Below are 57,671 nucleotides of genomic sequence, written 5' to 3'. Positions count from 1 at the left end.
GTCGCCAACCGAGACCTTGGCACCGTGCAACGCATTGACAAAGACGGCCACCTCTCCGTAAAGATGGACAACGGCAAAGCAGTCAGGTTCGATGCCAACCAGATGCGGCACTTCGATCACGGCTATGCGGTCACCAGCCATAGCTCCCAGGGACTCACCGCCGACCGCGTTCTGGTGAACATCGACAGCCATGTTCATCCTGATTTAATCGACGGAAGATTCGCCTATGTCTCCGTTTCTCGTGCCGCCTACGATGCGCAACTTTTTACTGATTCCGCAGCTTCACTCGCGTCGAATTTAAGCCATGCGGTTACAAAATCTACAGCTCTCTCAGTCGAAACTAGTGCAATAGGTCTCGGGATGTGACATGCGAAGTATGCCGCGGTGAATTACAGCATCTCTTTCAAGCTGATGGATATTCCTGCATTCACAGACGCCATGCGCGGGAATTGGACGGGCAGGCATCTATTTATTCGCTTCTCTGAGGGCTACTTCGAAGGCTTCACGGTTTTCAACCACGACTGGTGTCTCCTTGGGATCGTCGAGAGCGCGAGCAACGTCAAGCCGTAAGCGCTTTTGGAAGTAGTAGAGAAACGAATACCTTATCGAAATCGAGATCCTGCCGTCTTCCATGCAATAGTCCTGCGCGACGATGTTTCGCTGATTCAAGCTAAGCTTGGGATTTGGAATGAGAACAACGTCAAAAAACTCTCGCCAAGGTCTGTCTAGGTCCCCGGGAACTTCTTGAGGAGCATCGCCATCTACCTCCAAGAATCGAGGTAGCAGGAAGTCTTTAAATTTGCGGTCCAGATGGCAATAAGCCCTCACATGCCAACGCAGACCGTCATTTGCAAATGCATGAGGGCTAATCCACCTCCACAACGGTTCAGGCCGAGTTGAATTCATCGACTGATAGAGAACGCGAATCGACCGGCTCCGGCGAATGGCATACAACATTGCTCTGAGAAGATTCGCTTCGACCCTTCTTTGAGGAAGCGGCATGGATTCTGCCGACGGCATCTGCGAAAACCAAGCATCTCCCTGGCTGATCGTATGATCCGCTACGCCGCGAAGACGATTTAGATATTGGTCAGCGTCTGGAGGAAGGAACTGCGGCCTGAAGGCCAATGAGGAAAAATATCTCTTTTGGCTCTTGTCATATGCCAGATTGCCAGGAGCAAGTTCTTCGTAGCGCTTCAAATCGTTGGACGCCTGCGGGATTGAGATCCCAAATTGCTGGGTTAGAGCGGAACGGTTGATCTCGCCCTCCCAAAAGAGCCGGAAATCTATAAATTCCAGCCTTTGTTCAATTCCCCAACGAATCTGCCGTTCGAACCCCGAAATACCCATGTGGTCAGTGTAAAAGAGCAAGTTCAAGATGTGCATAGTTTTTATGTGGATAAAGAAACTTGACGCATCAAGATATTAACCGTATCGTTTGATCGTGGTGCAGAGAGAGGAATTCCAGATGGGAAAAGGCAACATCTTCGTGGAACGTCGAGCCGCAAACGAGTACGCAGTCGTCAAACCGGGTGCTGAACGTGCGAGTGCGATTTTGCCGACGCAGGCAAAGGCCATCGAACGAGCGAAAGAAATCGCCCCAAACACCAGACCTGACGTGGAGCGAGTTCGCCACACCTCCGTCGGCAAACCGGACCAGTGGCGAAAGGCCTAATCAGCAGCTAGGTGCATCGAGGATGTACCTAGCTGTTCTTTTGTTCAGAGAATGACGCACTTCAGAGATTCAATAACGCACTCACCGGAGAACGGACATGGCACGAAAAGTTTTCTTTAGCTTCCACTATGAGCGTGATGCACAGCGCGCAGCAATTGTGCGAAATCATGCGGTTACGAAAGATGGGGACGATGCAGCTGGCTATGTTGACAAGGCCGCCTGGGAAACCCTCGAAAGGCAGGGATCTGCTGCGATCAAGAAGTGGATAGGCGAACAGCTTTCGGGCACATCTGTCACTGTTGTCCTTGTTGGGCCGGAAACCTCAAATCGACCGTGGGTTCAGTACGAGCTTCAAGAAAGTTACGCGCGAGGGAACGGTCTAGTAGCTGTCACCCTTCACAACATCAAGGACTTTTCCGGAAAGACTGACGCTGCCGGCAACACTACGTTTGGTTCCCTTGGCAAGAAAGATGGTAACGACGTCTATTTCTACCAGGTCGGCAAGACTTATGACTGGGTTAGCAATGACGGCTACAAGAACTTCGGGAGTTGGGTTGAAGAGGCCGCAAAGGCAGTAGGACGATAAGTGTACAAATGAATACCGCATACCTCGTTTCACCTGAATTGACTCTGCGCTCTTCACCGGTTGCGACGGCGTTTTTTGCCGCCATCCATGACACGTTGCAGGAATTTATCGGCATTTCGATCTTGCGAAACGTGACCCAGCTTCTGGTGACCGAACCGGATGCCGGCGATGCCGTAGTGATCTTCAACCGGGAAGACGCGGACTACTTGGGGCCAGTAACGCAGTTCCTGCAGAAGTCTGTCCGGCAAGGCGTGAAAGTGCTGCCCGTTGCAATCTCGGCGGAGGCACGTCGCCCTCCAGCGGCCGCAGGAACTGCCCAGAGCTTTGATCTTGTCGAGCAACTCCGCCAACGAGCATTGAGCGCGTCCCAGGTCGAGACCATTGCGAAAGTGTTCGCACGCCAGCTCCTTTCGATACTAAAGCCAACCCTTGTCACCGAGCCAATGCACCTGTTTCTGAGCCATAGACGCTTAGACGGCGAAGACCTCACCGCGGCCTTTACCCGCCTGCGGACAACGAGCACTGATGCAGCATTTCGCGATCTTTACGACGTACGGATGGGGGAGGATGCTCAGGAGGTAATCGACGCTCGCCTCGCCGAAAGCGATGCAGTGATCTTCTTGGACACTCCAAAGGCCGGTGAATCGCCTTGGATCGCAAAAGAGCTGCGCGGAGCGCTGCAATTCGGTCTTCCAATAGTTTGGGTGAGAGTCGGTTCGGAAGAGGACCGTGCTCCCCTGGAAGTCAAACCTGCCGACCTACCTCACTTTACATTGAACGACGTTGACCCGCTTACTCAAGAGATTCCTGTTGAAACAATCGAGCAGATAGTCCACGAAGCAGCGCGAATCCATCACCGGGATTATGTCGACCGTCTCTTTAGTGAGTTTTTACGCCTGCGGGACATCGCCAATCAAAACGGCATTCAACTGAGACAGGTTGACCCTCAGAGAATGCTGTACTGCCTCACTCTCCCCCGAACCCAAACCCGCTATAAACAGCGTCCGTTGACCCATCTCCTCCAACTCTTTGGCCGAACGCCAACCAGACAAGATATTCGCGAGTTCACGGACTGTGCGGAAGCAGGTGGCTACCAAGCACATCCACAACATGGCCACCACTATGACAGCGCTATTTTGCTCGCTGCGATACCTCCTCGACCTGTTCCTCGATTTGACGACGCAGGCATTCACACCGATTCCATAAGCGACTATGTCGCCGAGATTGAGCGCGTGACAAAGCCTCAGATGCACGGTCCCAAACGCATCATCATCTCTGGAGCTTTTCCTGATTGTGAACCGGAGTTCCAGCAAAACATGACGGCTGCCGTTCATGCGATGGCGGAGGTGGCGTTGCGGGCAGGCGCCAGTCTGTCGTTCGGTGCTCACCCGACCCTCCAGTTCATGATGTTCGATCTGGCGAAGAGAGTTCGTCCGGATGATTTTCGACAAGCTCTTCGGATGTACGTTTCGAAGTTTTTCATTACAGAGGCTGCCGTCGGAGAGTTCCAGAAGAACGCGGAAGTTTTCGCAACCGACCCCGTCGGTGGCGATAGGGCTCAAAGTCTCACTGCGATGCGCCGGGCAATGCTCAACGACCCTCATGCCAGCGCCCTGGTTGTGATTGGGGGAAAGACGGCGCGCGGTGGGCATATTCCTGGAATAGATGAAGAGGTTGCCATCGCGCGTGAAAGACGGCTGCCCGTCTTCATCTTCGGTTCAGTTGGTGGCCGATCGAGCGAAATCATAAGCAGAATGACTCCTGCGGATCGCGTGGCTTTAAACGGTCAATCCGAGGCCATCAACGAGTCCTTTGCCAGCGATCTTGACTACAGTCGTCTGGCCCAAATCGTGATCAACGCCGCCTACTAAAACTTCAACGAACTCCATGGAGGAGCTTATGTCACGTCACGTATTTTTCAGTTTCCACTACGCCGATATCATGAACGCGAATATTGTTCGGATGTCGGGACAATTCAAACCTACCAAGAGCACGGGGTTCTATGACAAGTCTCTTTGGGAAGAGGCCAAGCAGAAAGGCGATGCTGCAATCAAACGACTGATCGACAAGGGCCTTGAGAACACAAGCGTCACATGCTTTTTGATCGGAGAAGATACCCACAAACGTAAGTATTGCAAGTATGAGTTGGATCAGAGCATAGAGCTCGGCAAGGGTATCCTCGGGATTCTACTTCCTAATCAGGAAGAACATGGACCGAAGTGGATAAGCAACTACGGCAAGGTTTACAAGTGGAATCATGATCGCTTTTCGGATTGGGTCGATAAGGCCGCGAAAGATGCAGGCCGTTGAGTAGAAGGCAAAACGACCCATTCATTCCGTCTTTACATCTTGAAGATAAGGCTTGCGAGATAAAAGGTATTTACGATGACCCAGAGCAATATACCCGCGCCCAAAGTATTTCTCAGCCATGCCAGCGAAGATAAACAGCGTTTTGTGGTCGCCTTTGCGACCGCCCTCAGATCAAAGGGAATCGACGTCTGGCTGGACAGGTGGGAAATTTTGCCCGGAGACAGTCTCGTCGACAAGCTTTTCGAAGAAGGCCTTAAAGAGGCTGAAGCCGTATTGATAGTGATCTCTGCCGTGAGCGTTACAAAACCATGGGTCCGCGAGGAACTCAATACAGCCATCGTCAACCGAATCACGCGGCAGACCAAAGTAATCCCGATCGTGCTTGATAGTGCGGAAGTCCCAGAAGCGCTAAGGTCACTTGTTTGGGAGCCGGTTCCAGACTTAAACAACTATGGGCCACAACTCGATCGAGTTGTGGCTGGCATTTTTGGTCATCGAGACAAACCCGCGTTAGGAAAATCCCCCGACTACCTAAAGGAGCACCCAATCCCCGGGCTTCATCCATCGGACACGCGAGTCCTGCGTGCGATCTACGAGGATGCAGTAGATCGAAACCACCCTATTTGGAGCCCAGAGGAGTTTGCATCAAGGTTGGAAGACCTGTCGCAGGAAGCAATGCTCGATTCGTTGGAAATTCTTGAAGAGCAGGGATACATCAAAATCAAGCGATTGCTGGGTGGAATGCCTCGCGGGATCGGCGTGATTCAACCAACATTGAACGGATTTATGGTTTTCGCTCGCGCCAATCTGCCGGAAATCGAGGAAAAGATCCGAAAAGTCGCCTTGGCGGTACTGAATGAAGGAATGGAATCGGCTTTAACAATTACGGAATCGACACAGATCGCCCCGTTTATTGTGGAGAATGTTCTCGATTTGTTTGCGTCACGCGGTTGGCTTAAGGTCTCCAACACGCTTTCTGACAAACATGTCTACAGCGTATCCCCAAGCATGAAGCGTGCGCTCGCGTAGGTCAACAACAAGAGCGGCTACGATTCATCGCCGTCGAATCCAAGTCTCTTCCGGGTCCATTCCGTTGCAGCGGCAGAAAGCATGTCACTCCAGGCGGCAAACGGGGTGTTCTGCCTGATAAATTCATCCCAATCTTCATCGGGAATCTTCTCAAAATCTCCGGCAGTGTCTACCTTATAGCCGCTTGCTTCAAACATCTCGTCTTCCGACAAGAAACGTGTGTGCTTCGCCAAAAAGCCCGGAGTCAACAACTCGCTCAGAGGCACCTGTTGTGTGCCATGCAGTGATTCAGCCCTATCGGCCAGATCCTCAAGTTTTCGACTCAGGTCATCAAACCCCTCTAACTTAATCAATTTGATTTTCCTTCCTCTCTAACGAAGTCAATCCTAAAGCTAAGGCCGACCATCGTGCATAAGAACCCTCCTGGTCTTCCACAATTCATGATACGTATCACGGCCTCCTCCCTGTCTTCAGCCGCCCTGCGTATTTCGCCATCCACCTCAGCGGGCCGATGCGGGCGCTAGTGGAAGTCATGCGACCGGATCTCCAGCGCCAAATCCGAGAGCGATTGGAGACGTGTCGCTTTGACGTGAATCACGCCATCCTGATTCTGCAAAGGGCCTTCCGCGAGGATGAATTTGCTGTGCGTCACCACCACACGATCTCTCTCATACAAGTCCGGAGTGACAATCACATTGGTAATGCCTGTCTCATCCTCCATCGAGATGAAAATGAAACCGTGTGCCGTGCCGGGCCGCTGCCGGGCGATCACGCATCCGGCAGCCCTCACGAAACGGCCATGCGGGTAAGCTTTCAGTTCGTCGGCAGAAAGAATATGTTCCCGTCGCAGCTCCTCTCTCCGGTACGCCATCGGGTGCTTACCCACGGTCAGGCCTGTTCCGGCATAATCGGCCATCAGACGTTCGTCCGTCGTCATTTGCCGTAACGGAGTAAACGAGGAGTCCTCCCGAAGAAGATCGCTCGATTGACTGAATAACGGACCTTCCAGCTTCCCAGCACGCTCGGCTTGCCAGAGTGCATCTCTACGATGCGCAACTCCGTAGAGACTGTTCAATGCTCCGATGCTGGCGAGCAAGGTGAGTTCCTTCCGGTTCAGTGAGGGAATACGTGCGACAAGATCCTCCATCGAGGAGAACAGACCTGCGGTTCTCCTTGCATGGACGATGGATTCTCCCGACTGTTGTCGCAATCCTTTGGCATATCCGAGCCCCATCCGCAAGGAAAGCTCGCCGTCGCTGTCGTGCTCAATCGTGCATTCCCAGTCAGACATCTGGATATCGACTGGCCGGACGCGCAGCCCATGCCGTTGCGCATCCTTGACGAGCACGGCGGGCATGTAGAAGCCCATCGGCTGATTGTTGAGAATGGCGCAGGTGAACGCCGCGAGGTACTTCACTTTGAAATACGCCGACGCATACGCAATCAGAGCGAAGCTGGCGGCATGGCTCTCCGGGAACCCGTAAAGTGCAAACGAACTGATGTTCTCGATGATGGTGTCCTGGGTCTTTGCGTCGAGACCATTTGCTGTCATGCCTGTCCGTAACCGGCCTTCGAGGTTTTTCATGCGTTCCCAGGAGCGTCGCATTCCCACGGCGCGGCGCAGCTCCTCCGCCTCCGCACCGCTGAAGTTCGCAACGACCATAGCCATGCGTAGTAGCTGCTCCTGAAAGAGAGGCACGCCAAGCGTTCGTTTGAGCGTCGATTCGAGCAATGGATGTGGGTAGGACACGGGCTCTTTTTTCTGGCGTCTCCGCATATATGGGTGCATCATCTTGCCGACGATCGGACCCGGCCGGATGATGGCGACCTGTACCACCACGTCATAAAACTTCTCAGGGTGATTGCGCGGCAGCGAAGCCATCTGTGCGCGGCTCTCCACCTGAAACATGCCTACCGTGTCAGCACGTTGCAGCGTGCGATAGACCTCATCATCTTCGGGGAGCTGGGCTAGATCGACAGGCTCACCGTAATGCCTTGGAATCAACTCCTGGCAATCCTTAAGGACTGCCATCATGCCGAGGCCGAGCAGGTCTACCTTAATGATGCCCAGGTCGGCGCAGTCTTCCTTGTCCCACTGGACGACGGTGCGGCCCGGCATCGACGCACGTTCCAGCGGCACAACCTGATTGAGTTGTCCCTTGCAGATCACCATGCCGCCCGAGTGTTGTCCGAGATGGCGCGGCAAATCCTGAATCCGCATACAGAGTTCCAGATACTTCGCGATACGCGGGTGTTTCAGGTCAAAGCCTGCGTTCTGGAAGGAGTGCGCCATCGTATCCTTCGGTCCCTTCCACTCAAAATTGGCGACGAGTGCAGAGAGGCGTTGCAGTGATTCCGAATCAAACCCCAACGCTTTGCCCACTTCACGCGCCGCAGACTTGCCTCTATAAGTGATGACGTTGGCCGTCATCGCCGCGCCCAACTCGCCATAGCGTTGATAGACGTATTGGATGGCTTGCTCTCGTTTCTCCTCTGACGGCAGATCGAGATCAATGTCCGGCCATTCACCACGGCTCTCTGAAAGAAAACGCTCAAACAACAGTTCCATCCCGACTGGATCGATGGCAGTGATTTCGAGTGCGTAGCAAACTGCGGAGTTTGCCGCACTGCCACGCCCTTGGATGAGGATGCCGTTCTTTTTGCAAAACTGCACGATGTCCCAGACGATGAGAAAGTATCCGGCAAAACCGAGGTTCGCAATCAAGGCGAGTTCGTGCGCTACTTGCTTCTTCGCTCGTTCCAGCAGGTCGGTGTTCCGCTTCGGCCCGAAGCGGCGGATGACACCTTCTTCCGCGCGCTTGCGTAGAAAGCTATCCATCGTCTCGCCATCCGGCACCGGATAGCGAGGAAACTCATATCCCAGGTCGCCTAACTGAAAGCCCAAACGCGAGGATAGCTCCAACGTGTTTTCGACTGCTCCAGGCACATCGCGGAACAACTTTACCATCCTGTCAGCAGGTCGAAGATGACGTTGGCTGTTTACCGTGAGCAGGCGTCCGGCGCGGTCGAGTTCGGTGTGATTGCGAATGGCTGTAAAGAGGTCCAGAACCTCTCTGTCGTATCGCGTCGCATAACGAACGCCATTCGTAGCGATTACCGGCAGTTGTAATGACTGTGCGATACGGATAGCGGCCTGATTGCGCGCTTCTTCTTCGCGCTCGCGATGGCGTTGCAGTTCCACATATACATTCTTCTGACCAAAGATGCGGACGAGACGCTCGACGACCTCTCGCCCAGCCTCTTCGCCACCACGCGTCAGTGCCGCAGCCAACGGTCCCTCATCACCTCCCGTCAGGCAGACGAGGCCCGAGGCGTACTCTTCAAGGTCAGAGAACCTGGCCGAACCTTCCTGCTTCGTTGTTTCGCGCATCTTGAAGCGCGTAATAAGTTGACATAAGTTCTGATAGCCTTCGCGTGTCTCGCAGAGCAGGGGGAGGCGTGGCGGCTCTGAGAGATGTTGGTGAGGCAACCACGTCGGTGGATTCAGGCGCTGGCCAAAACTTGATACGGCAACTTCAGTGCCCACATGGGCACGAATGCCGTTCTCAGTCGCGATCTTATGGAACCGCGCCGAGCCATAAAATCCGTTTCGGTCCAGCAAGGCCATCGCCGGCATCTCCAGCTCAAAAGCTCGCTGGGCCAACGTTTCCGGCAGGGAACCACCTTCCAGGAAAGAGAACGCGCTGGCAGCGTGCAACTCGACATAACGGTCAGTCATACAGAGCCACCACCTGCCATTGGTCTTGCATAAGATCACGAGCAACGGAACAAAACAGCAGTGCGTTGTCCTGTGCACGCGCGATCAAGTCCCACTGCTCGTGGCCCCAGATGGATTCGTTCCACCATTCGCCGCCCTTCAGCCAAGGGCCATACGCTCGCTCCACCATGCAGCGCTGGTTGCGGAAGAAGAACGATTGGGGACGGCCACTCGCCAGCAGCACAGACATAGGCTGAGGCGGTCGAAGCTTGCGCAGACAAACATGACCTTCCGAAGCAGCGGGTTCTGACATCGCTGAGCTGACCTGAAAAGGCTCTACGTGAAAACCTTCCGGCGTATGGGTATCGTCCAGCACCGCCTGGCCTACATTGCCTTCGCCTACCAGAGCCGCAATGCGGGCCAGCGTCACGTCCAAACGTCCAGGTTCAGGAAGCTGCGGCGAGAACAAGCCGAGTTGCATTTTGCTCGTGTTACCCGGTTCCGCATGAAGCACGACGGTCAAAATCGCTGCGTGTGGGGGATGGGCTTCCAGATCAAGGTGCAACAGCTTCAACCAGAGCTGCTTGTCATTGGTCGGCTGCGCTGGGCGTACGGTTCGAGAATGCAAATCGCCACCATCCAGATGCAGTGTGATCGTGACAGACGCGAGCGCCACAATCCGTGCTTTTGCCCGAAAGATCAGTTGTTCGAGCATGACCGAAAGACCGAAGAGCAAGGATTCGAGGTCTTCCAAGGAAAAGTCGAGTTCGGCACGCTCCTCCAACACGAAGGGAATGTCGATGGGCTGAAACAGATGCGGAAGTTCTCCACGAGCCTGTTGCCGTAGGCGTTTACCTTCCTGGCCCATGCGGGCAATCAATTCTCTCTCCGGCAACGCCGCTAACATGCCAAGTGTATGGATGCCCCATAATGCGAACGTCTCTGCCTGACTCTCCATGAGATCGAGCGTGGTGAGCGGAAGTGAGGAAAGTGCGGCTGCTTCCTCTCCTCGCGGCACGACTTGCAGGACGGAACGTGTAAGACCCTTGGCAAGGCACACGGCGGCATGAAAGTTGCCGCTTACTGTAACTTGTCCCGAGAGACCCAGCGAGCGGATTCTCTGGCGAATGTTTTTGGCCAGCATTTCAGGCGGCCCAAAGAGATTCTGCGTTCCTGCAACGTCCATTACGCAAAGGAATGCTGTAGTTTTGGCGCATTCTTCCATGCGTGGAGAGAACGCACCGGCACATTCGAGCAGTACAGCCTTGGTTGCCTTCTCGATCAGGAGTGAACGTGCAAGGACTATCGGTCCAACGAACGTATCCACCTCAACACGCGTCATCCCATGTCGAAGACCCAGCAGACGCGCCTTGGTGTTCAACGAACACACCACCTCAAACGGCGGGTCACCCTCCATGATCACGCAAGGCTTTTCGTGAAGTTCCGGGCGCAAACGCAGCAGTGCCTGGGCGGGAAACTCCTTCACGTAAAGACAGGCATACAGTTCCGTGGGCTTACTCATCGTCGCACCGCCCATGTTGTGCGGATGCGCCAGTCGGCCATGTGTGCCTTCTGAGGTGGTTTACGCAATGGGACGACATTGCTCTCCGTTTGTGCGAAACGATGTCGCACCACTTCTACTCGCGACTGCATACCCGTGAAGACAGTCGGCGCCCCATCAACCTCTTCGACAGAAGACAAACGCAGTTCCAACTCGGAGCTGCTTTTCGCGCATGGATATTGCGATAGGAGAAGAATGCTCGATTGAGTGCGCTCCGCAGCAAGTCGATAACGATGCCAGGTCGAAAGTTCGATGCGGGCAACATACTCCGGTGCGATGCTCCCTAGGTCGAGCACAATGGCACTGAAGCCTCCTGTCTGTAACAACAGGTCAGCACTTCGCACGCCCTGTTCGATCGCGTCGTACTGCTTGGCCCTCTTGGGTGAGCGCGCCGCCTGCGTAACGGCGGTCGTACTTGGCTCGGCGCTCCCCTTATAAGGCCGTGGTCTGTGCTGTGGTTCTGCACAGCGTGGCGCGAACAGGTCTCCGACCGCATCCGACAAACCCCGGACCTCCGTGCGGGGATGAGGACCGAATCCGCCACCGTGCAGTCCTTTCTTGATCGGACGGGGAGCGAAATACTTTTCCGGCAGAAGAAAGCGTCGCCCCGCTCTTGCTGTGATCGTCTGTTGAACACCGCAGCGAACCCACAGCAGCTTTTTCAGATTGATTCCCATAGCGGCGGCGGATGCCGGATCAAAGCTGTTAGTCACGTCAATCCACGCGCACACCTTGTTGGCTTCCGTGATGCGAGCCAGAAATGAGAGCGCCACCGACGTTCGCCCGGAACACTCCGGGCCTGTCAACTCGCTCACTGCGCCTACCGGAAGTCCACCCTGGAGAAGATCGTCCAACGGTTCTATGCCGGTTTCAACGACCGGGCGGCCCATCTTCGGCTGTGGCGTCAGGGCCGAAGGGATCTTTCGAGCTAATGCAGACTCAATCTGCATCCGAATTGTGGAGGCGGAGGCCATAGACCATCTTCGCCATATATTCGCCTTTTGTACTGTGGGACCGCAACTCGCGTTGACCTAGAAATGAGGCAGTTAGCTGCTAAGTGATTGCAGAATGGCGTTTTAATTCTTTCAACAACGAGTGCTTATGTGTGGCCGTTACCGCCGAAAATCGGACAAACAGAAAATCGCTAAGGCTTTCCCGGTGACTACCGGTCTCGACGCGCTGGACCTCGATCCCGATAACGACATTGCCCCTGGCTCCGCGCAGCCGGTCGTCTTCGTCGACGAAAATGGGGAACGCAAGCTCGAACTCATGCGGTGGGCTTTTAAGCTGCCCCATCGCCTGCTCTTCAATGCCCGTTCTGAAGGAATCGAGATTTCAAAGTTTTGGAAGGACGCCTTTCTCAGAGGCCGCGTCATCGTTCCCGCTGATGCAATCTTCGAGTGGAAAGAGATGCCGAAGGGACAGAAGAAACCAAAATACGAATTCACAATTCCGGGCCAGGAGCCTTTCGGAATGGCCGGTCTTTGGAAGGTCTGGAAGAATCCGAAGACGGATCAATGGGAACGCACGTTCGCTGTCCTTACCGGAGAGCCGAATGAAGTCATGCTATGAGTTAAGTGGAATGCCTAACTCAACCAAGTCAGAATGACGATCCTTTAACCTCGCAGAATGAGAATGGTGAAGGTTTCGGGGATGGGCGCCGCCGCGCGGCGGCGCCCATCCCCGAAACCTTGTGGGAGGCCAGTATGGGATCTCCGGCCATTAGTCTTGCGAAGTACCCATCTGTGTTTCAGCACCACCGTGCTCATGAGTGGTTGGTCATGCGTGCGCAATTTGGTCTTGCTCTCAACACCATCGACGCCTATGCACGCGGGCTCAGTTCCTACTTTGCATTCTCCAAGAAAGAAAACATCACACTCGAGCTGTCGAGCCGCGCCGACATTGCAAGATGGATCAATGAAGAGCGCGAACGCGGCATAGCAAACGCCACACTCATTCTTCGACTCACCGCATTACGGCTCTTCTTCGATTATCTGGTCGAAGAAAATGACCGACCGACCAATCCTGTATTCCGCGGCGGCGCTTTGCGTGGCTATGGTTCGGCAGTATTCCGTGGGCCTGGTCCGATTCGCCGGGTGCGTAAACTTCCGTGGATTCCCACCGACGAAGAATGGCAACGAATCCTCGATGTCACGGCCTCCGATTCATTACGCGACCGAACCATGCTGGCCCTCGCGTATGACGGGGCTCTCCGTCGTGAGGAGCTCTGCTCTGCCGGTGTGTCTGATCTGGACTTTCCTCGACGGCTGCTAAACATCCGCGCTGAGACCACTAAGACAAAGTGCGGAAGAGTGGTGCCTTATTCGCCTGCGACCTCAGCATTGCTCTGCCAATACCTGAATCGTCGGCGTTCGATGCGAGTTGAACCCGATGCTCTTTTCCTGTCGGAATCGTCGCGCAATCGAGCAGTTCCAATCACTCGGTACACCTGGACGAAGGTTGTTAAAGGCATCGCTGATCGAAGCAAGCTGCCGCAGCTAACTACACATACGATTCGACATCTTCGTCTCACCGACCTTGCGCGAGTAGGGCTCGACATTCATGAGATTGCTACTATTGCCGGCCATCGAGTGCTTCAGTCAACACACATCTACATTCACCTGAGCGCCCGTGATCTCATGCAGGCCGTGGAAAAGACTATGACGACCCTCCGCCGCCATTGGGGCGATCCCGCATGAGGTCCGTAGTACAGAGCGGTTCGCAGCTTCGTATCGACTTCAGCCACTACGACCGACGCATATCGCTCGATCAGGCAGAACGCGAGCGCATTGCCAGTGTCGCTGCGAATGGTGACACGTTGCATATCAGGACGAGTGATCCGCTGCTACGGCTGCTGAGGCCGCTCAAAGATTGCCTAAAGCTGACGGGTGCGGAGCAATCACAACACTCCTGTCTCCGAGAGGTAGTTGTAGAGATGTACAACCGCCAAACGGCGTTCTGGGCGTGGCAAGAAGATGCGTGGGGCGCTGTCTATAACCGCTGTGCCGCAACTTCGACGGCCAATACCCTGCAACACATCATGGCAATGGCTGCGATCCTCTGCAATATAGACCTTGCCGAGCTGCGCAATCGCGACCGCAAAGTTCTACGTCGCTATGCGCTTTCGGTAAAAGTGTTTGGACGCGAGCCAGTCGATGCATCGCTCGACCTAGTAAAGAATGAGCTGAAGAAGCTGGGATATTCCGGCTATTTCCATCGACAATTCCGCTTTACGCTTTGCGAACTGTTTCTAGCCAATAGGACCCCGCACGCCCGCAACCTTGGCGCAAATTGCTTAGAAGAATTGCGCGCGCGCCCTGTGCCCAACTGCATGAAGCAAGCAACGTACATGATCTCCCATGCGCTCGTTAGCCTGGGAGTGATGGCAGCTCCGCTATCTCCGTATACAAAGGTGCCTCGAAAGAGGTTGTTGGATGAGCACCATTCTCTGAATGAGGAATGGTTTTCATGGTGCAAACGATGGCTCGACACTTCCACACTTCGTCTGACTTCAAAGCATAGCCACTTCTATCGTCTGCTCGTTGCAGGACGCTGGCTCAACGCAACACACCCGTCTATCACTCGGCCCGATCAATGGAGCCGCCAGTTGGCGGCTGAGTACATCGCAACAGTTAGCCGGATGAAGGTGGGACAGTTCATTGACGACCCACGCCAGACCTCTGCCAACCGCCCTCTGTCTCCTTCATCCAAATTCGCTCACATCCAGGCACTACGATGCTTTTTTTCCGACGCCATGACGTGGGATTGGATGCCACCACAGTTTGACCCACGGCGGACCTTCCAGTGTCCCCGTTCAATCTCAGCCCTTCGAGTGCCAAAGCCGCGCATCATCGCAGAAGACATTTGGGCGAAGCTGCTTTGGGCGGGGCTGAATTTGACCTATGAGGATATGCCTCAGTCCAGAAGGCAAAACACCAAGCGTCACCCGCTGGAGTTGTTTCGTGCCCTTTCTCTGGTCTGGTTGTTCGGAGGATTGAGAAGCGACGAAATACGGCGTTTGAGAGTCGGGTGTGTCAAGTGGAATTCTACGAAGCAGATGAAGGCGGAAGATCAAAGCGTGTGCCTGCTCGAAGTGCCAGCCAATAAAACCGGCGGCCCGTATACGAAGCCTGTTCATCGAGCGGTTGGGGAAGCCATTGAGGAATGGGAGCGGATCAGGCCCACGACGAAAGCTGTGATCGATGAGAAGACCGGGGAGCTTGCCGATTTGCTATTCGTATATCGTGGCCGTCCCCTTGGAAAGTACATCATCAATCACACTGTGATTCCTGTTCTTTGCCGCAAGGCCGGCGTCCCGGAGCGAGATGCACGAGGGTCGATTACGAGTCATCGAGCACGATCCACGATTGCCACCCAACTCTACAACGCCAAACAGCCAATGTCGCTGTTTGCGCTGAAGGAATGGCTTGGGCATCAACGACTCGAATCAACACAGTGGTACGCCAAAGTTACGCCGGACAAGCTGACTGAGGCATATCTCGATGCTCGTTACTTCGAGCGCAATGTTGCTGTAGTTCAAGTCTTGCTGGATCGGGCGGCGATTGAGAATGGAGCCGCCGCACAGGGCGAAACTTACAAGTACGTCCACCTTGGACACGGCTATTGCGCGAATCCGTATTGGGCGCAGTGCGTCCATCGCATGGCCTGCCAGCGTTGTGAGTTCTATGTACCTGGCGACTCAGCCAAAGCTCAGGCGTTTGAGGCAGATGCCCACAACCTGAAGCTGCTGGAGCAGATCCCGGTGACTGAAACAGAACGCAAAGCGTTGGAAGGAGATCGTAAGGCGCTACAAAAGCTGATTGGGCCGGTGATCGGGTCTCGATGAGTGACTCGGCGATTTAGCGCTCGCCGAGCCGCACCGACTGCAATTGAGCAACTCGCAAAAGAATTTCTTTCCCGCCGCAGCAGCTTGATGTAGATTGTCTACATCATGAACATGTAGAGGTTCTACAGCCTATGGCGAAGATCAAATACCAAAACAGGATTGAGCTCCTGCAGGGCACGCTGGACATGCTGATCTTGAAGACCCTCCAGTGGGGCGAACAGCATGGGTATGGGATTGGTCAGGCGATCCGAGCCAGTTCCGGTGAGGTGCTGCAAGTGGAGACAGGATCGCTCTATCCTGCTCTCCATCGTTTAGAGCGGCAGGGCTGGATCTCTGCCGAATGGAAGAAGAGCGACAGTAATCAACGTGCGAAGTTCTATCGGATTACGGCGTTGGGCAAAAAGCAGTTGGCTGCCGATTATCAGCGCTGGGGCAAGATGGTTGCCACGATTGAAGGCATCATGCGAGCGGAAGGGGGCGCGGCATGAACTTCTTGAGCAAGATACTGCGACGCAAGACAGATTTAGCCGAGGAGTTGAACACCCATTTGCGGATGGCCGTAGCTGACCGCGTAGCCCGCGGAGAATCCCAAGAAAGCGCAGAGAGAGACGCTCGACGAGAATTTGGCAATGTGTCCCTTGTCGCAGATGTGACGCGAGAGAAATGGGGATGGCTACGGCTTGAGAACTTTGTCCAAGACATTCGCTATGCGCTGCGGCAATTGTGGAGGACGCCGGGATTCACGATCACGGCGATATTGACGCTGGCCCTTGGCATTGGGGCGAATGCTGCTGTGTTTACGTTGGTGAATGCAGTGCTGCTGAAGAACCTGCCGGTCGCTGACCCGAAAGCGCTGGTGCGGGTGGGAGACGCGTACCAATGCTGCGTCAACAATGGAGCACTGGCTGACGGAGATTATGCGCTCTTCTCCACCGAGACCTATGAACAGTTTCGGAAGAACACGTCGGAGTTTGAAGAACTCGCGGCGATGGAGGCAGGCTTTAACTTCTTCAACCCCATGACCGCGCGGCGTGATGGAACCGGCAGTCTGCCTGCTTCTTCCGTGAGCGAGTTCGTCTCAGGGAACTACTTCCGTACCTTCGGGCTGCAGGCACAGGCGGGAAGGTTGTTCAGCGAGGCCGACGACGTGAAAGGCGCGCCCGTGGTGGGTGTGATGAGTTACGAGGATTGGGCGAATCGTTACAACCGCGACCCATCCATCGTGGGAAGCACATTCTGGATCAATACGAAACCAGTGACCATCGTCGGGATTGCACCTCGAGGCTTTTATGGCGATCGCCTCAGCACCGCACCGCCTGATTTCTACTTTCCAATGAAGCAGATCGAGCGGCTCAAAGACGGGGATTATGTTAACGACCCAGACCGGATGTGGCTCTATGTCCTTGGGCGTGTCAGGCCCGGTGTCGATCGCCTTGCATTGCAAACAAAGCTAAGTGTAGAGCTGCGCCAGCTTCTTGGGGCCACACCCAGCTTCTCGTCCGTGCACGACAGGCCACTGCTCGAAAAGGCTCATGTCGTCCTCACAGATGGAGGTGGCGGCATTCAGATCATGCAGTTGAGCTACACATCGAAGCTTAAACTTCTGATGTGGATCTCCGGTCTCGTGCTTGTGATCGCATGCGGCAATATCGCGAATCTTTTACTTGTGCGCGGCATGGCGCGGAAGACAGAAATCACAGTACGTGCGGCACTGGGCGCAACCCGAGGCCGAGTCATCCAGCAACTGCTCACGGAGAGTGTTCTTCTGTCGGTGCTAGGGGGCATCGCGGCGCTCGGTGTTTCCTATCTGGGCGCCAGGATGCTGTTAGCGCTTGCCTTCTCTGACACGAACGTCCCGATCCACGCTATGCCATCGTGGCCGGTGCTGGGATTTGCGTTGAGCGTCTCCATAGTGACTGGCGTGCTGTTTGGCGTGACGCCGGCGTGGATCGCCGCACAGTCCAGACCTGCTGACGCTCTGCGGGGCGGAACGCGCGCCACCTCGGGCGGAGCTTCGCTACTGCAGCGCAGCCTTGTGATCCTGCAAACGGCACTTTCGTTTGTGCTGCTAGTTGGCGCGGGTCTGTTTGCAGCGAGCTTGAATAAGCTTCAAAACACGGATATGAAGCTGGAATCGAAGAATCGCTACATCATCGCTATGAACCCGCAGACGGCAGGATATCTCCCCTCGCAGGTGGGTGCGTTGTATCAGGCTATCGAGGAGAACTTCCGTGCAGTGCCTGGGGTAGTGAAGGTTGGTATCAGCACCGTCACTCCTATGGACACCCGGAGTAACAACGATCCAATCCAGATTCAGGGCCAACCGGATTTGCACAAGATGGCAGGATGGAACCGTGTCAATGCGGACTACTTCGATGCCGTGGGTACACGCGTTGTGATGGGGCGTGGCATCGGCGTACAAGACACACCGTCGGAGCCGATGGTTGCCGTGGTAAATCAGGCGTTCGTTAAGGCATTCTTCAAGCCCGGACAGTATCCCATTGGTGCGCGCTTTGGCGATCCTGGGCCCTCCCCGAATGCTGCCGCTATCATCGGCGTCGTGGAGGACACGGTCTACAACGATGTGCATTCAAAGGTCCAGCCAATGACCTTTATCCCTATCCTGCAGCGAGCCGCCGGAGATACGCGGCCGCTCGACAAGATGAATTCGTTCTATGCTGGCTCGATCGTGGTGGAGACTTCGCGTCCGATGGACGACCTGCAAACGATCGCTCGAAGAACGCTGTCCGCCATCAATCCCAACCTCACAGTGATGAAGTTCCAGACCTTGGATCAACAGATCGCAGACCGCTTCACGCAGGAGCGAATGCTCTCGAGATTAATGGTGGTGTTCGGTGTGCTGGCCCTGCTGTTGGCGACGGTCGGACTCTATGGCGTTACCTCATACACGGTCGCGGGCAGAACCGGTGAGATCGGTATACGCATGGCATTGGGAGCTGAGCGTGCAGAAGTATTAGGAATGATCTTGCGGAGCGCATTGACCCAATCATTGATTGGATTAGCAATTGGCATACCAGTGGCCTTCTACTGCGTACGATTTGTCAAGTCGCAGTTGTACGAAATAACCAATATAAGCGCGAGTTCCATGGCGATTGCCGTTGTCACCTTACTGCTGGCGGCGTTTGTAGCGGGCCTGGTTCCCGCACGGCGTGCGGCTTCAATCGACCCGATGCGTGCTCTGAGAATGGAGTAGGAGTGCCATGAGAGATGGAAACCGATGACGCGATGGTTAGTATGGCGTGCGATGGGCCTCGCTTGCCACCCTACAACGTCCGCCGTCCACAACTTCGATTCTCAGATGCAGATAACAGGCCAATGCACGTTTCCAACTGCCATTTCGTCATTCCTAGTCTCCCAACGGATACCGCAGCTTTGGCGCGCGTCTCGGAGCGTAGCGGAGAGACGCACGCCAAAGCCTCCATTTCGGATATCGACTGTTGCTTTTCACAAGAGTATGGTCATTGACTTTCGAGCAACATTTGACCTCCGGGTCCAATTCCACATAATACCCATCCACAACCGAATGCCCGTCATCCTACACGAGGGCGACTTCGGCCGCTGGCTCGATCGCGAACCAACTCCCCAGCCTCCCATAGATCTGCTTTGTCCGTTTCCTTCCGATGAGATGGAATCTTTCGAAGTTAGCAAAGACGTAGGAAATGTCAGGAACAATTCAGCTGAATTGCTGGACAGGGCTTAGTGGGCCCACCAGCATTCTGCCTTGTGTATTGTGACGAGGATCGGCCGGGAAGAGATCATGAGAATCACGTGTACGGCGGTCGATGGGCGCATTGCCCTGAAGGCGACACTTGAGCCAAGTGTCACCTGTCCGGGAAGGCGACTCCTCGCCCGGGACCTCGCCTTTAAGAACAAAAGTAGGTCGCCTACGCCAAACTCATCTTGTTTCTGCCCGGGACTGTGAGAGTGCTTTTCCAGGCCGAGCGTTAACCGTACTTGAGATCGGTGCTCTGTCCGATCTCGATAATATATCCGTCAGGGTCGCGGATGTAGCAGCGAATCTCGCCGTACTTGGGGATCGGTTCCGTGATGAACTCCGCTCCTCGGCTTTTCCACAATTCATAGCACGCTTGAATATCCGCAACCCGGAAATTCATAAAGCTGTTGATGTGATTGGGGTCCGGGACGCTGAGCGTTACCGTCGGCTTATCCTGAGTCGGCCCGCCCCCAACGTTCAGAATCATCCAGATGTTCGCAAGCTGAAGGTACGCGGGCGCGTTGCCGTCTCCCAGGCTCAGAATCTGTGCGCCGAAGACCTTTTCATAGTAGCGAGCCGACCGCTCGATGTCGGCGACAGTGAGAAACTGCGCAATGCTAATCCCTTCTTTAGGGGGCATCTCATAGCTCTTCTGATCGATTTGCACGGTGCTCATTTATGACTCCCTTCCGATAGATAGTGCTTATCTGCTGATTCTGGTTCTTTGGTGTTCACACCTGTTGCCGAAAAGCCTGACGAGCAAGGCAAAACAATGGCGCCACGGTATCGCGCCATACCTTCGCATCGTTTGCAACCAGCACGCAGAGACCTCACCTCTGGAGAGACCCCATAAAACCCCTAACTAAGGCAGCAATTTCATCGGCCGCTGTGTCGAGAGCGAAGTGCCCACCGTCGACGATGTGGACTTCGGCGTTCGGAACATCCTTGCGATAGCTTTCGGGCTCGCTCGGGTCAAACGACGATTCGTATTTGCCCCAGACCACGAGCAGCCGCGGTTGCTTTTCGCGCATCCATGCCTGCCACTTCGGATAGGACTCCACATTGCTGCGGTAGTCGTAGAAAAGATCGCTCTGGATCTCGGCCTGGGCGGGTTGATTGAGAAAGTGAAATTCGTCGGTCCAGAGGTCCGGATCGTGACGCTCTACGTCAGGATCGTTTCCGGCGTGCCGGGCACGCGTGGTCGCGAGCGACAAAAGATTGGCCCGCAAAGCGCTCTCATTGGCAGCGCGATCAGCCCAGAACGCGCGGCGCGTGTTCCAGTTTGCCCCCAAGCCTTCGTTATGCGCGACCGCGTCTTGAACAATCAGAGCTTCCACGCGCTGCGGGTGCGCCAGGATCATGCGAAAGCCCACCGGACCACCGTAATCCTGCATGTAGAGCGTGTAGTGCGAGAGGCCGAGTGCCTCAGTGAAGTGGTTCATAATTTCGGCAAAGTGATCGAACGTGTATGCGAACCTCTTTGGGTCTGGCCAGTCGCTGTGTCCGAAGCCGGGGTAATCAGGCGCCACCAGGTGATAGTGATCAGAAAGCCTCTCTAAGAGCGGCTCAAACATCCGCGACGAAGAAGGAAGTCCGTGCAGCAGGAGAAGCGTTGGTGCATTTATAGGTCCGGCCTCTCGGTAGAAAATCGACAGGCCGTCGACCTGGATGGTGCGATAAACCACGGGATTCATTGGCAATGCCTTCCCTTCGGCCGGCGCCGAGCATGAAATCATGATCGTCGAAACGATATTGAGGAGGAGCCGACACCGGCCCCGCGCAGCCGATCGGAAAACATTCATTGTTGTCTCCGCAGTATCACTGCATCCGCGAGGGAACGATCGCCGTAGTGGTTGCAATTACCACCAATGTCAAGCGGCTGCTTTTCCCCGGTTGAGTGCCGGTAGAAGAAGTTTCAGGAGCGCTTCATCAGAGAACGGGTTCTGACCCGAGATCAACTCGCGATCCTGAAGAACGTAGCTCTTCCATGGAGCGGCTACGCTTACGTCGCCGCCCGCCGTGCGCAAAGCGAAATCCGGATAGAAGAGAACCTTGCCATGGATCTCAAGCGGTTCTCGCTGCTGCTCTTCTGCCGTCGAAAAGATGGTCATCTTATATCCGGCATAGATCCAGCCCTTGGCCTTCTCTTGCGCTCCTGCGGCATCGCCCGCCGAAAGTGCGGCGACAAACTCCTTCGAATCGGGAAGCGCCGAGAGCAGTGAAATTGGGCCGTGGCAGAGCACCGCCGTAGGCTTGGATGTCTTATGAAAGTGCTGCATCACAGTGCCGGTGTCGGGATCGTCGAGAAGATCCTCCATCGGGCCATGGCCGCCGGGGACGAAGACAGCGTCATATTGATCGAGGCCCGACGCGATGACATCTGAGATGCGACTTGGATTTTCGAGCCCGGTCAAGCTATCGCGGAACCTCATATAGTCGTTAAGCTTTTCCTCGTCTCCACCGAAAAAGTCGGGCACAGCGGAATGGAGATCTAATTGCGGAGCGTTGCCTTTAGGGTTGGCGAAAGTTATTTCGTAGCCTTCTTTCATCAGGGCGCGAACCGGAACCGTCAGCTCGTTGAGGTAGTAGCCAGCGCCGGCATATACCTTGCCATCTTTCAAAGGCAAACCGTGACCGCTCGAAACGAGCACTAAGATTTTTCCTCGTGCTGTCATATCGTCCTCCTCTTTGGAATCGAATTCTGTTCTCGTGAATATGAGCTAGTTCTGCCTCCGGAGCACTTATTTTGGCGAGAACTCGACGAGATTTCTCCGAACGCGGTCCCCTGCTTGTGCACTCTTGAGCGTCGCCAGGAATTTCTTCGTGAAATCCTGCTGTAGGTGGAAATCCTGCGCTGCCTGGGACTTGTAAACCTCGTAGAAAACAACTGCATTTGAATCATCCTTTCGCGGTGACGTAAAAAGCCTCCACCCCAGGCTCCGCCCGAACCAGCGGAAGGTAATCGCGCAATGCCTCAATGAGTTCCGCGCGCCGTTGTGGCTGAATCTTTGCTTCGATTAGCATGATCACCTTTTCGTTCGTCATGGAAGATTGCTCCTTTCGATTGTCATTAGGAAGCGGGTTCTCAGTTGGCGGCGCGGGGATCGCCTGCAACGCGCCCGCGCTTGCGATGAACAACACTGCAACCGTCGCGATTCGCGTTGCGCTCATTTGTAATTCCTTTCGATAATATGTTGGAGTACGGATGGAGTGTCCTGAGTTACAACGCCCTCGCTTATCCGGAACCATATTTGAACAATGTTGAAGCTACCGGCGGCGAGCGGGAACGGCGCCATCGACGTGAAGTATCTCTCCGCTCACATGGCCTGCGTGTGCAAGGTATAGAACGGCATCGACAATGTCCTTTACCGTCGCCTTTCTCACAGCGGGCTGCGGATTCGAGTTGTTGGGATCGTTCGGGTGCATCGGTGTATCCGTAACCCCGGGAGCTACGGCGTTGAAGCGAATGCCATCTTTTGCATACTCGACTGCGAGGTTCTGGGTTGCCGAATTCAAGCCACCCTTCGTAATCATCGAAATCGAGCTATTTTCGCCGGCGATGGGACGATCAGCAAGAGCCGCCGTAATGCTCACAACACACCCAGATTTCTGTTTCACCATCTCTCTTACCGTCCGCTGAGTGAAGTAGAAGAATCCGAGCAGATTTGTGCCGACAAGGACATCGAAGTCTTCGCGAGTGAACTCAGTGAAAGGTCTCGTCAGGAAGATTCCGGCGTTATTCACCAAGACGTCGATGGTTCCGAAGTTGTCGATTGCGGCTTCGACCGCATCGTCGGCGGTTTGCTTCTGGCTGATATCGCCATCGAGCAAAACGAGGTTGTCTGAGATAGCCAACTCTTGCTTTGCGTTACGAGAGGTTGCGACGACGTTATAGCCCTCTTTCAGAAACCCTTGAACTAAACCTGCGCCAATTCCCCCCGATGCGCCGGTGATGATTGCTGTATGTTCGCCCGACATATAACCCCTTTCATCTAAGGGTGTGGACCCAACACATCATTGCGTCGCGCCGCTCGCAGAGCTGTCTCATCGCTTCTGGTAGGGATGAAAGATGTAGTCCTTCGCTTTCACAGCCGTATGGCACGCGTTACCGCAGTCCGAGAGGCTTTTGGGGTCAGGCGTGAACTTGTCCGACGCAGCATCGTAGTTGAACACTGCGTATCCCCACCCGCCGCCGCTTTTTGGAAATCTCTTGGTGTCTTTTTCCATGACGAAAACCTGTGCAAGGCGGTCTGGCACGTCCACGACAAATGGGGCCGCGGTGCTTTTCTTTGGCTTCCACTGGATCTTCACGATCCTCGAACCCTCCGGGAAGGGCTGGCCGTTGCCGGGAACGCCGGCCTTGTACGCCTTGATCATTGCCGGACTGCCGACGATTACCTTCAACACCTCTTCGGTCCGGGCGGAAGAGACGACTGACCAGTCCTCGTATCCCTTGAAGTCAGAGAACGCGATTCCGCTCGGCGATTTCAGCGAGTACTTCTCCTGCGCGTGAACGATTGCGGCAACGAGGACGGCGAACACTGCCACGGCTGTCGCGACGCTTGCAATGCCAATGAAACGCTTTACGGAGGTGCGCGTCTTTATCTGTTCTGGTTGTTCCTGCGCGACAGCCTTCGTCAGAGGTTCAGGCATGTGTCCCCTCCTTGACCAAAAAGCCTTTCGAGCCCGATCAGTGTGTGTCCCAAAGGATTGCGAATAAGGGGCGTGCGCACGGCGTGACGACAGTCAAACCGCTGGACGATGATACCACTTCCATCCGGAAAGCCGGGCAGCCCCGATTTGGAAGATGTACGCTCCGACCATTGATCTGTGTGCATCCGGTCTCTCGCAATTGGAGACCGGCGATACAACGGACCTTGGATAACCGACCGGGAACGGCGCAACCGCCACCTTATTAGCTCCTCCTATTACGGGCTTCTCGCCAGTGATGCCTCTGGGTTGATGCCAAATCGGCGACTCACTCACCCAAAGGCTAGATAAAGATGCTGTTTTGGTGATGATTGGAGTGATGTCTGTTTCCCTCATGGAATTGCGTGAGGCGATCGGGAAGATCATGCTATCTATTCAGGCCATACGGGCCGAAGGAGATGACGGTGCGGACAGGCAGCGTAAATCCGCGTTGAGATCGACGGCACCGCGTTACACTCTGGCAGGTGTGCAAGAATTCAATGTGCGCCGACTAATTGACCTCTCTATGAAGAGTAGAACGGTGATCAGCTACGAGTTAGTCATTGACATTGGATTGCTTGGTACGTTGGCCTTTGTTGGTCTTAGGTGCTTGATCGCGCGGCGATATCGGAGGATGGGGTTAGGATCAAGGACCTTCAAATCGGTGCTGTGAAGTCGCTCGGCAGACAACTAGCGTTAGGGGTCTTAGGTGCTTTAGTTATTTCTGCCTCTGGAATCGCAATCTATTTCGTTCTAGGGGTAAATGAGCCGCAGAAGAACGCAGATCATACGCAGAAGTCCCCATCCAAATCCTCTGATACTGAAGCGCAGGCTGCTCCCCCTGTCGCCCCCGCTCCTCGTCATAATCCGCAGCGAGTCGTTCGTCCATCGACCGGCAGAGGAATACAAAAAACGAAGCCAGAAGAACCAATGAGCTCCCCACCGTCGGTGCCAACTCTTTCGGCGGTCAATAATATTGCACCGGGAGGGTTTGCTACTAGTGGAGGAAGCTTTGATCAATCCAATGATTGTGAATCCCGTTGTCGGACCGCCGCCGTTGACGGTGTCTGTTTCTAAGCCTTCTGTAAGATCTGAGGAGCCAGGAAAGGTCGCTCACACTCGCACGCAGGAAATTCGGCATCAGAACTGCCGGCAAGCTTCTGAGGTTGACTGTGCAAACGCGTGATCCTATTTTAATTGAAGCTGGCGCATACCTACGAGGGCTCAAAGAGCTACCGGATGATCTACCTGTGAGACGCGGGAGCTAGGGCGTCTCCTACAGAAATACGATGTGCTCTGGCGCAGAGTCGAAGTAGAAGACGTTCAAGGGCTCCAGCAGTGGGCATCTAGCAACATTCACCAAAAGTGCGTCAACCAGCTGTCTCAGGTGTCTCGGCCGGCAGCGTAGCCTGAAGATTGCTCGTTTCTGAGGTTTTTTTCAAACCATCAAGGGCTTCCATGAAGTCGAGGACGGGTTTGGGGACATCCAACAGTATCGTTCCGACTTCAGGACCACTGTGGTATTGAAGAACGCCAGCGAGACTTACGTACAAGAGTCCCAGACATTCCTTCCCAACCAAATCGTGCGGACTGAGTTTTTCTCTGACGCACTTGCCGGGATGAAGGAAATTACGAAATGACTGTAGCCTGCGTATAGCTTCGCGGGGATTCAGACCTAGGCTTGGTATCTCAGCTAGAGCCTCCTCCCAGCCTTCGTCTGCTGCTGCGAAGAGATTTTGTATTGAGTCGTCTATAGGGAACCAACCAACCTCTTCGCCTATGCTGACTAGCACGCCAAGTTCAATCCAATAGATGAGATCCTTGAATAGCACTCCCCGCTTCCGGTTTCTGTGGGCGAAAGCCTTCCATGCTTTCGTTTGTACAATCTGATTTTGTTGTCTAACACATGCGATTATCAAAATTGCTTCGAGCGCCGAAGTCCCGACGCAACCAGCTGCAAAGAATGCAGAGCTATCGTTGCAACGGCCCAGTTCCTCTAGGTAAAACATCGCTACTTCAATCAGCGCACAGACAGACGCAGCGCGCCGTCCACGCTCTCTGCTCAGAGGTAATCGGGTCATGAAGTCCCAGATGTCGGCGATGAGGTTATAGAGTCCCCGTTCGAGGGAATACAGAAGGGGATTCTCAACATCAAATGAAATTCTGAATCCGGTGCTGGTTCGTTCGAACATACATCGCCATAGTACCTTGCTAGACAGCTATACCCCGGACCTCAGAACATCGAGCATCCGGGGTTTTTGTTGTTTAACCTGCTGCATTCTTGTCCTCACAATGCGGAAGGCTGTTTCGCATTCAATGAGAGCCCAATATTCATCTATGGAGGAGCGCATCTGACTGAACAATAGGAATGAGGCGAAGGAGAACGGAATCACAAAGAGGTGATAACGGTGCAGAATCAGAGGATTATGTCATAGAAACTAATGCTGCATCGGGGACAAGCGCAGTAGAATGACCATCATGAACTACAAGATCGTTTACGAGCAGGAATCGGAGAATAACTGGGGAGCTTATGTTCCAGACCTTCCTGGCCTCGGTGTAGGCGGCTGCACCAAAGAGGAAGTGGAGAAGGCAATCCGTGAGGGAATCGTGCTCCACATCGATGCACTGAAAGAGCAAGGGCTCCCTGTTCCGGAGCCTTCTGGCCGCTAGTTGATATCCCGCCAGCGTTGGAAGAAAAATCGAAGTGCCATCAGCGTGAATTGAACCACGAAAAGAATTAGAAAGCTGAAGTCGATAATGTTTGGCGTTTTAGGCGCACCTCCCGTGAGGATCGTTCTAACGTCCCACAAGGCAGCAATGGTAGCGAGGGAGTTGATGAAATATGTCGAAGGCTCAGAAAGAAGGTAGACAAGTATTACTGATAAGAGCGCGATGCTTGCAAATACACAGGCCAATACCTGGAGGAAGAGCGGACGCCTCACAGAGAGCGCTACGCCTTGGTTCATCCAGAATTGTGGATCATATTGATGCTTTTGCCACGGTTTGCCACCACATAAGGTTCTGTCGAACTCCGCTCCCCATTTGCCATCATAACTTTCAAATTCGGGACGAGAAATCTCCCTTACGACCATACCGGGGAAATGGGGCAGGACTTCATAGGTTGAGTCAACAGTACCAATTGCATTTCTGTATTTGAGAAAGGCACCTCCGGCAATCTGAAAGATCACCAAATAATCATCAAATGGATAGAGGCGAGGGTCACCAATGACGCTCAAAGTGGAGTTGATATCACTCGGCTTGCTGTTAAGCAAGTCGCTCCTAACGGAATCGAATGCGGGCGGCGGCAAGCTCTGTTGATTGATCAATCTTAAGCCCGATATGGCGAAAATCGGCGAGAGGTCGGCAAGTCTTGGTTGTTGGAAATAGACGCTACATTGGGAGGCAGATAGAAGTCTGCCCGAGCAAACAAGCTCCGGGATCTGCTTGGTTACAGAAGGATCAAACAATAGGTCAGATTGATTGAAGACAGTGGAGACATGCGCTGCAATCGAAGATGTGTCGGGATCTAGGGAATCTAATGTAACGACTGTACGCATGGAGCCAAACCGTAGTGACCTTACAGCAATCCCTATGTCGGTACCCCATTTTCGAACCATGCAGTTGCGAGTTTTCCAAATAAGAGTAAGAGCACAATGAACGCAATTACAACTGCAATCATGTGTCTAGACCGACTCTTCAGGACAGCGCCAATGTGAGCTATCGCATGTTTGGTGGACACAAGCGAAGTATAGTGCAGGCTCTGACTCTAAATCGGTCTTCCAGAGAGAAAGTGTGGAAGGATTCAGTCACTGACTATTCAACGGCAGTTGCATGTTGTGATCATCCACAAGCTTTGTTTTCATCTCCTCAGCGGGCAGGATTCGCAGCAGATGTACTGGTGGTCTGTCGGATGGCGTGAACCACTCTGCATAATCCCGAGGCTCCAGAATGAGAGGCTGTCTATCGTGTATTCCCGCCATCACGTCATTGGGCTCACTGGTCAGGATGGAGAACGTCGGCAACGTCTGCCCAGCCTTGTTCTTCCATCGGCTCCAGATGCCAGCCAGAGCAAAAGGCTCCCGACCCGGTATAGTGACCTCATACTTGGGATTGTTCTTCTTGTGGATTTTGTGCCACTCGAAGAATGAGTCAGCTGGCACAATGCAACGTCTCTCCTCAAAGGAAGACTTCCACAAACCGGACTTCAGTACTGAATCAGACCGCGTGTTGAACGTGAACCGCTGGGGGAAGTTGAAGCCCCAATACATCATCGCGATATCCCGCGCTCCGTCTTCATTGAGGCAGACCACAGGCTGGACTGAGCCTGGTGCAATGTCGTCCTCAGGTGCGAAGTCAAGGTCGTCCAAGCTGACCTTTACGGCGAATGCATCAGCAATCTTCTGTTTGTCACTCTCACGACGGTAGCGGCCGCACATTGGATAATTGTCACATTGGCAATCTGGGCAGTGCCACGCGATTTTGAAAGGCAGAGCATGAGTACCAACATCGTAATGATCGACGCATCGACCTATCAGCACCTTATTGCCCGTCTGTCGGAGACGTTGGCGCAGAAGGTCATACGTGAGGGTCACAACCAGATCTCTGGTCCAACCAACTTCCAGACTGACATCTTCATCTCTATCCGGCAGGCGCAGAACACCTACAACTTCCTTCATTGGGTTCATAGCGATGAACTGCGCGCTACGGTTGGCTGGAGAGATACATACACAGTCGCCTGCGAACCACTTATTCGGAATTTGATCGATAACCTCTATACCATCACACTCCTGCTCCAAGACCCATATGGGCGCGGGCAGCAGTTTCGTGCCAGCGGTCTTCGCAAAGGTTTCCTGTATGTTGCGGCTGAGGAAGCTCGATACAAGGGAAAGCCGGAGTGGGACAAATGGATCGCAGACGGCCGCACCAAACTGGACATTCTCGTTCGGGCCACTGGCTTTACTGAGACTGAGGTTATGGACAAGAAGAAGTTCCCAGATTGGCCCACATTGGGTAAGTATCTCGCCACGTTGCCGCTCGATGCCCATAAGAAGTTCCTCGCGACGTTCACTTTCGGTCCGTGGAAGCAGTATTCGTCTGTGGCGCACGGTGGACCGGAAGGCCTTCATGAGGTGGGAATGTTTCTGTACCGAGATGGTCATCTCCATGAACAACGCCAGCTCATCGATGACGCACACGACCGCACCATGTCCCTGCACATGATGAGGGCAGCCATCCTGCTACTGGCGATTTGCACTGAGGTTCAGGTCGTGTATAAGTTCAAGGACGACGGCGCACGCATCAATGAGCGCATCATCGAGTCCTGGCAGGCGCTCCAGCCCGCGATGGAAGCGAAAGAGATTTATGACGAGCACTATGAGCAACTAATGAAGGACAACGGCATTATGAAGTGAGGCTCTTGAGAAGCGTCGGCAATTTCTGTAATTGGCAGCTCGACCCTAATCCTTCCAACTCCCACCAAATCGCCCTTGCACCTCTGCAAGCTCATACCTGTTGGGAAACTCCACCGTCTCGCCTGCACGGAGCCTGCCCACGATGTGCTTGGCCAATTCAGGAGAGACAACCTTACTGAAGTCGCTCTCAAATGTGCCCACATTTACAGACCACCATTTGTGCGTCTGCTCCTCAGAGGCAGCAACGAAAGTGACGGTCTCCAGATGGCCTCTGAACTCGCCCTCCCGCAGAAGGAAGGGAACTGCCACAAGTTTGTAGGTTTTCATTTCTGATTCAACCTCTCTGGCACTCGCCTGAACACCCTGTTGTATACCTCATGGGCAAGATCCACGGATTCCTCTATAGCGTGGATTGTTGGAAGCACCCGCACGCTGACCTGCTTCTCTCTGGCCAACCGCATACCTGCTATCAGGCAGGCACCGAGATAGACCATGTTGCGGTTGATCCTCGGGAGGTGTGCGTCTGGGTCGAATATGAAACGAGTATATAGCGAACAAAAGACGAACCTGTCTTTCTCAATCCGCTTTATACAAGACATACAAAAGTGGCTTTCACCACTGCAGCGGAGAGGAGCCTGCCTTTCTGGCTAACGGCGACATCTTTATTGGAGCGTGCACGAGAACGGCCTTGCAGCAAGCCAGATGTTGAGAGAGGCCGCACAGCAATTTTGGCAAGCCCGCGATCCCTCGACATAAGCCTTGACGTATCAGTGGGATAAACAGTGAAACCAAAACTAGAACATGACTAGGAGAACCCGATGGCTGATTATTTTGCAAGAGTTGAACTGCATGGCGCTCCCTGGCGTGATACAGCTCCGCAGCTTGGCAGCTCTTTGCACCCTTCAAGGATCAAGCCGATTTTTGTTGAGATCGGAGGGCCGCTCTCTTGGCCCTCCACCCAATGGCCATCAAGAGCGAAGTCCAGATCGGAATCTCAGGTCGGCGACGTCGAACTCGCCGAGTTTCAGATCCACTTTGTACGCGGCCGGACGTGAAATGCCGTACTCGTGGCACAAGTCCGTCAGCGACATTTCTCCTTCTGATTGCTCGACAAAAACTGCAAACGTTGATCCATGATCCGACTCTCTTTCCAGGGCATACCGCATCATCGTGCGTAGACCGAAGCTGAGGACCATCGGGGCTCCGCTTCGCTGTAACGGGTGTCTCCGGTCTGTTTGTAACGCAAGTGCGAAGTACACTCAGGAGCTCCGCCCCTCGCGCCCGCAAGAGGTATCCCCAGGCTTCCGCGCTTCGCTTGTGCAGCCCTTCGCCCTTCCACTCTCGCTTCGCTTCGTTCCAAGGGTGGGAGATCCCCCTCCTCTTGCGCTTGCTACCCCCCGCCTTCGCCAGGAGGCGTTCGGCATGTATGTACACGCCGCCGCCCGATTTAAGGGCAAAGGCCAGTGCAACAGCCAGCCCAAGGAGGAGCACCCATGAACACCACCGCCGCAGCCGTCAACAAGTCCATCGCCAACACCAACAAGCAGCAGACCGCGAAAGAAGTAATCGCGGCCAACGTACAAGCCCTGATCGAGCAGTTGGAGGAGGGACACTCCGACGCCCTCGCCGCCTACCTCACCGCGATGGGACGGTTTCACAATTACAGCTTTGGCAACATTCTGGAAATTGCGCGGCAGAAGCCGGACGCAACCCGCGTAGCTGGCCTCTATGCGTGGAACCAGCTTGGCCGCAAGGTCATGAAGGGCGAGCGGGGCATCCGCATTCTCGCTCCCATGATCGGGATTCGCCGGAAGAAGGACGAGGAAGCCGAGAAGGATATCCGCACTCAGAATCAGGCCGTTTTGGTTGGATTCCGGGCCGCCTATGTCTTCGATGTGAGCCAGACCGAAGGAGCGGAACTTCCAGAATTCTCGGAGCGCGTCTCCGGCAGCGCCGGAGAGTACCGCGACCGCCTTGTGGATTTTGTTATCGCTCAGGGCATCGCACTGGAATTTAAAGAGAGCATCGCCCCCGCCCTTGGCATGAGCTACGGCGGTAAGATCGCGTTGCTGCCGGGCCAGTCTTCAGCCGAAGAGTTCTCAACCCTTGTGCATGAACTGGCCCACGAGATGTTGCACAATGCCGAACGCCGCACCGCGACCACCAAGACCGTACGCGAAACAGAGGCTGAGGCAGTGGCCTTTGTAGTCGGAAAGACCATAGGCCTTCAGACGGGCAGAGCATCGGCGGATTACATCCACCTGTATCACGGCAACGCGGCTCTGCTCACCGAAAGTTTGGAAGTGATCCAGAAGACTTCTGCCGTCATTCTCTCCGCAATCGAAAAGCCCGCAGCAGAGACAGCCGAAGAACCGGAGCCGGAACTGGCACAAGCCAGCTAACCGCGACTTTGAAGACGCGGACGGCCCCGCGCCGTCCGCTCAACTTCCCCGCACGTTTCAACCGCTCAAAGGAGAGCAACTCATGAACACGAACACGGCGACTGAATACCGCAACCTCCCCCTTGCTGTCCTCACCGAATCCGTCACCAACCCGCGCCGCATCTTCGAGGATTCCGCTCTCCAGGAACTGGCCGAAAGCATCCGCAGCCAGGGCGTTCTCCCTCCATTACTCGTGCGGCCTCTCACTGATCAGAGCTTCGAGATTGTCGCCGGAGCCAGACGTTATCGCGCCGCACAGATGGCGGAAGCGCCAACCGTTCCCGTCCGCATCGTCAACCTCACCGACGCCGAGGCATTGGAGGCGCAGCTAATCGAAAGTTTGCAGCGCCGCGACGTTCACCCGCTGGAGGAGGCGCAGGGATTAAAAGCCCTGCTCAACTTGGAAGACCCCAAGTACAGCATCGAGCAGATTGCTGCGAAAGTTGGAAAAACACCAGGCCGCTAAGCCGGAGCCGAAACCAGCGATGAAATCAAGGCGAGCCGCTTAACAAGTCCTGAATAGATTGGACCTGCCTCTGGGCAGGTCCATTTTTCTTGGCTCTCACCCGTCTTCCACCCTTCAGGTTGCTTCCGCCTTTCGGTGGAGCGCCCATGTCTTGCCCGCCCCGACGGGTTCCCAGAGACATCTTCATTCGATTGGCGGTTCGATCTCCGAAGAGTCTAGGATCCGCCGTAATTCAGACCTTATAATCCCTTCGTCTCGGGCAGGCTCTCGAAGCAAGCGCTTGCGGGAGTTGTGTGAAAACATTGCGTAATCAAACTCAAAGAGGGTGATTCGGTCTTCTCCAGTTTCGAGCCTGTCATGGTACATGAGATGCTTCCGCGTGTGACAAGCGAGGCAGCTATCTCAACAGGTCACCGTCAACCTTTGGCTTGCAAGGAGCGAGCGTCTTCGCCGTAATGCGAAGGGCGTCCTGAACACTCGCCCCATCAACTCACCTAGTCTCTTTCTTCACCCATAAGAAGAAGCAGACGATAGAACTTGCGAAGCATCTTTGTGTCGGCAGAGTCGAGCATACGCTGAATTCTGGCTTTGATTTCATCAGAACTCTCAGCTAACCCGTCGACGAATAGGAGATCGTCAACCGTAACATCTAGGGCTAAAGCTATTTTCGCAAGTACATCGAAGGGAACGGTTTTAACCCTACCTGTCTCGACCCGGCTGATGTAGTTGTATGCACGCCCGATCCTCTCCGACAACTGCTCCTGCTTGAGTCCCTTGGCATTCCGCAGCAATACCAAGCGAGCACGAAACTGCTTGCCGTCAAGAGGGTGAAGGCTCATGTAGTTTCAGGATCGAGAATGTCGCCTTCGTGCTGAAGTACATAACCAGTACATTTAAATTGACTGGCCGTACCGTTTGGCCGAATATAGGGACATAACGAGGCTAGGAGCCTCCTTTGGGTGATGTCGATCCCTTTCTCTTCATCGCCTGAGCCGTTTCATCCATTGGGAAAGCGAAGAAACGGGAGTTCTTGGTTCTTTCAATGAGAGTCTGTGGCTCGACTCCGACTCCCTTGGCAACACGAAAGATCGTTCTAAGACTTGGACCCTGTATGCCGCGTTCCAGATCACTGATGAATGTCCGGTCCAAGCCCGTGACCTTATATAAGGTCATCTGCGAAATTTTCTTCTTCAAGCGGGCCTTACGCATTTCGTCCCCAAAGGCTCGTTCAACTCCAGCCCGAGGTTGAATTTGTTTGCGTTTAGCCATCACACTTTTTATGGTCAATTCCTGTCGGTGATTGACCAACGGGTAATTACCGACAAGTGTGTGGCTGTACCCTTCTCAGATAAGAACAATGTGATCGCGACCGTCGGGGGCGCTGGATGAGTTCCGAAGCTCTCTCGTTCTTCCCCGATTCGCTAGCGGATGCCAAAAACACCGATGAATCTACATCTGTATTGCCTTTTCATTCTCCGATCAGTTCCCAGAATGAATCGAATGATTCGGTTGCCCCGATCGACAGTTCAGTGCAACAGAGTTCTGATGAAGAGCTGCTGCTTCAAATAAGGAACGGAAACAAAGATGCACTATCTCTTCTGTTCCAGCGACACGGTCGAGCGGTCTTCCACGTCGCGCAACGTATTTTGAAAGATAATTCCGAAGCAGAAGATCTACTTCAAGAGCTCTTCCTCTTCGTCTTTCAAAAAGCACGGTTCTTCGATCCGGCCAAAGGATCAGCAGTATCGTGGATCATCCAGATGACCTATCACCGGGCCATCGATCGCCGGAGATATCTTGGGTCACGCCAGCACTATGGCATGCAGGAGCTGAAAGAAGATTTGCACCCGGCCAGTCGACAAGTGTCGATCAATGAAGTTGTTGCTGGAAGAGAGCTGCTAAGCAAATTTCGCGAGCGGCTGACAGAGGAGCAACGGCAGACGTTGGAGCTTCACTTCTTTGAGGGTTATAGTTTCCAAGAGATCGCGGATAAAACCGGCCAGACCTATGGAAATGTCCGGAATCATTACTACCGGGGCCTGGGACGGCTACGTTCCTTCATCTTCCCGGAAAAAGACGCCTGAAGTGAGAGAAATGGTCCACAATAGCTCCATACGGGAGCTGAGCCAGTGACCCCCCAGTGGCATGACGAGTTCGTTGCTCTCTGTGCCCTCTTTCCCTCCGGAGAGTTGACCGAGGAAGAGTGGGCTCTCCTGCAGGTCCATCTCGCCTACTGTGACTCGTGTCGTGTGGCCTTCGAACAGTACCGGCATTTGGCCAACGATGTGATGCCGGCAGTGGCCGCAAGCGCCTACTTGGAACTGGAGGACAAGCCGGAAGCATCTTCGTTTTCGTTGGAGGCAGCGGAGAAGAGACTCATGAGTGAGTTGGAGTCTGTTTCCCCAAATCAGGCTTCTCGTCGCCGTTCATCCGTCCGGCAGATCACAGCAGCAGCGATCGCGGCTTCTATCGTGGGCTTGGCATGTTTGGTGGGATGGCACCTCAGCCGTTCCCACTCGGCGTCTGAGTCGCAGGGAGCTACCTCGGCGAAGGTTCAACCTCCGTCAGTACCGGCTGTGACTTCGAGCATCCCCAATGATTTGCAGCCCGCGTTGGAACATGCGCAGCATGAAGTTCAAAAACTCCAGCAGCAGCTCAGTGCTGCGGAAGAGCGGTCGCGGCAATCCATTTCCGTTGTAGCCACAATGGAACAACAGTTGCAAACAGAACAGAGCGAGAGGAAGAGGATCAGCGACGAGAGAGATGGGCTCAGCCAACAGCTTGTTGCTGCCCAGACTGAGGCGCAGTCCTGGCGCGAGAAGTCCACAGCGACCAATGCGGTGAGCACGCAACAGGCCGCCCGACTGGTTGCTCTGGAAACCAGACTGCGTGAAGTGAATGCATCGCTGGATGAGAAAGACAAAATGCTGACACTCGATAAAGAGTTCCTTGCGCATGACCGGGAGATCCGCGATCTGATCGGCGCCCGCGATCTTTACATCGCCGACATTTATGATGTCGCGCAAAATGGCAGGACCGCGAAGCCGTTTGGCCGTATCTTCTATACCAAAGACAAATCGCTGGTCTTTTACGGTTATGACCTGGATAAGCAGACCGGCCTCAAGCAGTCCGTTGCGTTTCAGGCGTGGGGAAGCGGCGACGATAAACAAAATGTGAGTCTCGGCCTGTTCTATCAGGACGATACGCATAAGCGATGGGTGTTGCGGTTCAATGACACCAAAACTCTCGCACGCCTCAACATGGTATTTGTCACCGCCGAGCCACGCGGGGGGAGTGCCAAGCCGACGGGCAAGCCGCTCCTGCTGGCCTACTTGCAGATGCAACCGAACCACCCATAGTTCGTCTTATCGAGTGATACAGATTTCGGCGCTCAGCCGTAGACAGGGTGGACCCATTTCATCCTAATATTCCGGAGCACCGTCGCATGAAACGCTTCTTCTGTCTTCTATTCCTTGGTCTGTGGCTATTCCCCTCCGGTGCTCTGTCTCAATCGGCGAACGCTACCATCAGCGGTGGCGTAACCGACTCTTCCGGGAACTTCATTCCCGATGCAGAAGTCGTTATCGCAAATGATTCAACCGGTGTGATCTATTCCTCGAACACAAACGGTTCCGGAATGTACTTCGTTCCCATCCTGCCGCCCGGTCACTATCATGTGCAGGTTTCGAAACGCGGATTCAAGACCATGATCAAGCCCGATGTCGTTCTTAATGTTCAAAGCGCCGTTGCCTTGAACTTTGCTCTTCCCGTGGGAGCGACCTCAGAGAGCATTACTGTCGACGCGGACTCATCCTTTCTCAACACAAGTAATGCTTCTGTCAGCACCGTCGTCGATCGCAAGTTCGTGGAAAACATGCCTTTGAACGGCCGCAGCTTTCAGGACCTGATCTCGATGACGCCGGGAGTGTCGACCCAAAGCCCCCAGACGGTGGCGAGCATTAACAACAACGGCGACTTCAGTGTGAATGGACAGCGCACCGAGTCCAACTATTACTCTGTCGACGGTGTGAGTGCGAATACGAGTTCTGGATTCCCGTCCGGGTATGCTCAGTCGGCGACAGGAGGCACGCTAGCCTCAGCGACCGCACTTGGAACCACCCAATCTCTTCTCTCCGTCGACGCTATGCAGGAGTTCCGCGTCCAGAGTTCGACCTATTCTGCAGAGTTTGGCCGTACGCCCGGTGGACAGTTCTCCCTCGCCTCGCGGGCGGGAACCAACCAGCTTCATGGCAGCCTGTACGAATATCTCCGGAACAATTATTTTGACGCGAACAACTGGTTCAATAACCATTACGGAACCGCTCAACCTGCCCTGCGGCAAAATGATTTTGGCGGAACAGCAGGAGGTCCGGTATTCGTTCCTAAGTTCTACGACGGCCGCAGCCGGTCCTTCTTCTTTGTTTCTTACGAGGGTTTGCGGCTGACCCAGCCGCAGGCCGCGAGTCTTCAATACGTGCCTTCGACGGCCTTGCGTGAGGACGCTCCGGCTAGTTTGCGACCCATCCTGAATGCCTTTCCCACGCCGACGGGAGTAGAAGCGGCCATCCCCTGCAATAACAGCACCTATGCCTGTCCTGCCGGCCAGCCTCTAGGCTCTCCCGTTCCAAGCGGAGTCGCCCCACTGCTACGCTCCTATACTCTGCCAAGCCGCATTGACTCCACCAGTGTTCGGCTCGACCACACCTTGTCGCCCAGACTACAAGCCTTCTTCCGCTTCGGAGATACGCCCAGTGCAACACAGACCAGAACCCTCTCGAACGTCGGAGATGTCACGTCTTCCGTACTGACCTACACCCTCGGTGTGAACAGCCAAATCAGCCACAACGCCAGCAACGAATTGCGTGCCGGGTATTCCTCCAGCCGGTCAGCGATCACCTACTCGCTCGATCCGTTCGGGGGAGCGGTGCCGGTGGACCTCGCACAAGACATGGGTATTGGAGGATATGCCAATTCCTTTCCGACGTTCTACCTCTACATCAACGGCCTGGGCACCGCGTCCATCCAGACGGAATCGGCCCGAAACGAAAGCAGGCAGTGGAATATCGTCGATACGACATCTCTCACCCTCGGGAAACATCAGTTGAGGTTCGGTCTCGACTATAGGCATATTGCTTCGCCCTTGTATCCGACCTCGCCATCCGTCTTCGCTCAGTTTACGAGCAGGGCCTCCGTAGTCGCGAATAGCGCCGCGCTTCTCAGCATTACCAAGTTCAATGGGGCCACCCCTCTGTTCCATGAAACCGGCCTTTATCTTCAAGATGAATGGAGGATTGCGCCAACCTTTTCTCTCTCCCTGGGCGTGCGATGGGAGGTCAATCCGCCGCCGTCCGAGGCAAACGGGAATCTGCCGTATACCCTCTTGGGAGACATCGGAGTTCCAAGCTCCTTGTCGGTCGCGCCCCATGGAACTCCCCTCTGGCGCACCACATTCCATAACTTTGCACCCAGGATTGGGTTCGCCTGGACGGCGCATGATGCCATCGGATGGGCAACGATCATCCGTGCCGGAGGCGGCGTCTTTTTCGATACCAACAATCAATTTGCCACGCAAGGATTCAGAGGCTTGGGTTTCACCGCGGCCAACAATCTGTATAGTGCGCCTCTCCCTGCCACAAGTACGCAGCTCGACTTCAACATCACGCCCGCGGCGCCCTACCGTGGAAGCGCCGTCTACGGATTTCCCGCCCATCTTCAACTCCCGTATACCTTGCAATGGAGTGCCGCTATCGAGCAGGGGTTGGGGCGGTCGCAATCCTTAACTATCTCGTATGTCGCAGCCGCGGGGCGACGGCTCGTCGGAGAACGTCTGCTCATTCCCGGAACGCTCAACCCAAACCTTGCAGCAACGATCTATTACTTCTCCGGTAATCTCACCTCAAATTACCAATCGCTACAGACTAGATTCCAAAGGTCTATCGCGCAGGGCGTTCAGGCGCTTGCGTCCTACACCTGGTCCCATTCGATCGACTACGGATCGACGGGACAATCGTTGCCGTTCAGCCGGGCGTCGTCCGACTATGATCTTCGGAACAATTTTCAGGGTGGTATAAGCTGGGACATCAAACATTCGTACACCTCAGCTTGGACGCGCGCCCTGCTGGACCAATGGAGTCTCGACGGCCGCGTGATCGCTCGATCCGGATTTCCGATTACTCTGACCGGAAATCTGTTCCTCGATCCTCTGGGGAACTACTACTATGGCGGCCTCAATTACAACCCCGGCATACCTGAGTATCTATACGGAGCTCAATATCCCGGAGGCTGGGGGCTGAATCCGGCGGCCTTTCGGTCGAACACGTCGGGAACCTCGAATGGCAACGTACCTCGCAATCACTATCGCGGCTTCGATGCGACCCAGGTCAATACAGCCATACGCCGTGAGTTCAGCCTGCCCGACGGCATGAGAGTCCAGTTCCGCGCGGAAGCCTTCAACCTTCTCAACCATCCCATCTTCGGATACATCGATCCGACCCTCAGCAGTGCGACCTTTGGGCAGGCCACAAAGACGCTCAATCAGAGCCTTGGAACAGTCTCATAGCAATACCAGCAGGGTGGCCCTAGATCCATGCAATTCGCGCTGAAGTTCCTCTTCTAGGAGCTGTCATCGTGAGCTTGGACTTCCACATGCTGCCGAAGACTGCCTTGCCCCTGTTCCTGAGTAATATCCGGCGCATTGCAGCTCTGTTGATCCTTACTAGCGTCTCACTGGTCGCCCAGACAAAGCGTGCCATCACACCTGCCGATTGTGTCCAGGTGCGCTATCTCCCGTCGGAAGACCCATATCGCAGCTCGATCGCAATCAGCCCGAAGGGCGATTGGGTCGCTTATCTATTAAAGGAACCAAATCTACTTACCAATCGGAACGATATCTCTGTAATGGCCAGAAAGCTCTCGGCCTCTCCCCATGTGACAAGTATCCGTCTTGCTGCGGGGCCGGACATATCTCAGCTCACCTGGCTACACAGTGGCACGGACCTGGCGTTCCTTGCACCCTTCCAAGGTTACGTTGCGATTATGAAGGCAAACGTTGCCACGGGGCGCGTGGTCCCTTTGTTCGTAGCGCGGCAGGACATCAGGGAATATACGGTGGACTGGGCGAAGGATGTGATCGCATACGCGACAGACGATTCGATGGAGGCAACTGGACGACTGACCCGCAGTCCGGAGGAGATCGCATCGGGATACCGGATCCCGTATCCCGAGACGACGAATACGGCTCGTAAGAAGCGACGGATATTTATCGTACGGCGGCAACGAAGCGGACGCTGGGGAGAGCCGAAGCCCGTTGCCGTGCGCTCTCCTTTTTCGAATGATCTTCGAGAATCGCTTCCATATCTCTTCCACTTTTCGCTCAGCCTTTCTCCCGACGGCCGCAGGGTTGCGATTACCTACCCAGAGTCGACCGCGGCATTGCCATCATCCTGGCGAGAAGATCCCACGATCCATGCACTCAGTGGCATGGTCCAAGAGCTGTACGTCATGGTTCTTTACGACCCATTGACGAGCCAAACTTCCTATCCCTTCCAGAGCCCTATGGTTTACAGCATTCCTGCATGGCAACGGGACGGCCACACCCTGATCGTGAATGCAGACCCTCCAATCGAAAGCAAATGGCATCGCGAGGAGTTGGGAAAGAACGTCTTCTTCACTCCGCACATGTTCTCCGTTAATGTCGACACTGGAGAAACATTAGAGCTTCTGTCCCATGTCGTAAATATGTATGAAGGTCCACTGATGCTGAACGACGCCGGCGAGGCCGTTGTTCGGAAATCCAGGGACACGGTTGCACGTCTTGTCCAGCATGCGGCGGGGTGGGAAGAGGAGTCTCACTTCCGTATTCCGGTGGATTCTCTTTATCGATTCGCTCAGATTGCCAGCGACGGCGTCTACGTCATTGGGGATAGCCAAGCTACCTCTCGTCCTCCATCTTTATTTCTGTATCGAGTCGGGGACATATCCGTCACCGTTCTCGAAACGCTCAATCCGCAGTTCGATCATCTGACGCTGGCGCCGGTTAAGACGATTTCCTGGACGACATCGACAGGAGCGACAATCCAGGGGCTGCTCTTTGAGCCTCCTAACTACCAGGCGGAGCAGACCTATCCTTTGGTGATTCACACCAAGCTTGAGGTGGGGCAGTTCCTCTGCGATACCGGCGACAGCCATTACCCATCGTTTGCTCCTCAACCTATTGCTAACGCGGGGATGATGTACGTGATCCGCTCATGGCCGGAGGAGAAACGTCCAGGAGACGATGTGGCCTTTTATCCGAAGGGATACCCAGGCGGTCTCGGAGAAGCGGCGTTTCAGATGGATATCTGGGAAAGTGCTGTGAGATCGCTTGCAGCAAAGGGTATGGTTGATCCCCGCAGGGTCGGCATCATCGGGTTCAGCCGGACCGGCTGGTACACGGAGTTCATCCTGGAACATTCCTCCCTTGCGTTCCGTGCGGCAACCATCACCGACAATGTCACTTATAGCCTCGGTGCGTACTGGCTGTTGCGAAATCCAGCTGCGAACCGGGTTGCCGAGTCGATATATGGTGGTCCCCCGTATGGATCCTCATTGAGCAACTGGCAGATGTATTCATCAACCTTCAACGCGAATAAGGTCAAAACGCCGATCTTAATGGAAGAGATGGGATATGGGCAGCCCTACGACAACATCAATGCTCCTCCCCTTGGGCTCGCAATCCATTTTGAGTTGTTCACGGCACTTAATCGTCTCCACCGCCCAGTCGAGATGTACTACTACCCGAACGAAGAGCATCAACCCAATCACCCCAAGGCTCGTTTAGCCACTCTGCAGCGAAATCTGGACTGGTATCGTTTTTGGTTGCAGGGATACGAGCGAACTGACCCAGCAACGGTGATGCAGTACGCTCGCTGGCGGGAATGGAAAGATGCGAACCCTTTTCTGCCGCACCAAAGGTAGGAGACCTTTGGGAAGATTCATGCCCGGCCTCGATAGGAAAGTTTGCTCCTACCGAGGCCGTGCCGATTGCTCGTTGGCTACTCGTCACCCTGATAAGCGGCGACACTGTTCTGCGGCGATTGCGGGTTCTCGGCGTCCATCACGCCGATACCTTTCTGTCCCAGGATGGCGGGAAGCGCATCGAGGGTTGAGAGGATCATTGGTTTCTCGTATTTCATCGTCGTTCTCCTTGTGGGTGCGGATTATCCAGGTAGGTCAAGTGCTAGCAACCAGATCTACGCTGAAACTCGTTGGATCATGGAACGTCTCCGTGGAGCGAAGCCAGAGTTCCATCTCGATGGTTCGAACGATATGTGGCCACCCTTGGACATCGGCGCCCCTCGCGACGATGTCCACGACGGCAAGAAATTCGTCTCTCTTCACCAGTCCAAGGTCTACGAGACGGGAAGAGCGGAACAACGATCCAATGTGTTCGTGAGCTCGCTGGATCGAGAGGAGAGGCGATCGGATCAAAAAGGCCTTGCGCCGCCGCTCCAGAATCTCCACAGGGAGCAGTCCCCGCAGCGCTCGCCGCATCAGGTGCCTGCGTCGTCCGGGAATTGCTAACTGCTCGGAAGGAATGTTTAACAGGAAATCCAGGAGATCCCGATCCAGATAGGGATAGCGGTACTCCCTCCGGAACAGAAACGGGTGCTTCGTATGAGGCATCGACTCCATCACCGCAGCAAGTGTGCTGTCGTTGCTGATCGCTCGTCGCTCACGGGAAGACAGGCGACGCGGCGAACTCTTCGCGCGCTCTTCCTCGTGTTCCTAGCACGGAGCCAGGGAATGGGATGAAGATCGAATCGTCCCTGACCTGGAATAGTTGTTATGCATTGCAAGACATCTCTTAGGGTGTAAATCAGAGGCATTCGTGTGTTGAGCGACCAGGCCGTTGCGGATCGCAGAAAAGTGCGGAACTCTCCTTCAAGCAGAATCTCGGACAGTCCGAGCGGAATGTTCGGGATACCGCCGAGAACCTCGTCTCCGCCTATCCCCGAGAGCACGGCTCGGTATCGAATGCCGCCGATCGTGTCGGCTAGAAGTCGTTCTCGAAGGAGCGTTGTCTGCGTGGCACCGGGAAGCGGATATGGAACGTGGCTCATCTCGAACGATGAGGTCGCATCGGGTAAGCGGACGTGATGTCCTGTCTTTTCCCTTCTGCTCTCCGTGATGGCAACATAGGGTCTCTCATTCCACGATTGCTCTGAGTCGTTGAAATAAGAGACCGTGTCCAACTTCTGAGAGGCAGAGTCGCACGAGGCTCCCCTTAAGGAATCTGCCATGCAGACGATCGAAGTCGAATCGAGGCCACCTGACAACTCAGCCAGGACGCACCGCCCGCCGTCAAGGCGGCGTTGAACAGCGCGACCGAATAACTGTCGAAACTGATCTTCATACTCCACATCAGAGCGATAGAAAATCTTTTGCGGTGCTGTGCTCCTCCAGTGAACATCGTTGGCGATTCCCGACTCGCTGAATCTCAGAAAGCGGGCGGGAGGTACGGCCTTGATAGGCCGATAGGGCGTAGAGGTCCCGACGGGCAGACATCTGATATATCGAGCGGCGTAGGAATGATCCAGCCAATCACCGCAAGCAGAGTATGCAAGTGTTTCTAAAAATGTTGCCCATAGAATGCGATGACCCCGAACCTCGTAATACAACGAGCGGGTTCCGGCATGGTCCCGCGCAAGGTAGAGCGCTCGTTCCTTCGGGCTCCAGATTGCGATCGCCCAATCCCCAATGAATTTCGAGAAACAGTCAGAACCCCACCGTGTGAAAGCTGCGAGCGCGATCCGGGAGTCCGCCGGATTCACTCGTTCGATTCCGAGCAGGGCGCCAAGTTCCACGTGATTGTCCAACCGGCCATCCAGCGTAACCATGTTGCCCAACTCATCGACGAAGGGCTGCGATTCGATGAAACTGCGTTGGTGCGTGCAATAGGGCTGAAATCCCATGCCGATTCTTCCTTGGGCGCGAACAAATGTCCCATCAGGCGCCCAACGCTCGGTAGCCCGTGCCAGGCTCAACAACTCCAACTCCCCGACTACACGACTCTCAACCTCTTGAACTCCGAAGATGATGCTCATAGCTTTCCCTCAATCAGCAGCGCTGGAGTACCGAGTAGATTTCCGATACATACGGCTTGTCATTGACCACATATCCGTCGATCTCGACCCAGGCGTGCGAGCGGAAGGGCAGCAGTTGTGCCCCGATCACTAGCTCTGCCTTCAGACCCTGAGACCGTAGTAGTAGCGTCGCGGCCGCCGACCGCTGAAGGCACATCACCGGTTTGAAATAGAGAACGCAAGCCAGATCGATGGCATGGCACAGCTGCTCGGGCGAATGACAGCGCTCCTTCGTCGTTCGAACAGACCTCTGGAGGACAACCTTGTTCAAGGCGTTGAAGCTGCGGACGCACATCAGGAATTCCAGATAGAGCAACAAAAACCAGCCTTTAATCACCAAGGTCTTCATCGCGGCCTCCAAATCTTACAGAGATGTCCAACTCCCGGCAGAGAAAAGCGATTCGCCTAGAAAGGGCCTCGATGCGGACCGATAGCGGTAGTACCGGAGAATGTCCCCGTGTCTCGCTGTAATCCACGATTACTGGGGAATTCTGTACTCTTCGGTCTTGAAGACGAGCCGCCATCTTTCGAACATGCGCCGGATTGCACCGGTCGTCGTCATCTCCAGAGACAAAGAGAACGGAAGGATAGTTGGTATCATCCTTCACTTGGTGATACGGAGAGTATGCCGACAGAGCGAGAAAATCCTCCAGGCTCTCCACCGTTCCGTATTCCTCGCGCCATTTGGCGGCGTGGTCAAATGATTCATAGCGCACCATGTCAAGCAGAGGAGCAATGCAGAGAACAGCTCGAAAGAGATCGGGGCGTTGTGTCATGGCGGCTCCGACTAGAAGGCCGGCATTTGAGCCGCCAAAGATTCCGAGTCTGCCGGGTTTTGTCACCCCAGTCTCGCAGAGCCAATCAGCAGCGGCAAGAAAATCATCAAAAGAGACCTGACGGTTCCGTCCGCGGGCGGCTTCATGCCAGTTTTTGCCGTACTCTCCTCCGCCTCGGATGCGGCAGACCGCAAAGCAAGCTCCTAGCTCCACCATGATGGTCGCGAGGACCGAAAACTGTGGGGTCATGGAAACCCCGAATCCACCATAAGCTGTCATGACGACCGGGCGGGGAGCACCGAAAGCCTCCGCCGCCACAAGCTCGATCGGGATCTCTTTCCCATCACGTGCAGCATACGTTGTGCGGCGTATGCGATAGCGGGAAGAACTTACGGAAATGCGATTCTGATGCCATAGCCGCGTCGTTCCATCGCTCGGAGAGTATTGAAAAAAAGATGGTGGCTGCGTGAAAGACTCGCAGGTATAGAACAACGCGTCGGCAGTATCACTTCGGGGTGGCGCCAACTGGACGGTACTGTCGTCCGGAATATCCAAGCGGGAGAGATATTCGCCATCAAGGCTCCAGCTTTCAAGCGAAGTCTGCAACTGATGTTGACGGGTGACGAACACTCGGTCATGAACAAGGACGAGTTGGCAGATCATTCCTTCCCGTTTGGAAATGATGGTACGAACTACGTTCCCATTGAGATCGAGTTCTAAGAGCTCGCCCTCCGGCGCCGCATCATACGTGAGCACAAAGAGACGCTGGTTCTTCAAAATCACGCTCATCGGCAGCCTGCAGTTTTCAAAGACCCGCTGCCATTGCGTGGGTTGACGTTGGTCTGCGATCCATAAATCGACTACCTCACCGGTGCCGGCTCTGTGCAGATATAAGACTCCCAGGTGATTGGCTTCACCCGTGAGAATCAAGCGGCTTCCCACGCTCCGCTCAGCCGAAAAACAGATCTGGTCTGGCCTCCGATCGCCTAGGCGGTGAAAGCAGATCGTATGATCTCCGCGTGGCTTAGAATCCTCGTGGCAGTAATAGAATCCTTGGAGCCCCGAGGCGAAGCAGAATCCTCGGGAATATCCGGTCTCGATCTTATCGGAAAGCAACTCCCCCTTCTCCACCGCTACAAGATGGATGCTCTTCTGATCGCCTCCCCCGTTTCTCCGTTCATAGGCCAGCAGTGAAGCATCTGCCGAGATGCGATAAATTCCTACCGCCTCGAACGGATTGAAAGGAGAGGGAGCGACGAGCAGCCGCGGCTCTCTTTCGGATTCGTCATGCAGATAAATGCCGGCCTGCTCGTCGCTTCGTTTGCGCCACCGGTAGAACTGCCGCTCGGCGATCCGGACCGGCTGGTCCTTTGTTTCGCGGTCGAGGTATTGCCTTACATGCGCTCGGATAGCGCCCAGGCCCTCACACGCAGCGAAGTATTGCTTGCAGCGAAGTTGCTGATCTCGAAGCCACTCCTCGGTCTCCGCAAGGCTTCGGTCCTCCAGCCACCGGTATGGGTCTCGGACCGGAAACCCGTGAATCACCTCGACAACTCCAGTTCTGGCGCGAGAAGTCAGTGACATAGTGCCTCCTCAGGCTGCAGAGTCGCCAAGGCCCGATACATCTCGCGGGCAAGGGTGCGCGCATAGGACTGCTGAGGGAATTGGTTTCGTGAGGGAGCCGCCAACCACGAGCCGCGACCGTAGAGGGCTGAGGCTGCGGCAAGAAACCGCATATACCGGAATCCCTCATCGAATTGATTCGCCCCACAGCACGCGACCCATTCTTCACGAAATAAATCTTTCAAGGCCGCGTCAAGGCGATCGCGTTCTAATCCGTCCTCAGCTTGATTGAGCAGCAGCAGATGTTGGAGCGAAGCAAGCGGGATGCCGATGTATGCTTCACTCCAATCGATAAACTGGCAGTTCGTTGCTTCCAAGATATTTCCGGAATTGAGATCGCCGTGCACAATACTTGCCGGAAATCCGAGAGAGTCGAGTCGCTCACAGACACGTTTCAAGTTCGTACACATGAGCTTGAGCGTTCGCGAGTCTAGACGAGGGGCTCTGGTGGACGTTTGAACGCTCATCGCTTCCTCGATGTAATCGAACATCTCTTCCGCGTGGCTTTCCATGACCTCTAGGCGTTGGTCGAACGCCCCAGCCTGTAAGAGCTGGACGCTTCGATCCACCGTCATGATTTGCAGACGGGCAAGCGCCCTCACCGCCTTCTCAAGGGTCGGGCGAGCACGCAGAGCAGAGCGGAGGTTCGGAGCTATAGACCTCCCCTCTCCGGACATGATCCAGGAATTCCATTCCGGCTTGGCTGCCAGCACCGCCGGAATGTAGCCCGATCCTTCTGAACACCGAATGGACAGACTAAAAAGACATTGTGTGATGGAGTATTCGTGGCAGTTGGGTGCACCTGTTGCCTTGAGCCAATAATGGCGGCCATCCTCCATTGGGAAGCGGATGAGCGCAAAGCCGTCACCCGCATTGAATTGATTTATCCTCGTTCTCGATATGAGCTTGCTCTGTGTTGCTGCTTCCACCCAGGCAATCGCCTCATCAATCCAGCCAAGGTGCGAAGGAAGTTTTCCGAGAGAATCGGACAGCAACGTCGCGAGGAGCATCCGCTGCTCTTCTGGTAACTCCGAACTCGACAGCTCCTCCATCCTGGTCTTGATGAACTCTGAGGCTTGAGGAGGCACAAGAAGTTCTACAACGGCATAGTACGGATATCCATTCCGGGACGGAAGAAAATCGACAACGAAGGCATGAAGCTTCCATCTGGAGCGAAGCGCCTTTTGTAGTTGCTGTGCCGGTCGCGTGTGCTGTGGAATCCGAACAGACGGCAATCGGTAACAGCCATGGGCGTCGAGGGCAAGCACCATGTGCGACGCAGGAAGCACCGCGATAACGCGGTACTCGAGACTCTCAACAACGGTATCCTGTACTGTCATGTCCATGCTCTTCGTCAGCTACCGAGGTTGTGTTTCCGATTGAGCGCTTCAAAGAAGTCGCGAACATCGCGCTCGACGGTCTCAAGCTCTTGGCCGGTTTCGCGTGCCAGATGTGAGGCGATGGTTTCGATCGTCTCTCCACGTTCGATTCTTTGCCACACGTAGGCACCCGTCCGATTGAGGGTCGAAATGACACCCCGTTCAACGTCGAGAATGGCAGCACCGTCTTGATTGGCTGCTGTATGAAGGTGAGGGCATTCGTTCGGCATCATGCTTCTCCCGCTATCGGAACTCTCATGTGGTCTCGATCGTGGAGAAGAGCTTAGCCTGAAGGAAGCATCATACGAGGAACAATCGTATGTCTTGGCCAAACTTACTCTCGCCTGTTGCAGTTGCAGGAGTTGATCCGCAGATCAGCGATTCTCGCTCGCGGTGGTGCGCGCTCCTGCTGGCCAAAGTTACACCGGATGCCAATAGAATCACGAAACGCGACGACCACCTACACTGGCACAGCGACTCCCGAGACGAGGTGCAGCTGAGAGAGTTCGTTCTGCGAGAATGTGATCGCTTGACTGTCGCCATCTGACTTGGGCCGGAGGGCATACCGATTTCCTTCGCGCTGCAGATAGCCGCAGAAAATCTCTGCACCTCTGCGAAGTGCGTAGATTGGGCGACTCCAACCGGTCTTCCTGGTCTGCGTTTGCAACTCCGGTATACCGCTTACATTTTCGATCAGCAGGAGCGATCCCGGCCGGATCGAGGGATCGATGCCAGGGATTGCGCCGCCCCGCGGTAGCCGAATGATCCGGTTATCCCAGGATCGCAGCTGCGGAAATTTCATGGACAAGAGAAGCGGCCACTCGACAAAATCCTTTCGCAGCGCTGTCCAGCGCTCTCTTGGGACGGGAGGAACTGCACGGTGTGACAGATCGGACAGGTCTTTCAGATGGCGCGCTCGGAGAAGCGTGTCCAGAGAGTATCGGTCCTGATCGGAAGGAGGGGGACGGCGCCCCCGCAGGGAGTCCGTATATCGTGCCACGTTCGCCAATGCGAGCTGCATGAGTGCATCAACATGAGGCTGTGATGGGGTGGGGTGGCGATAGCGCCGTTCGGTTCGGCCGCTGATCTTCGTGTGGAATACCGCCTCCAGTGTTTCGCGGACACGCGATACGTCTTCTCTCGACCGCTGAAATCGGTCGTGTTTGGCGGCGAAGAGTCGATCCATCGACGTATGTTCCCAGGGCAGGATCAAGGGTGCGCCGTACGGTCCAGAGGGCAGCGGGCCTAGTAATGCATAATCAGGCATTGGGAGAGCAAGCGCAAACATGCGTATTCTTCCCGCGATCCGAACACCACCTGGATATGGAAACTCCTGCGGGCCGGTGTAGGTTCGTTCCGGAACTAACAACAAAAGCTTGGCATGCGTCACAACGCAATGACTGACCCGATATCCATTGCCAAATTGAAGCAGATAGATCGATCGTGGATCTGGATGCCGTCGCTCTTCATCACCGATGGGTTCAACCATCGCGATGGCTCCGGGCGGAAGACTGCTCCCAAGACTATCTTCCGTCCCCACCTGAATATAGAACGTACCCGGCCGTTGCCATTCCTCTCCTTCCAATGCGCGAATCGGAACATGCGTTTGCCATTCAGAAACGAGCTCATGAAGGACCGCATTCCTCGCAAACGCCTCATGGTTTCCAAGCTCTAACGGCAGTTCCACGAGAAGGTCGCGTTCAAAGGGATAGGACTCAATGATCCGGGTACGTCCGCTATTCAAGCGGAAGTCGTATCTCCGGAGCTCTTCCAGGTCGTAACCAAAGACGCGATGTGCTCCATCGAGGGTCAGCGAGAACGTATCCGCAACTTCGAGAACCGTATTGAGCGTAGGATGCGCTTTGATCCGAGACAGATTCGAAAGTAGGTTCTTGGTGACCACTTCCCGCCGCTCTTGGGCGCGACGCTCTTGGTCACTCGATGGCGTGACGTCCCGGAATAGGCCTCGGAGGTGGCCCAATGTGTCAGCGATTTGACTGCGCGGAACCGAGGTGTACACGACGAGCATTCTCCTCAAACGTTCTCTGCATGGGAGTGCAAGGTCTACAAATGACAATACGGAAGAGTGCGCGCCGCCGGAAGCGTCTCGGCTTCTGGGTGGAAAGCATCACTCCTTTCGCACATTGTGGCGCACATCGGTCGCTATATCAATCTGAAGTATGGATGCTTGAATCCTAGTCGAGGACGCGAGGGTGAGAGCTTGCCTGCGGAGACGGTCACTGGTTCGAGCGCACAAACAACTAGTGGCCCACCGAGGCTGCTGTCCAAAGTGCAAATGAGGTGGACGGTGCGATCGGCACTGCCCTCCACCAATAAGGCCGAAGGCTAGGCGGCGTTTTTCTGCGCAGTCGAGTAGCTTCTGAGACGGGCTAACCGAAAGTCGATTCAGTTTCTAGAGTCGCCACTAAACGGAAAGTAAAACGTCACGAAGATACGAAGGCGTCCCTGTACTTCCTAACAGGTTCAGTTCCGATTGCGCTGTTCGCCGCTGGCCATACTCTGGGTTTTCCATGATGTAGGCGACAAACATCAGTCCAACGGATCAGAGCGCAGAGTATTGGATGATCTTGAAAGCTTTCATCCTTGGAGCGCAATCTTCCGGCCATGGCCATGGAATAGATCACCTGAACCCATTCCCCCGTAGATGAACAGCGTCATGATGTAGGCGCGCGATAGGAACCCATCCCGCGACGAAGTAACCCACGATTGAGACCAGCATGAGCCGTGCGATTCGTTCGATCTCTTCTGCAGGTAGAGGTTGTGGCTCGTCCAACTCCGTCGTGAGGTGCAGCGGGGTCTTGCTTTTGTAGTCGGGCCAGGACACATCTTCCAGCAGAACAGGCGAGTCCTCCATTCTCCTAGCGGACGCAGTTCCGGTTCCCGGCCAGTCAAGCCGCGCCGCAGGCTCTCGCCTCACTCCCAAGGCCTCGATCATAATAATAGAATTCGTCTTCTTCCCACAGACTGCAGCTTCTTTGATCCGGAACAGACGGATGCATCCCGAATGGTAAGAAGAACGAACATGACCCACCAGAAGAGCCCGAACATTCCCAGCTCGGCGGCGCCGACGACTACAGGGGTATGGGCGGTGGTGAAGAACTTAGCGATTTAGGGAAAGCTTCCAGCGGCTTACACAGTGAGCGCGCTCAGTCTCGCCGCACCTTCGGTTGCTGCCTTGCTTAACCCTTTCGTTTCTGTCTGATGACCAAACGACAATGTCAATTGTCGTAGGTATCATGGTTTCATGGCCAACGAGCTCATTTTGGCGCCTCCGCCCTCGGAAAGCAGGGAAGGGGAGCCTCTGGTCCTTACCCCGGCCCAGCTTTTGCTGCGGAAGAGGGTACTAGACTCGGTCTCTTCCTCCCACAGCCGGCGGAACTACGCCAAAGCTCTGGATGAGCTCTTCCGGTTCTCTGCCAGCCGACCTCTCTCCCGCGAGCTGCTGCTGGAGTGGAGGGCGTCGATGGAGTCGCTCTCCCCGTCTACTATTAATGTCTGGCTGTCGGCGATGCGGAAGATGGTCGAGGAGGCCAGGCGTGCGGGCGTCATCGGAAAAGAAGAAGCGGCTAATCTGACCGATGTTCCCAACATCAGCCAGAGGGGAACTCGCCTGGGGAACTGGCTGACCCGGGAGCAGGCCAAGGAGCTCCTGGCCATACCCAATCGCTCGATCCTCAAAGGCAAGCGCGACTATGTGATCCTGGCGCTGCTCGTCGGCTGCGCCCTCCGGCGAAACGAGCTGGCCACTCTCGATGTCGAGATCGTCCAGCAGCGGGAGGGTCGCTGGGTCTTGGCTGATCTCGAAGGGAAGGGAAGACGCGTTCGTACCGTCGCCATTCCAATCTGGGTAATGAAGGGGATCAATGCCTGGAGGACCGCGGCCGGCATCGAAGACGGCAGACTGCTTCGTTCGATCTCCAAAGGCGGAAAGATCGGAGACAGTCTGAGCGACTGGGCTGTCTGGTCCGTAGTTGAACAGTCATCGAAGCAGATCGGAATCGAACGCTTTGGAGCCCATGATCTCCGCCGTACCTGCGCCAAGCTGTGCCGCAAGAGCGGCGGGGACCTTGAGCAGATCAAGTTTCTGCTGGGGCACTCTTCGATCCAGACGACGGAGCGGTACCTGGGGTCGGATCAGGAGATCGTTGTGGCGGTGAATGATAATTTGGGATTGTGAATGGTCCCGAGCTGACCGCTGAGGTTTTCATTCTGAGAACGGTATATGGAGGAGAATAGGTTATTGCAATGAATATCGGTCCTCTTCTTCCGGAAAACTATACAGACATCCATGAAGGGATCGTTGAGCTCCTTGGCACAGCTCGTGCTGCTTCGGTCCGCACCTTAAACGCATTGATGACTGCGACCTATTGGGAGATCGGCCGAAGAATTGTTGATTCGGAGCAGGCTGGACAGCAACGCGCAGAGTACGGAGAGGCACTGATCCAGAGGTTGGCTGCTGACCTTACACCGCGTTTTGGTAGGGGATTTGGGTGGCGCAATCTCATGCAAATGCGTGCCTTTTTCATCGCCTGGCCACCGGGGAAGATTTTGCAGACACCGTCTGCAAAATCTGTTGCCTTGCCCGAACTGGCTAAGCAGTTCCCGTTACCCTGGTCAGCTTACGTTCGACTGATTTCTGTCAAGAATCCCGAGGCACGCGTCTTCTACGAGGCGGAAGCTCTGCGTGCTGGCTGGTCCGTTCGACAACTTGATCGTCAAATTAGTAGCCTATTCTACGAAAGAATAGCCTTGTCAAAGAATAAGGCAGCGATGTTGGAAAGGCCGAAACCACCCAGTCAAGCGATGTCGCTAGCCCGGAAGAGGCGATCAAGGATCCGTTTGTCCTCGAGTTCCTCGATCTCAAGGATGAATACTCGGAGTCAGATATGGAGGAGTCGCTGATCAAGCACCTCACTGATTTCATGTTGGAATTGGGAGACGACTTCACCTTCCTCGGCCGCCAACGAAGGCTTCGCATTGATGACACTTGGTTTCGCATTGACTTGATCTTCTTTCACCGCCGCCTCCGCTGTCTCCTTATTGTTGATTTGAAGGTCGGCAAGTTCAGCTACGCTGACGCTGGCCAGATGCACCTCTATCTTAATTACGCCCGAGAGCACTGGATGAAGCCAGGAGAGAATCCCCCGATCGGCCTTATTCTTTGTGCGGAAAGGGGTGCGGCTGAGGCACACTATGCACTCGACAACCTTCCCAACAAGGTACTCGCCGCCGAGTTTCAGACAGTTCTGCCCAACGAAAAGCTCATTGCTGAAGAGCTGGAGCGTTCACGCCGAAAGCTGGAAGAGCGGGCCACATTTTAAAAGGCTAAACTCGACAGCGAACCAACGCTCGTTTGTTAATCGTTCTCATCCCCGAGCAAGTGTTTTGTCTGACAGGCGGAGTGATAGCGAATACCTGGAGCTGCACGCAGCTTTTTCCATCGCCTTGTGCGCGCCAGGAGCAGCGCTCCTCAGAAAGGCTTGGTTTCCTTGCTCAAGCGTGGAGCGCAGAAGAAATTGCTCTGTTGTTAGTAGGGTGGGCGTGGCGGGCGGAATCGACGGTCAGAGGGTGACGGAATAATCTCCCCTCGACATCTCGCATCTTAGAGAGTGGAAAGTCAAAGGCGGAGGTGCTTCCGGTGTGTGGTCGATACGGTCGGCGCGAGGATAAACAGAAGATCGCGAACACTTTCGCGCGAAGCCAGAACCGGCTGAGCTGCCTATGCCGGACTCGGACTACAATATCGCGCCGATAACACACCAGCCATCATTCGTCCAGAGGTCAGGCTTGAGCACGTTTCGGAGCGAGTGTTGAACGTGAAGCGTTTCGGAAGAGTGAAGCCCCATACATCAACTCGCTGTCGCGCTCGCCTGTTTCGTTCGAAGAATACGACTTACGGTGCAACAGCGGGAAAGACATTCTTCCAATCCGCCTTCATATCGATCACGACCCACTGCTTCGCCTTCGCCTCATCTAGGGCCTTGGCCAGCCTTCCTATCTTCGACTCGCGATCGTAGGCATACTCGCGGTCTGCGTCCGTGTGATGCACCAGCACCGCCAAGCGTGCCCCCGGCCCCGCCGCCGCATACTCCAGCATCTGCTGGTCTCCGTCTGAGTTGCCAAACGCCGCGATCGGACGCTTGCCGATAAACCTACCGATATTCACAGGTTTCCCCGGCCCGTCGTCGATCGAGTCCACTTGCGGCAAACGCATCAGCATGCCTTCTTTGAACTCCGTCTTGATCTGCGAACCCACAACCTGCTCGCGCGGGATGCCGTAGGTCTTGTCCGTCCACGGACGCATGAACTCCTGCTCGCCGCCTGAGACGATGAACGTTTTGAAGCCGTTCGACCGCATGTACTTCAGCACCTCCACCATCGGCTGGTAGATGCATTGCGTGTACGGCCGCTTGAACCGCGGATGCTGCGCCACTCCAATCCACGCCGTCACCGTCTTGCCAAAGTCCTCCGTCGTCATTCCCGTATGCGTCACCACCAGGAGCTGCATCAGCCCCTTCTCCCCGCTGGCTGCCATCGCCTTCGCGTCGTGGTTCAGCACCGCCGCGAACGGCTGCTTCGTCTTCCACTCCGGATGATCGGGTGCCATCTGCTGCACACGCTCTAAAGTGAAGATCGCCTCGGTGTAGTTCGGCTGCTCCACCCACAACGTGCCATCGTTGTCGAAGGTGGCTATGCGGTCGCCCTCCGGCACGAAGTTCGGCCCACCCTCCTTCGTCACCTGGCTCACGAAGTCGATGATTGCCTTCTTCGTCGGTCCCTCGTTCCACGACGGTAAGGGATCGGTGCTCACAGCCTCCCTGATCGCCTTCGTGTGGGGCGCCTTCTCGCACCCGGTCAACAGCAAACCGACTCCGACCGCCGCCGCCATCAGCCCCTTCGATCGCATTAACATTCCTTCTCCCTCTCTGAAGTTGTTATTGTCCCGAAGTCATGCCGCCCTTTGCTGCCGTCGCGGCAGCGTTCGCTCCCGCCTCTTTAACGCATCGAAACCCAAGGTGATTTGTGCCGGTGTCCACATCGCCCTTGCCCCGTGTGCCCACCATGTACCGCGAGCAGTATTGATCCGTGCACAGGTACGACCCACCGCGATGCACCTTCTTCTTGTGGTTTCCCGGCTCCGAAGGGTCCCACGCGGTGTTCGGTCCATGCGGATTGCGCGCCACCCCCATTGCGTTCAGCTGCTTGTAGTAGTCCGGACGATACCAGTCTGCCGTCCACTGCCAGACGTTTCCGGCCATGTCATACAGGCCATAGCCGTTGGCGGCATAGTGCCCCACCGGTGCCTCCCCCATGTAGCCGTCCTCCGCGGTATCCGTATCGGGAAAGTGCCCCTCGTACGTGTTCGCCATGAACTTGCCCTTTGGCTTGAACTCGTCTCCCCACACATACGGCTTGCCCGCAAGTCCCCCGCGCGCCGCAAACTCCCACTCCGCCTCGGTCGGCAGGCGCTTGCCCGCCCACTTCGCGTACGCCTGCGCATCCTCATACGCCACCTGAACCACAGGGTAGTTGCCCTTGCCCGCAATGCTCGATTTCGGGCCCTGCGGATGCCGCCAGTTCGCGCCCGGCACATAGGTCCACCACTGGAAATAGTCATTCAGCGGCACCGGGTGGTCCGGTGGCGAGAAGACCACCGACCCCGCCACTAGGTTCTCAGGCGGCGCGCCTGGATAGTCCTCCGGCCTGGGCTTGCGTTCGGCCACCGTCACATATCCTGTCGCCTTCACAAATCTCTCGAACTCCGCGTTCGTCACGTCCGTCCTATCCATGAAGAATCCATCGACATACACGCGATGCACCGGACGCGAGTCCAGCGTCGCCTTCATGCCGACATCATTCATGTCCATTCCCGCAGGCTCCTGCGCCCCCATCGAGAACTCCCCGCCAGAGATCCACGCCATCCCCGACGGGGCCTTCATCGGAGCAGCCGCCGCATTCGCCACCGTAGGCCCGAAGACCACTTTGTTCTCCGCGGGCATCGACTCGTGATGCATCCCGTCGTGGTCCATCGGCGCAGGCGTACTCGAAGCAGGCGCAGACGGTGTATTCGCCGTCGCGGCCACGCCAGGGTCCGTGCCGCTCTGTGCCGCCGCCGGCCCGATCTTCGCCCCGCCCGGCCGCTTCACCACCACCACCGCGGCCGCCACCGCCGCCACCAGTACCAGCCCCACAATCAACGGCGTCTTCGTCGTCGGAGCTTTCTTCACCGAAACCTTCGCCTTCGCCATAACCTCAACTCGTTTCCTTGCCTACCGGTGGAATCTCCCGCCCCCGCCGCCACGATGAAAGTTCTGGAACCGTCCCGACTGCATCTGCCCACGCTGTCGCGCCGCGCTTGAGCGGTCCAGCCCCTGCATCGTCCCATTGCCGTACAGCGACGGTGCACGCGTCTCGGTGCCCAGGTTACCGCCGGCGTTCTGTACATTCTGCCCCGCACTGGGATGATTCTGCTTATAGGTCTGCACGTTCTGCTGCGCATTCGGATGGTTCGTGTTGAGCTTCTGCTGCGCCTGCTGCTTGGCTGCCGAAGTGTCCACCGTGTTCCAGTTTCCGTTGTTGTACTGGCTCCAGCTTCCGTTCCCGTCCTTGCGATAGACATTGCCGTCATTGCCCGCGTACGTGTTATTCGCGCCGCGTACCACCGTGCCATTGGCTCCTCGATAGGCTGTGCCATGCTGCCCGGTCGACGTGCGATAGCCCGCAGCCGTCCCGTTGGCCGTCGTCACATGCCCCGACTGTACCCAGTTGCCGTTACGCGAGGCGACAGACGAGCCCCACTGCGAATAGGCATTATGCCCCTGCGAGGTGGCGGCATATCCGCCCGTCCACGGGTTGTACGCCGAGGCCACCGTCCGGCCGCCATACCATCCCTGCACGCTCGCCGATCGACCGTAACGCCCTGTCGCCGGGTTGTACCACGCCGAGCTGCCCGCCGCTCCATAGGGCCCATACACCGCGCGGCCCCCGGCCCACCCGCCGTTCCAAGGGTTGTAGACATACCCCGCGCCGTACGTCATTGGCCAAGGACGATAGATCGGATACGGTCCTCCCCAGTAGATGTATGGCGGGTAGTACCATCCCGACCCATACACGATCGCAGCGCCCACCGCCGCGCCCAGGATAAACATCCCGAAGTAGCCCGCCGTCGTGCTCGACTCTACCGTCGTCGCCGTCGGGTTCGTCTGCGTCACGTACGTCACGTTGTACACCGGAGAGCTTGGAGGAATCGTGTAGATCTCCTTTGGCACCGAGTCCGCCGTCTTCCACGGCCCGTTCGGCGAACGCGACATGAACCACACCCCCTGGAAGCACAGATAGTAGAGGTCGCCGTCCTTGATCACCTTGTCCTGCGTATTTGTTGCATACTGCAAACTCGTCGGCTCGATCGGCTTGAACTGCGGCGGGCCATCATAGGTCACCTTCGCCTTCGCCTCGACCTCGGCACGGTTCACCGTCACCGTCGTTGGAATCTGCGCCAGCATCACTGCGTCCGCCGCTTGGATCGTCCCGGGCACCGATGCCAATACGCGCCCCTTCTCCGACTCCTCCGGGATCTTTGTAAAGTCCTGCGGCAACCTGTCGCTCGCATACGTCCACGGCCCGTTCAACGTGGTGCCGCTGAACCATCGCCCCGACAGCAGCACGTAGTACAGCTTCGCGGAGTCATCGAGGAAGATATCGTTGTCCGTGTTGGTCACATAGAGCAGCCGCGTCCCCGCAACCCGCGTATACACCGGTGCCCCGCGCAGCTGTAGAAGCTCCGCCGGCGTCTGACTGTAGAAGATGTGCGGCGCCGCATCCGTCCCCTGCGGAGGTACGAACTTCTTCACCTCGTCGAAATTCTCTCCCGCCGGCAGCTTCGCCATGTCCTTCGGCAGTGTCTTCGTCGCCACCCATGGCCCCCCCGGGTTCTTCGACGTCATCCAGAGATTGTTCACCAGAAGGTAGTAGTCGCCCTTTGACTTCTCGAAGAAGAGATCCCAGTTCGTGTTCACCACAAACTGCAGGTCCGTCTTCTCGATCGGCGTCAGCACCGGCTTCCCTTCGACCATCAGCAACACCGCGGGCGAGTCGCTGTAAAAGATGTGCGGCGGATCATTCTTCAGATCCGCCGCTGTCTTATACGGCGTTTGCCCCGCCGTCACATCGGCCATCAGGCGGTCCAGCGCAATCGGCTCCGGTTCACTAGGCGCCGTCGCTCGAAAGGTTACTTCGAGCTGTTTCTCCTGCGTAGCCTCCACACCTGAGAAACGCACGCTG

At 55.4% G+C, this 57,671-nt stretch carries 52 protein-coding genes (2 of these 52 cut by a window edge); 23 read left to right on the top strand and 29 right to left on the bottom strand.

Translation table 11 applies throughout. From position 1 onward, the window contains the following. A protein-coding gene (gene mobF, locus JAO29_RS16925; RefSeq protein ID WP_334269433.1) for a MobF family relaxase crosses the window boundary here: on the top strand, positions 1 to 366 show its 3' portion. Its footprint begins 2,343 nt before the window's first position; only the last 366 of its 2,709 coding nucleotides appear in the window; its start codon lies beyond the left edge, outside the window; the stop codon is at positions 364 to 366. Positions 367 to 465: 99 nt separating this feature from the next. Here the strand turns inward: mobF and JAO29_RS16920 are convergent, their stop codons facing one another. Continuing rightward, positions 466 to 1,386 (bottom strand): WYL domain-containing protein, encoded by a 921-nt coding sequence (locus JAO29_RS16920; protein WP_334269432.1) that lies wholly within the window; start codon positions 1,384 to 1,386, stop codon positions 466 to 468. Between the two features lie 82 nt (positions 1,387 to 1,468). On the opposite strand from JAO29_RS16920, the gene JAO29_RS16915 reads away from it, so the two are divergent. The 5 genes from JAO29_RS16915 to JAO29_RS16895 all read left to right on the top strand — a co-directional run bounded on the left by JAO29_RS16915 (position 1,469) and on the right by JAO29_RS16895 (position 5,600). Further along, on the top strand, positions 1,469 to 1,675 hold the full coding sequence (locus tag JAO29_RS16915; protein WP_334269431.1) for a DUF2188 domain-containing protein: 207 nt from the start codon (positions 1,469 to 1,471) through the stop codon (positions 1,673 to 1,675). A gap of 97 nt (positions 1,676 to 1,772) precedes the next feature. Further along, a complete protein-coding gene (locus JAO29_RS16910; RefSeq protein ID WP_334269430.1) occupies positions 1,773 to 2,261 on the top strand; it encodes a TIR domain-containing protein in 489 nt (162 codons plus the stop codon). Positions 2,262 to 2,269: 8 nt separating this feature from the next. Continuing rightward, positions 2,270 to 4,132 (top strand): SLOG domain-containing protein, encoded by a 1,863-nt coding sequence (locus JAO29_RS16905; RefSeq protein WP_334269429.1) that lies wholly within the window; start codon positions 2,270 to 2,272, stop codon positions 4,130 to 4,132. A 28-nt stretch (positions 4,133 to 4,160) separates the two neighbouring features. Beyond that, positions 4,161 to 4,571, top strand: coding sequence for a TIR domain-containing protein (locus JAO29_RS16900; protein WP_334269428.1), 411 nt, complete (start codon positions 4,161 to 4,163; stop codon positions 4,569 to 4,571). A gap of 75 nt (positions 4,572 to 4,646) precedes the next feature. Next, complete coding sequence (locus JAO29_RS16895; RefSeq protein WP_334269427.1) at positions 4,647 to 5,600, top strand: toll/interleukin-1 receptor domain-containing protein; 954 nt, start codon at positions 4,647 to 4,649, stop codon at positions 5,598 to 5,600. 17 nt (positions 5,601 to 5,617) lie between these two features. On the opposite strand, the gene JAO29_RS16890 is transcribed toward JAO29_RS16895, so the two are convergent. The 4 genes from JAO29_RS16890 to JAO29_RS16875 all read right to left on the bottom strand — a co-directional run bounded on the left by JAO29_RS16890 (position 5,618) and on the right by JAO29_RS16875 (position 11,853). Continuing rightward, positions 5,618 to 5,953: a hypothetical protein gene (locus tag JAO29_RS16890; RefSeq protein WP_334269426.1), complete on the bottom strand. Its 336-nt coding sequence runs from the start codon at positions 5,951 to 5,953 to the stop codon at positions 5,618 to 5,620. A 167-nt stretch (positions 5,954 to 6,120) separates the two neighbouring features. Next, on the bottom strand, positions 6,121 to 9,339 hold the full coding sequence (locus JAO29_RS16885; protein ID WP_334269425.1) for a DNA polymerase III subunit alpha: 3,219 nt from the start codon (positions 9,337 to 9,339) through the stop codon (positions 6,121 to 6,123). Continuing rightward, on the bottom strand, positions 9,332 to 10,855 hold the full coding sequence (locus JAO29_RS16880) for a DNA polymerase Y family protein (protein ID WP_334269424.1): 1,524 nt from the start codon (positions 10,853 to 10,855) through the stop codon (positions 9,332 to 9,334). Before JAO29_RS16880 ends, JAO29_RS16885 begins: the two co-directional genes overlap by 8 nt. After that, the gene (locus JAO29_RS16875) at positions 10,837 to 11,853 is read right to left on the bottom strand and encodes an ATPase domain-containing protein (protein ID WP_334269423.1); all 1,017 of its coding nucleotides are present in this window, start codon (positions 11,851 to 11,853) and stop codon (positions 10,837 to 10,839) included. The genes JAO29_RS16880 and JAO29_RS16875 overlap by 19 nt, the downstream gene beginning before the upstream one ends. 127 nt (positions 11,854 to 11,980) lie before the next feature. Here JAO29_RS16875 and JAO29_RS16870 point away from each other — a divergent pair, with 127 nt between their 5' ends. The 6 genes from JAO29_RS16870 to JAO29_RS16845 all read left to right on the top strand — a co-directional run bounded on the left by JAO29_RS16870 (position 11,981) and on the right by JAO29_RS16845 (position 19,446). Further along, positions 11,981 to 12,451, top strand: a complete 471-nt coding sequence (locus JAO29_RS16870; RefSeq protein WP_334269422.1) for an SOS response-associated peptidase — start codon at positions 11,981 to 11,983, stop codon at positions 12,449 to 12,451. Between the two features lie 209 nt (positions 12,452 to 12,660). Further along, positions 12,661 to 13,578, top strand: coding sequence for a tyrosine-type recombinase/integrase (locus JAO29_RS16865; protein ID WP_334269421.1), 918 nt, complete (start codon positions 12,661 to 12,663; stop codon positions 13,576 to 13,578). Then, a complete protein-coding gene (locus JAO29_RS16860) occupies positions 13,575 to 15,725 on the top strand; it encodes a tyrosine-type recombinase/integrase (protein ID WP_334269420.1) in 2,151 nt (716 codons plus the stop codon). The genes JAO29_RS16865 and JAO29_RS16860 overlap by 4 nt, the downstream gene beginning before the upstream one ends. 131 nt (positions 15,726 to 15,856) lie before the next feature. After that, complete coding sequence (locus tag JAO29_RS16855; RefSeq protein WP_334269419.1) at positions 15,857 to 16,213, top strand: PadR family transcriptional regulator; 357 nt, start codon at positions 15,857 to 15,859, stop codon at positions 16,211 to 16,213. After that, positions 16,210 to 18,939, top strand: coding sequence for an ABC transporter permease (locus JAO29_RS16850; RefSeq protein WP_334269418.1), 2,730 nt, complete (start codon positions 16,210 to 16,212; stop codon positions 18,937 to 18,939). Before JAO29_RS16855 ends, JAO29_RS16850 begins: the two co-directional genes overlap by 4 nt. Before the next feature lie 24 nt (positions 18,940 to 18,963). Next, entirely contained in the window at positions 18,964 to 19,446 is a 483-nt protein-coding gene (locus JAO29_RS16845; RefSeq protein ID WP_334269417.1) for an SOS response-associated peptidase family protein, read from the top strand. Positions 19,447 to 19,690: 244 nt separating this feature from the next. Here the strand turns inward: JAO29_RS16845 and JAO29_RS16840 are convergent, their stop codons facing one another. From JAO29_RS16840 to JAO29_RS16810, 7 genes are all read right to left on the bottom strand, one after another. Further along, positions 19,691 to 20,137, bottom strand: a complete 447-nt coding sequence (locus JAO29_RS16840) for a VOC family protein (RefSeq protein WP_334269416.1) — start codon at positions 20,135 to 20,137, stop codon at positions 19,691 to 19,693. Positions 20,138 to 20,291: 154 nt separating this feature from the next. Continuing rightward, entirely contained in the window at positions 20,292 to 21,155 is an 864-nt protein-coding gene (locus JAO29_RS16835) for an alpha/beta fold hydrolase (RefSeq protein WP_334269415.1), read from the bottom strand. Between the two features lie 177 nt (positions 21,156 to 21,332). After that, on the bottom strand, positions 21,333 to 22,136 hold the full coding sequence (locus JAO29_RS16830) for a type 1 glutamine amidotransferase domain-containing protein (protein ID WP_334269414.1): 804 nt from the start codon (positions 22,134 to 22,136) through the stop codon (positions 21,333 to 21,335). 223 nt (positions 22,137 to 22,359) lie between these two features. Next, the gene (locus tag JAO29_RS16825) at positions 22,360 to 22,632 is read right to left on the bottom strand and encodes a putative quinol monooxygenase (RefSeq protein ID WP_334269413.1); all 273 of its coding nucleotides are present in this window, start codon (positions 22,630 to 22,632) and stop codon (positions 22,360 to 22,362) included. A 96-nt stretch (positions 22,633 to 22,728) separates the two neighbouring features. After that, on the bottom strand, positions 22,729 to 23,439 hold the full coding sequence (locus JAO29_RS16820) for an SDR family NAD(P)-dependent oxidoreductase (protein WP_334269412.1): 711 nt from the start codon (positions 23,437 to 23,439) through the stop codon (positions 22,729 to 22,731). 66 nt (positions 23,440 to 23,505) lie between these two features. Continuing rightward, the gene (locus tag JAO29_RS16815) at positions 23,506 to 24,114 is read right to left on the bottom strand and encodes a cytochrome P460 family protein (protein WP_334269411.1); all 609 of its coding nucleotides are present in this window, start codon (positions 24,112 to 24,114) and stop codon (positions 23,506 to 23,508) included. A gap of 1,406 nt (positions 24,115 to 25,520) precedes the next feature. Next, complete coding sequence (locus tag JAO29_RS16810) at positions 25,521 to 26,342, bottom strand: hypothetical protein (protein WP_334269410.1); 822 nt, start codon at positions 26,340 to 26,342, stop codon at positions 25,521 to 25,523. A gap of 286 nt (positions 26,343 to 26,628) precedes the next feature. On the opposite strand from JAO29_RS16810, the gene JAO29_RS16805 reads away from it, so the two are divergent. Beyond that, positions 26,629 to 26,820, top strand: a complete 192-nt coding sequence (locus JAO29_RS16805) for a type II toxin-antitoxin system HicB family antitoxin (RefSeq protein WP_334269409.1) — start codon at positions 26,629 to 26,631, stop codon at positions 26,818 to 26,820. Here the strand turns inward: JAO29_RS16805 and JAO29_RS16800 are convergent. Together JAO29_RS16800 and JAO29_RS16795 are read right to left on the bottom strand one after the other, a co-directional pair. Next, positions 26,817 to 27,767, bottom strand: coding sequence for a hypothetical protein (locus tag JAO29_RS16800; protein WP_334269408.1), 951 nt, complete (start codon positions 27,765 to 27,767; stop codon positions 26,817 to 26,819). The two genes, JAO29_RS16805 and JAO29_RS16800, sit on opposite strands and share 4 nt — an antisense overlap. Before the next feature lie 189 nt (positions 27,768 to 27,956). Further along, positions 27,957 to 28,586: an SOS response-associated peptidase gene (locus JAO29_RS16795; protein ID WP_334269407.1), complete on the bottom strand. Its 630-nt coding sequence runs from the start codon at positions 28,584 to 28,586 to the stop codon at positions 27,957 to 27,959. A gap of 57 nt (positions 28,587 to 28,643) precedes the next feature. Between JAO29_RS16795 and JAO29_RS16790 the strand changes: the two genes are divergently transcribed. After that, complete coding sequence (locus JAO29_RS16790; RefSeq protein ID WP_334269406.1) at positions 28,644 to 29,561, top strand: hypothetical protein; 918 nt, start codon at positions 28,644 to 28,646, stop codon at positions 29,559 to 29,561. Between the two features lie 45 nt (positions 29,562 to 29,606). Here the strand turns inward: JAO29_RS16790 and JAO29_RS16785 are convergent, their stop codons facing one another. Then, on the bottom strand, positions 29,607 to 29,888 hold the full coding sequence (locus JAO29_RS16785) for a hypothetical protein (protein ID WP_334269405.1): 282 nt from the start codon (positions 29,886 to 29,888) through the stop codon (positions 29,607 to 29,609). A 1,166-nt stretch (positions 29,889 to 31,054) separates the two neighbouring features. Here JAO29_RS16785 and JAO29_RS16780 point away from each other — a divergent pair. Beyond that, the gene (locus JAO29_RS16780) at positions 31,055 to 31,963 is read left to right on the top strand and encodes an ArdC family protein (protein ID WP_334269404.1); all 909 of its coding nucleotides are present in this window, start codon (positions 31,055 to 31,057) and stop codon (positions 31,961 to 31,963) included. 82 nt (positions 31,964 to 32,045) lie between these two features. Beyond that, positions 32,046 to 32,468: a ParB/RepB/Spo0J family partition protein gene (locus JAO29_RS16775; RefSeq protein ID WP_334269403.1), complete on the top strand. Its 423-nt coding sequence runs from the start codon at positions 32,046 to 32,048 to the stop codon at positions 32,466 to 32,468. Positions 32,469 to 32,962: 494 nt separating this feature from the next. Here JAO29_RS16775 and JAO29_RS16770 read toward each other — a convergent pair whose 3' ends face one another. Together JAO29_RS16770 and JAO29_RS23605 are read right to left on the bottom strand one after the other, a co-directional pair. Further along, positions 32,963 to 33,307: a helix-turn-helix domain-containing protein gene (locus JAO29_RS16770; RefSeq protein ID WP_334269402.1), complete on the bottom strand. Its 345-nt coding sequence runs from the start codon at positions 33,305 to 33,307 to the stop codon at positions 32,963 to 32,965. A 103-nt stretch (positions 33,308 to 33,410) separates the two neighbouring features. Continuing rightward, positions 33,411 to 33,737: a helix-turn-helix domain-containing protein gene (locus tag JAO29_RS23605; RefSeq protein ID WP_442886417.1), complete on the bottom strand. Its 327-nt coding sequence runs from the start codon at positions 33,735 to 33,737 to the stop codon at positions 33,411 to 33,413. A gap of 116 nt (positions 33,738 to 33,853) precedes the next feature. Between JAO29_RS23605 and JAO29_RS16765 the strand changes: the two genes are divergently transcribed. The 4 genes from JAO29_RS16765 (at position 33,854) to JAO29_RS16750 (ending at position 41,423) form a co-directional block, all read left to right on the top strand. Then, the gene (locus JAO29_RS16765; protein WP_334269401.1) at positions 33,854 to 34,552 is read left to right on the top strand and encodes an RNA polymerase sigma factor; all 699 of its coding nucleotides are present in this window, start codon (positions 33,854 to 33,856) and stop codon (positions 34,550 to 34,552) included. Between the two features lie 528 nt (positions 34,553 to 35,080). Next, a complete protein-coding gene (locus JAO29_RS16760) occupies positions 35,081 to 35,827 on the top strand; it encodes an anti-sigma factor (RefSeq protein ID WP_334269400.1) in 747 nt (248 codons plus the stop codon). Positions 35,828 to 35,913: 86 nt separating this feature from the next. Then, positions 35,914 to 39,027: a TonB-dependent receptor gene (locus JAO29_RS16755; RefSeq protein ID WP_334269399.1), complete on the top strand. Its 3,114-nt coding sequence runs from the start codon at positions 35,914 to 35,916 to the stop codon at positions 39,025 to 39,027. A gap of 68 nt (positions 39,028 to 39,095) precedes the next feature. Then, entirely contained in the window at positions 39,096 to 41,423 is a 2,328-nt protein-coding gene (locus JAO29_RS16750) for a prolyl oligopeptidase family serine peptidase (protein WP_334269398.1), read from the top strand. 77 nt (positions 41,424 to 41,500) lie between these two features. On the opposite strand, the gene JAO29_RS16745 is transcribed toward JAO29_RS16750, so the two are convergent. The 9 genes from JAO29_RS16745 to JAO29_RS16705 form a co-directional block, all read right to left on the bottom strand. Further along, entirely contained in the window at positions 41,501 to 41,641 is a 141-nt protein-coding gene (locus tag JAO29_RS16745; RefSeq protein ID WP_334269397.1) for a hypothetical protein, read from the bottom strand. Positions 41,642 to 41,678: 37 nt separating this feature from the next. Beyond that, a complete protein-coding gene (locus tag JAO29_RS16740) occupies positions 41,679 to 42,131 on the bottom strand; it encodes an asparagine synthase-related protein (RefSeq protein ID WP_334269396.1) in 453 nt (150 codons plus the stop codon). Positions 42,132 to 42,139: 8 nt separating this feature from the next. After that, entirely contained in the window at positions 42,140 to 43,552 is a 1,413-nt protein-coding gene (locus tag JAO29_RS16735; RefSeq protein ID WP_334269395.1) for an asparagine synthase-related protein, read from the bottom strand. A 13-nt stretch (positions 43,553 to 43,565) separates the two neighbouring features. Continuing rightward, positions 43,566 to 43,940: a lasso peptide biosynthesis B2 protein gene (locus JAO29_RS16730; protein WP_334269394.1), complete on the bottom strand. Its 375-nt coding sequence runs from the start codon at positions 43,938 to 43,940 to the stop codon at positions 43,566 to 43,568. Next, a complete protein-coding gene (locus JAO29_RS16725) occupies positions 43,921 to 45,951 on the bottom strand; it encodes a prolyl oligopeptidase family serine peptidase (protein WP_334269393.1) in 2,031 nt (676 codons plus the stop codon). Before JAO29_RS16725 ends, JAO29_RS16730 begins: the two co-directional genes overlap by 20 nt. Then, complete coding sequence (locus JAO29_RS16720) at positions 45,942 to 47,042, bottom strand: phosphotransferase (RefSeq protein ID WP_334269392.1); 1,101 nt, start codon at positions 47,040 to 47,042, stop codon at positions 45,942 to 45,944. The genes JAO29_RS16725 and JAO29_RS16720 overlap by 10 nt, the downstream gene beginning before the upstream one ends. A gap of 302 nt (positions 47,043 to 47,344) precedes the next feature. Then, positions 47,345 to 47,602, bottom strand: a complete 258-nt coding sequence (locus tag JAO29_RS16715) for a PqqD family protein (protein ID WP_334269391.1) — start codon at positions 47,600 to 47,602, stop codon at positions 47,345 to 47,347. A gap of 227 nt (positions 47,603 to 47,829) precedes the next feature. Continuing rightward, positions 47,830 to 49,272, bottom strand: coding sequence for a hypothetical protein (locus JAO29_RS16710; protein ID WP_334269390.1), 1,443 nt, complete (start codon positions 49,270 to 49,272; stop codon positions 47,830 to 47,832). A 738-nt stretch (positions 49,273 to 50,010) separates the two neighbouring features. After that, positions 50,011 to 50,325: a hypothetical protein gene (locus tag JAO29_RS16705; RefSeq protein WP_334269389.1), complete on the bottom strand. Its 315-nt coding sequence runs from the start codon at positions 50,323 to 50,325 to the stop codon at positions 50,011 to 50,013. Between the two features lie 309 nt (positions 50,326 to 50,634). On the opposite strand from JAO29_RS16705, the gene JAO29_RS16700 reads away from it, so the two are divergent. From JAO29_RS16700 to JAO29_RS16690, 3 genes are all read left to right on the top strand, one after another. After that, complete coding sequence (locus JAO29_RS16700) at positions 50,635 to 51,567, top strand: tyrosine-type recombinase/integrase (RefSeq protein WP_334269388.1); 933 nt, start codon at positions 50,635 to 50,637, stop codon at positions 51,565 to 51,567. Between the two features lie 68 nt (positions 51,568 to 51,635). Then, positions 51,636 to 52,292: a DUF1016 N-terminal domain-containing protein gene (locus JAO29_RS16695; protein ID WP_334269387.1), complete on the top strand. Its 657-nt coding sequence runs from the start codon at positions 51,636 to 51,638 to the stop codon at positions 52,290 to 52,292. After that, complete coding sequence (locus tag JAO29_RS16690; protein WP_334269440.1) at positions 52,217 to 52,711, top strand: PDDEXK nuclease domain-containing protein; 495 nt, start codon at positions 52,217 to 52,219, stop codon at positions 52,709 to 52,711. Before JAO29_RS16695 ends, JAO29_RS16690 begins: the two co-directional genes overlap by 76 nt. A 572-nt stretch (positions 52,712 to 53,283) precedes the next feature. Here JAO29_RS16690 and JAO29_RS16685 read toward each other — a convergent pair. The 3 genes in view from JAO29_RS16685 to JAO29_RS16675 are tightly spaced (at most 28 nt apart) and all read right to left on the bottom strand, a layout consistent with a single transcriptional unit that may run on beyond the window. Next, positions 53,284 to 54,297 carry an HAD family hydrolase gene (locus JAO29_RS16685; RefSeq protein ID WP_334269386.1) on the bottom strand — a complete coding sequence of 338 codons (1,014 nt, stop codon included), beginning with the start codon at positions 54,295 to 54,297 and terminating at the stop codon, positions 53,284 to 53,286. A 28-nt stretch (positions 54,298 to 54,325) separates the two neighbouring features. Further along, positions 54,326 to 55,639, bottom strand: a complete 1,314-nt coding sequence (locus JAO29_RS16680; protein WP_334269385.1) for a formylglycine-generating enzyme family protein — start codon at positions 55,637 to 55,639, stop codon at positions 54,326 to 54,328. Between the two features lie 21 nt (positions 55,640 to 55,660). Next, positions 55,661 to 57,671 carry the 3' portion of a hypothetical protein gene (locus tag JAO29_RS16675; RefSeq protein WP_334269384.1) on the bottom strand. Its footprint extends 377 nt past the window's final position, so the window shows 2,011 of its 2,388 coding nt (coding positions 378–2,388); its start codon lies beyond the right edge, outside the window; the stop codon is at positions 55,661 to 55,663.

It is taken from the genome of Edaphobacter sp. HDX4 (assembly GCF_036877565.1).
Lineage (GTDB): Bacteria > Acidobacteriota > Terriglobia > Terriglobales > Acidobacteriaceae > Edaphobacter.
Note: the sequence above shows the minus strand (reverse complement) of the source record. Positions and strands in the feature narration are given on the sequence as shown.

Bases quoted from the DNA above. Each gene is read 5' to 3' on its own strand.
- JAO29_RS16810 (WP_334269410.1), bottom strand. From the start codon at position 26,342: ATGTTCGAACGAACCAGCACCGGATTCAGAATTTCATTTGATGTTGAG.
- JAO29_RS16820 (WP_334269412.1), bottom strand. From the start codon at position 23,439: ATGTCGGGCGAACATACAGCAATCATCACCGGCGCATCGGGGGGAATT.
- JAO29_RS16775 (WP_334269403.1), top strand. From the start codon at position 32,046: ATGAACACGAACACGGCGACTGAATACCGCAACCTCCCCCTTGCTGTC.
- JAO29_RS16685 (WP_334269386.1), bottom strand. From the start codon at position 54,297: ATGCGATCGAAGGGGCTGATGGCGGCGGCGGTCGGAGTCGGTTTGCTG.
- JAO29_RS16740 (WP_334269396.1), bottom strand. From the start codon at position 42,131: ATGCCTCATACGAAGCACCCGTTTCTGTTCCGGAGGGAGTACCGCTAT.
- JAO29_RS16875 (WP_334269423.1), bottom strand. From the start codon at position 11,853: ATGGCCTCCGCCTCCACAATTCGGATGCAGATTGAGTCTGCATTAGCT.
- JAO29_RS16880 (WP_334269424.1), bottom strand. From the start codon at position 10,855: ATGGGCGGTGCGACGATGAGTAAGCCCACGGAACTGTATGCCTGTCTT.
- JAO29_RS16745 (WP_334269397.1), bottom strand. From the start codon at position 41,641: ATGAAATACGAGAAACCAATGATCCTCTCAACCCTCGATGCGCTTCCC.
- JAO29_RS23605 (WP_442886417.1), bottom strand. From the start codon at position 33,737: ATGGCTAAACGCAAACAAATTCAACCTCGGGCTGGAGTTGAACGAGCC.
- JAO29_RS16725 (WP_334269393.1), bottom strand. From the start codon at position 45,951: ATGTCACTGACTTCTCGCGCCAGAACTGGAGTTGTCGAGGTGATTCAC.
- JAO29_RS16790 (WP_334269406.1), top strand. From the start codon at position 28,644: ATGAGTACCAACATCGTAATGATCGACGCATCGACCTATCAGCACCTT.
- JAO29_RS16715 (WP_334269391.1), bottom strand. From the start codon at position 47,602: ATGATGCCGAACGAATGCCCTCACCTTCATACAGCAGCCAATCAAGAC.
- JAO29_RS16780 (WP_334269404.1), top strand. From the start codon at position 31,055: ATGAACACCACCGCCGCAGCCGTCAACAAGTCCATCGCCAACACCAAC.
- JAO29_RS16795 (WP_334269407.1), bottom strand. From the start codon at position 28,586: ATGTGCGGCCGCTACCGTCGTGAGAGTGACAAACAGAAGATTGCTGAT.
- JAO29_RS16860 (WP_334269420.1), top strand. From the start codon at position 13,575: ATGAGGTCCGTAGTACAGAGCGGTTCGCAGCTTCGTATCGACTTCAGC.
- JAO29_RS16700 (WP_334269388.1), top strand. From the start codon at position 50,635: ATGGCCAACGAGCTCATTTTGGCGCCTCCGCCCTCGGAAAGCAGGGAA.
- JAO29_RS16850 (WP_334269418.1), top strand. From the start codon at position 16,210: ATGAACTTCTTGAGCAAGATACTGCGACGCAAGACAGATTTAGCCGAG.
- JAO29_RS16805 (WP_334269409.1), top strand. From the start codon at position 26,629: ATGAACTACAAGATCGTTTACGAGCAGGAATCGGAGAATAACTGGGGA.
- JAO29_RS16900 (WP_334269428.1), top strand. From the start codon at position 4,161: ATGTCACGTCACGTATTTTTCAGTTTCCACTACGCCGATATCATGAAC.
- JAO29_RS16920 (WP_334269432.1), bottom strand. From the start codon at position 1,386: ATGCACATCTTGAACTTGCTCTTTTACACTGACCACATGGGTATTTCG.
- JAO29_RS16705 (WP_334269389.1), bottom strand. From the start codon at position 50,325: ATGATCGAGGCCTTGGGAGTGAGGCGAGAGCCTGCGGCGCGGCTTGAC.
- JAO29_RS16770 (WP_334269402.1), bottom strand. From the start codon at position 33,307: ATGAGCCTTCACCCTCTTGACGGCAAGCAGTTTCGTGCTCGCTTGGTA.
- JAO29_RS16885 (WP_334269425.1), bottom strand. From the start codon at position 9,339: ATGACTGACCGTTATGTCGAGTTGCACGCTGCCAGCGCGTTCTCTTTC.
- JAO29_RS16830 (WP_334269414.1), bottom strand. From the start codon at position 22,136: ATGACAGCACGAGGAAAAATCTTAGTGCTCGTTTCGAGCGGTCACGGT.
- JAO29_RS16865 (WP_334269421.1), top strand. From the start codon at position 12,661: ATGCGTGCGCAATTTGGTCTTGCTCTCAACACCATCGACGCCTATGCA.
- JAO29_RS16845 (WP_334269417.1), top strand. From the start codon at position 18,964: ATGACGCGATGGTTAGTATGGCGTGCGATGGGCCTCGCTTGCCACCCT.
- JAO29_RS16730 (WP_334269394.1), bottom strand. From the start codon at position 43,940: ATGAAGACCTTGGTGATTAAAGGCTGGTTTTTGTTGCTCTATCTGGAA.
- JAO29_RS16840 (WP_334269416.1), bottom strand. From the start codon at position 20,137: ATGAGCACCGTGCAAATCGATCAGAAGAGCTATGAGATGCCCCCTAAA.
- JAO29_RS16905 (WP_334269429.1), top strand. From the start codon at position 2,270: ATGAATACCGCATACCTCGTTTCACCTGAATTGACTCTGCGCTCTTCA.
- JAO29_RS16800 (WP_334269408.1), bottom strand. From the start codon at position 27,767: ATGGTTCGAAAATGGGGTACCGACATAGGGATTGCTGTAAGGTCACTA.
- JAO29_RS16785 (WP_334269405.1), bottom strand. From the start codon at position 29,888: ATGAAAACCTACAAACTTGTGGCAGTTCCCTTCCTTCTGCGGGAGGGC.
- JAO29_RS16755 (WP_334269399.1), top strand. From the start codon at position 35,914: ATGAAACGCTTCTTCTGTCTTCTATTCCTTGGTCTGTGGCTATTCCCC.
- JAO29_RS16680 (WP_334269385.1), bottom strand. From the start codon at position 55,639: ATGGCGAAGGCGAAGGTTTCGGTGAAGAAAGCTCCGACGACGAAGACG.
- JAO29_RS16855 (WP_334269419.1), top strand. From the start codon at position 15,857: ATGGCGAAGATCAAATACCAAAACAGGATTGAGCTCCTGCAGGGCACG.
- JAO29_RS16695 (WP_334269387.1), top strand. From the start codon at position 51,636: ATGAATATCGGTCCTCTTCTTCCGGAAAACTATACAGACATCCATGAA.
- JAO29_RS16815 (WP_334269411.1), bottom strand. From the start codon at position 24,114: ATGCCTGAACCTCTGACGAAGGCTGTCGCGCAGGAACAACCAGAACAG.
- JAO29_RS16835 (WP_334269415.1), bottom strand. From the start codon at position 21,155: ATGAATCCCGTGGTTTATCGCACCATCCAGGTCGACGGCCTGTCGATT.
- JAO29_RS16915 (WP_334269431.1), top strand. From the start codon at position 1,469: ATGGGAAAAGGCAACATCTTCGTGGAACGTCGAGCCGCAAACGAGTAC.
- JAO29_RS16720 (WP_334269392.1), bottom strand. From the start codon at position 47,042: ATGGAGGAGCTGTCGAGTTCGGAGTTACCAGAAGAGCAGCGGATGCTC.
- JAO29_RS16765 (WP_334269401.1), top strand. From the start codon at position 33,854: ATGAGTTCCGAAGCTCTCTCGTTCTTCCCCGATTCGCTAGCGGATGCC.
- JAO29_RS16870 (WP_334269422.1), top strand. From the start codon at position 11,981: ATGTGTGGCCGTTACCGCCGAAAATCGGACAAACAGAAAATCGCTAAG.
- JAO29_RS16895 (WP_334269427.1), top strand. From the start codon at position 4,647: ATGACCCAGAGCAATATACCCGCGCCCAAAGTATTTCTCAGCCATGCC.
- JAO29_RS16825 (WP_334269413.1), bottom strand. From the start codon at position 22,632: ATGAGCGCAACGCGAATCGCGACGGTTGCAGTGTTGTTCATCGCAAGC.
- JAO29_RS16735 (WP_334269395.1), bottom strand. From the start codon at position 43,552: ATGAGCATCATCTTCGGAGTTCAAGAGGTTGAGAGTCGTGTAGTCGGG.
- JAO29_RS16910 (WP_334269430.1), top strand. From the start codon at position 1,773: ATGGCACGAAAAGTTTTCTTTAGCTTCCACTATGAGCGTGATGCACAG.